This window comes from Pseudomonas sp. NPDC090592 (genome assembly GCF_044769185.1).
Taxonomy (GTDB): Bacteria; Pseudomonadota; Gammaproteobacteria; order Pseudomonadales; family Pseudomonadaceae; genus Aquipseudomonas.
The window spans coordinates 1-57,010 of record NZ_JBIVXJ010000038.1 but is presented as its reverse complement, the minus strand read 5'-3'; the positions used below and the strand labels follow the sequence as shown (position 1 = coordinate 57,010).

Here is a 57,010-nt window from a genome sequence, read left to right as displayed (position 1 = left end):
CAACCGCCTCGGCGTCTGTAACCACCGGGCGCTACCCACCCCCAGCATGGCCCATGCCGTCATGCTCGGCAGGGCAATCAGCAAGAACACCAGCGCCAGCTGCCACACCGGCAGCGTCGGTGCGGCAAACACCCCGATCACCGCCACGGCCATCAGCCACACCTTGGGGTTCACTACCTGCAACGAGGCAGCGCTGAACACACTGAACCCTTGCCCCTTAGTGGCCTGTAGCGGTGCGGCAGCACTGCGCAACATTTTCCACGCCAGCCAGCTCAGCCATAGCACCCCGGCCCAGCTCATCAATAATTGGGCCATGGGGTGGCGCAACAGCAATTCACCCAGCCCCAGGCCGACCACCAGCACGATCCCCGCCGCCGCGCCACATGCCGCCACGATCGGTGCCAGGCTCGCACGTAACCCCACGCGTGCACCATGGGCCAGGACCAACAGGTTGGTCGGCCCCGGGCTGATGCTGGATACCAGGGCAAACAGGATGAAAGGCAACAACGACTGCGACATGGTTCAGGGCTCCGGGATATCGAAGCACCATGCTCGCCGCCGGCAGGCGCTCAGTCTGGAAGGTTTGAGCAGCGCCTGCGGTAGTCGGCCGGCGTCAGCTGATAGGCGCGGCGAAACCAGCGCCCCAGGTGGCTCTGATCGGCAAAGCCCAAGGTCATGGCCACTTCGGCAGGTGTCTGGCCCCGGGCGAGCAGGCGCCGGGCCCGCGCCAGGCGCAGCTGGATCAGGTAGGCATGCGGCGCCAGGCCGAACCCGGCCTTGAAGGCGCGGGTCAGGCGGAAGCGGTCAACGCCACACGCCTGGGCCAGATCCTCCAGGCCGATGTCGCGCTCCAGGTTGGCGTGCAGGTAGTCACGCGCCCGCTGCGCGGTCAACGGCAGGCGCGGGTCGGGGTTGATACGGCGGCGCCAGTGCAGGTGGCGGGTCAGGCAGGCCAGCAGGTCGTCCATGGCTGTTTGCCGGACGATACGCAAGTCCTGGCTGTGCACGGCCTGGAAGGCGAGGGCGGTGGCGCGCGCCAGGCGTTCGTCGTGGCACAGGGTATCGGCAAAGCTGGGCAGGCTGTCGCCCGGTGCATGTTCGAACAGTGCCCGCAGTTGGCTGTCTACCCAGGCCGGTTCCAGGTAAAGGGTGGAATAGGTGAAACCGTCCTCGGTGGGGGCATGGCCGTTGTGTATTTCGCCAGGCTCCAGCAGGAACACCTGCCCCGGCGTGCTGCGGTGGCGTACGCGCCGGCAATCGAACTGCTGCACGCCCTGTTCGGTCACGCCAACCAGAAAGCTGTCGTGCCAGTGCGGGTCGTAGGCATGCCCGACGAAATGCGCACGGACCGACTCGATGCCGGTGTCGGCGTCTTGCTTGAGGTCGATCCAGTTGCTCATGAACGTGTACCGTAGGCGCAAATGGCTACCTTAGCGTAACGGCCCGGCTCAGTCTGGAACGATTGTGCAGCCGTTGGTCAGCGCCCGGCTGCGCAGGGCCTCGAAGCGCTCGCGCAGCCACAGATGCAGTTGCGATACCGCAGGCGAGAGTTGCTTGCGGTGCGGGCAAACCAACGTGACCGGCACGGATTCGCCGAGGTATTCGGGCAGGATGATCTGCAGTTCGCCAGCGGCAATGTTGGCGCTGACGTCCAGCCAGGATTTGTAGACGATGCCTTCACCTTGCAGGGCCAGGCGGCGGATCACATCGGCATCGTCGCTTACCAGGGGCCCGCTGACCTGCACGGTGCGGTTGCCCACCTGCCATTTGTCGTACACCCGGTTGTGCTGCATGTACAGCAGGCAGGCATGCTGTTGCAGGGCCTCGGGCGTGAGCGGGTGGCCGTGGCGGGCCAGGTAGTCGGGGGAGGCCACCAGCACCCGGCGGTTCCAGCTGGCCAGGGGCAGGGCGATGTAGTTGGCGTCCTGGTTGAGGCCATAGCGGATGGCCACATCTACGGGGTCGCGGTTCAGGTCGGCAATCTGGTCGGACAGAAAGAAGCGCAGGTGCAGTGCCGGGTGCTCGCGGCGGAAGGCGCTCAGCCAGGGCAGCAGCATATTTCGGCCCATGTCGGAGGGTGCCGATACCTGCAACGTACCCCGCAGTTTGCCTGGGTTGCCATGCAGGTCTTCATGGCCCTGACGCAAGCTCTCCAGCACATTCAGTGCGGTGGGCAAATAGCGCTCGCCTTCGGCGGTCAGGCGCAAGCTGCGGGTAGTGCGGGCAAACAGGCGCACGTCCAGGTCACGCTCCAGGCGCTTGATCGCGGCGGCTACCTGGCCAGGCAGCAGGCCTGCTTCATGGGCCGCAGCGGTAAAGCTGCCCAGCACGCTGCTGCGGGCGAACAGTTCAAGGTCGGTAATGCGCAGAATTTTCACTCCAGCTGTGAAAGTGTTGCTGCATTGTGCCGGTTTTTCTTTTCTGCGGGAAAGATAAGATGCCCGGCAATTCCCCTGTACATTCCGGAGTTGTCACATGGATACCGTCTCCCTGGCCAAGCGCCGCTACACCACCAAAGCCTACGATTCCTCGCGCCGTATTCCCCAGGCCACTGTCGACGCCCTGCTGGAACAACTGCGCCACAGCCCGTCCTCGGTCAACTCCCAGCCTTGGCACTTCATTGTTGCCGACAGTGCCGAAGGCAAGGCTCGCCTGGCCAAAAGCACTACGGATGGCTATGCCTATAACACGCCGAAGCTGCTCGATGCCTCGCACGTGATCGTGTTCTGCACCCGCACCGAAATGACCGAGGCGCACTTGAACGCAGTGCTCGACCAGGAAGCTGCCGATGGCCGGTTCCGTGATGAGCAGGCGCGGGCCGGGCAGAACCAGAGCCGTCGTCACTACGTCAACCTGCACCGCCATGACCACAAGGACGTGCAGCACTGGATGGAAAAGCAGACGTATCTTGCCTTGGGTACGGCGTTGCTGGGCGCCGCGGCCCATGGCCTGGATGCCACGCCGATCGAAGGCTTCGACAGCAAGGTCCTCGACGCAGAACTGGGGCTGCGTGAGCGTGGCTTTACCAGTGTGGTGATCCTCTGCCTCGGCTATCGCGCCGAAACGGACTTCAACGCCGGGCTGAACAAGTCGCGTCTGCCGGCCTCACAGGTGTTCACGTTCCTGTGAGGCCGCCTGCTTGCACAAGCCAGTGCAAGCGGCCCTTACTGATGCACCTCCCGCTTGAAGCGCAGCCGCCAGCCATGTAACAGCGGCTCGGTATAGCCACTTGGCTGCTCACGGCCCTTGAACACCAGCTCACGGGCCGCACGGAACGCATGCGATGCCTCGAAGCCGGCCGCCATCGGCCGGTACGCAGGATCGCCTGCGTTCTGCTGGTCCACCACCCGCGCCATTCGCTGCAACGTCGCCTCGACCTGCCCGGCATCCACCACACCATGGTGCAGCCAGTTGGCAATGTGCTGGGCCGAGATCCGCAGGGTGGCGCGGTCCTCCATCAGGCCGACATCGTGGATGTCCGGCACCTTGGAGCAGCCCACGCCTTGCTCGACCCAGCGCACCACGTAACCGAGGATGCCCTGGCAGTTGTTGTCCAGCTCGGCCTGTATGTCGTCGGCGCTCCAGGGCCGCTGCGCGCTGACCGGCACGCTGAGCAGGTCGTGCAACAACGCCTGGCGCTGGGCATTCAGGTCGACCTGTTCCAGCGCCTGCTGCACGGCTGCCACGTCCACCTGGTGATAATGCAACGCATGCAGCGTCGCGGCAGTGGGCGAGGGTACCCAGGCGGTGTTGGCACCGGCCCTGGGTTGGGCGACTTTCTGTTCGAGCATGGCTGCCATCAGGTCGGGCATGGCCCACATGCCCTTGCCGATCTGCGCCTTGCCACGCAAGCCGCAGGCCAGCCCCACCAGCACGTTGCTGCGTTCGTAGGCCTGGATCCACGCACTGCCTTTCATGTCGCCCTTGCGCAACATGGCGCCGGCCTGCATGGCGGTGTGCATTTCGTCACCGGTGCGGTCGAGGAAACCGGTATTGATGAACACCACCCGTGATGCTGCGCTGGCGATACAGGCCTTGAGGTTGACGCTGGTGCGCCGTTCCTCGTCCATGATGCCCATCTTCAGGGTATGCGCAGGCAGGCCGAGCAAGGCTTCGACGCGGCCGAAAAGCTGGTCGGCGAAGGCCACTTCGGCCGGCCCGTGCATCTTCGGCTTGACGATGTACAGGCTACCCTCGCGGGAGTTGCCGCGGCGCTTGAGGTCGTGCAGGCCGATCAGGCTGGTGACTACGGCATCGAGGATACCTTCGGGGATTTCCCGGCCATCGCGGTCGTGGATGGCGGCGTTGGTCATCAGGTGGCCGACGTTGCGGATGAACAGCAGCGAGCGGCCTGGCAGGGTCAGGGGCTGGCCGTCTGTGCCGAGGTAGTGGCGGTCTGCGGCCAGGGTGCGGCTGAAGGTTTTACCGCCTTTGCTGACCTGTTCGCTAAGGTCACCCTTCATCAGCCCCAGCCAGTTGCGGTAGACGTTGACCTTGTCGATGGCATCCACGGCGGCTACCGAGTCTTCGCAGTCGATGATGGTGGTCAGTGCGGCTTCCAGGAGAATGTCCTTGACCCCGGCCTGGTCCTGCTGGCCGATCGGGTTGGCCGGGTCGATCTGGATTTCGAAATGCAGGTGGTGATGCTCAAGCAGGATCGCGGTCGGTGTACCAGCGTCGCCCTGGTAGCCCCGTAATTGCCCGGGGGTCTGCAACCCGACCTGGCTGCCATCGGCAAGGGTTACCTGTAGTGTGCCGTTCTTGATTGCATAGGCTCTGGCGTCGCGGTGTGAAGCACCGTCGAGGGGCGTGCTGGCGTCGAGGAACTGACGGCCAAAGGCAATGACCTTGGCACCACGTACCGGGTTGTAGCCCTGACCGCGCTCGGCACCGGCGGTTTCGGCGATGGCATCGGTGCCGTACAACGCGTCGTACAGTGAACCCCAGCGGGCATTGGCGGCGTTGAGCGCGTAACGGGCGTTGCTTAACGGTACGACCAGTTGCGGGCCTGCCTGGACGGCGATTTCGCGGTCGACGTTACGGGTGCTGATTTGCACGTTTTCGGGGGTGTCGACCAGGTAGCCGATGCCTTGCAGGAAGTGTTGGTAGGCGGCCATGTCGTGGATCGGGCCGGGGTGCTGGCGGTGCCAGCTGTCCAGCTCGGTTTGCAGGCGCTCGCGTTCGGCGAGCAGGGCACGGTTTTGCGGGGCGAGGTCGTGGACCAGGGTGCTGAAACCTTGCCAGAAGGGGGTGGCTTCGATGCCGGTGCCGGGGAGGACCTCGTCTTCGATGAAGCGCTGGAGAATGGGGGCGATCTGAAGTTCGTTTGGCATTGTCTGTACGCTCGGTGTTCAGTCTGCTGGGTAGGTGTTGCCTGTGCTGGCCTCTTCGCGGGCAAGCCCGCTCCCACAGGTACGGCACTGGATTTGAGATTTGTGAGTTGCCTGTGGGAGCGGGTTCACCCGCGAAGAGGCCGGTGCAGGATTTACAAGGCAGCCGCCCCAGCCTTGGCCACCTGGGCATCCTGCTCGGACTTGACCCCGGACACACCAATGGCGCCAACCACCTGGCCTTCCACCCGCAGGGGCACGCCACCTTCCAGGCTGGTCAGCAGCGGAGCGGTAACGAATGCAGTACGGCCACCATTGACCATCTCTTCATAATCCCGTGTTTCCTTGCGGCCTAGCGCTGAGGTACGCGCTTTTTCCACGGCAATGTAAGCACTGGCCGGCGCACAGCCATCCATGCGTTCCAGGGCCAAGGGGTGGCCGCCGTCATCGACCACGGCAATGGTCACGTTCCATTGCCGGGCCAGGGCTTCCTGGCGGGCGGCGGCCACTACGCGGGCGACTTCGGCCTGGCCGATCACGAACTTGCTATGCATGGGTGTTCTCCGGGTTCAGGGCTGCTTCGACAATTTCTATCCAGTGCCGTACCGGCGTACGCCCGGCCCCGTCGAGGTGGGCCTGGCAGCCGATGTTGGCGGTGGCGATGACATGCGGTTTACCGCTTTCCAGCGCGTTCAGGCGGTTGTCACGCAGTTGCAGCGACAGTTCAGGCTGGGTCAGCGAATAAGTGCCCGCCGAGCCGCAGCACAGGTGGCCATCCGGCACCGAAGTCAGGGTAAAGCCCAGGCGCGTCAGCAGCGCTTCGACTGCGCCGCCCAGCTTCAGGGCATGTTGCAGGGTACACGGGCAATGGAAGGCCAGGCGTTGTTCGGCGCACAGGCCCAGTTGCTCGACGGGCTCATCACGCAGTACTTCTACCAGATCGCGTGACAGGGCGCTGACCCGTGCGGCCTTGGCTGCGTACAGTGGATCTTTTGCCAGCAGGTGGCCGTAGTCCTTCACGAATGCGCCACAGCCGCTGGCCGTTTGCACCAGGGCCTCGGCGCCTGCCTCGATGGCCGGCCACCAGGCGTCGATGTTGCGCCGGGCACGTTGCAGGCCTTGTTCCTGGGCATTGAGGTGGTAGTCCACAGCGCCACAGCAGCCGGCCTGATGGACCGGTTCGGCGCTGATGCCCAGGCGGTCAAGCAGGCGCGCGGCGGCGGCATTTGTATTGGGTGAAAGGGCCGGCTGTACGCAGCCTTCCAGCATCAGCACCCGGCGTGCATGGCGCGGCGCCGGACGCTGGCCGGGCGCGTTTACCCGCGCCGGCAGCTTGCGTTTGAGCGTGGCCGGCAGCAGCGGGCGCAGGGCCTGGCCGCTGCGGGTCAGGGCCTTGAACAGCGCCGGGCGCGGCACCACGGCGCGCAGCCCCTGGCGCAGCAGGCGCTGGCCGAGCGGGCGCGGCACCTGCTGTTCAACCACAGCGCGGCCGATGTCCAGCAGGTCGTGGTACTTCACCCCGGAGGGGCAGGTGGTTTCGCAGTTGCGGCAGGTCAGGCAACGGTCCAGATGCAATTGGGTGCTGGCGGTGACGGGTTCGCCTTCGAGCAGTTGCTTGATCAGGTAGATGCGCCCCCGCGGGCCGTCCAGTTCGTCACCCAGCAACTGGTAGGTGGGGCAGGTGGCGGTGCAGAAGCCACAGTGCACGCAGGACCGCAGGATGCTTTCGGCTTCGTCGGCGCGCGGCAGGCGCCTGGAGGTTTCGCTCAGGTTGGTTTGCATGGTCTGGCCTCACAGGTCCGGGTACAGGCGGCCAGGGTTGAATATGCCCTGGGGGTCGAGCTGCTGCTTGAGGGCGCGGTGGTAGCGCATCAATGCTTCGCCCAGCGGCGGGCTACTGGCCGAGCCAGGGGCGTAGCAGGTGGCGTGCCCCCCCACTTTGGCGACCTGGTCGCGAATGGCCTGTGCCGGTGCACTGGACTTGAGCCAGCGCTGCGCACCGCCCCAGTCGATCAGTTGCTGGCCGGGCAGGTCCAGCTCGCCGGTGGCGTTGGGCAGCGACAGGCGCCACAGCGGTGCAGGGCCGTCAAAAAACGCCAGGCGCTGCTCACGCAGGTCGCTCCAGAAGCGGCTGTCGAGGGTTTCGCCACCCAGCCGCTGGCGTGCGGACTGCACCGAGCCTTCGCCGCCTTCCAGGCGCAGGTACAGCGCGTCGTCGCCATGGCAGGCTGCGCTGATCGGCAGGGGCTGCTGGCCCCACTCGGCCAACTCGGCCAGCGCTTGGTGGCGGCCCATCGGCAGGCACAGGCTCAGGCATTGGCGTGGCCGCGGCAGCACTTTCAATGACACCTCGGTCAGCACCCCCAGGCAACCGAAACTGCCCGTCATCAGGCGTGATACGTCGTAACCGGCCACGTTCTTCATCACCTCGCCACCAAAACGCAGCAGCTTGCCGTGGCCAGTGATCATCCGCGTGCCCAGCACATAGTCACGCACAGATCCCGCCCATGGTCGCCGTGGGCCCGACAACCCGGCGGCGACCATGCCGCCCAGGGTGGCCTCGGGGCCTAGGTGCGGTGGCTCGCAGGGCAGCGTCTGGCCAGCTTCGTGCAGGGCGGCTTCGATCTCGCGCAGTGGCGTGCCTGCGCGGGCGGTAAGCACCAGTTCGGTCGGGTCGTAGCTGACGATGCCGCGGTGGCTGCGGGTGTCGAGTACTTCGCCGGCAACCGGGTTGCCGAGCATGGCCTTGCTGTTGCTGCCCTGGATACGCAGCGGCGTGCCTTGTGCCAGCGCCTGGCTGACCTGTTCCAGCAGGGCCTGGCTGTTGTCGCGGTCCATGCTCATCAGAAGCGCTCCAGCTCGGGGAAGGGCAGTTGCCCATGGTGCACATGCAGGGCGCCGAACTCGGCGCAGCGGTGCAGGGTGGGGATGTTCTTGCCGGGGTTGAGCAGGCCCTGCGGATCGAAGGCAGCCTTGACCGCGTGGAACAGGGTGATTTCGTCGCTGTTGAACTGTGCGCACATCTGGTTGATCTTCTCGCGGCCTACGCCGTGTTCGCCGGTGATGCTGCCGCCCACTGCCACGCACAGTTCGAGGATCTTGCCGCCGATGGCTTCGGCCCGTTCCAGTTCGCCAGGCAGGTTGGCGTCGAACAGGATCAGCGGGTGCATGTTGCCGTCACCGGCATGGAACACGTTGGCCACGCGCAGGCCATATTCCGCCGACAAGTCACTGATGCCCTTGAGCACCCGCGGCAGTTCGCGACGCGGGATGGTGCCGTCCATGCAGTAGTAGTCCGGGGAGATCCGCCCTACGGCCGGGAAGGCGTTCTTGCGCCCGGCCCAGAAACGCACGCGCTCGGCTTCGTCGCAGGCCAGCCGCACTTCTCGTGCGCCGGCGTGTGTCAGCACGGCGGCTACCCGTTCGCAGTCGTCATGCACATCGGCCTCCACGCCGTCCAGCTCGCACAACAGAATGGCCGCTGCGTCCACCGGGTAGCCGGCGTGGATGAAGTCTTCGGCGGCGCGGATGGCCAGGTTGTCCATCATCTCCAGGCCACCGGGAATGATGCCGGCGGCGATGATCTCGGCCACTGCACGGCCGGCGTCCTCGACGCTGGCGAAACTGGCCAGCAGCACCCGCGCCACCTGCGGCTTGGGCAACAGTTTCACGGTGACTTCGGTGACGATGCCGAGCATGCCTTCGGAGCCGGTGAACAGCGCCAGCAGGTCGAAGCCGGGGCTGTCCAGGGCATCGCTGCCCAAGCTCAGGTGCTCACCTTCGACGGTGAGGATGTCCACCTTGAGCAGGTTGTGCACGGTCAGGCCGTACTTGAGGCAGTGCACACCCCCTGCGTTTTCGGCAACGTTGCCACCGATGGAACAGGCAATTTGCGACGACGGGTCTGGCGCGTAGTACAGCCCGTGGGGGGCAGCGGCCTGGGAAATGGCCAGGTTGCGCACGCCGGGCTGGACACGGGCGTAGCGACCCTGCGGGTTCACCTCCAGGATGCGGTTGAAGCGCGCCATCACCAGCAGGATGCCCTTGGCCAGCGGCAGGGCACCGCCCGACAGGCCGGTGCCGGCACCCCGCGCCACCACCGGCACCCCTCGCTGGTGGCAGAGCTTGAGCAAGGCCTGCACCTGTTGCAGGCGCTCGGGCAGCACCACCAGCAGTGGAACCGTGCGGTAGGCCGACAGGCCGTCGCATTCGTAGGGTTTGAGGTCTTCTTCGCGGTGCAGGATTTCGAGGTCTGGCAGGGCACTGTGCAGCGCCTGCAGCAGGGCTGCCTTGTCTGTGACGGGCAGCACACCATCGACGCGTTCGTCGTACAGGATATTCATCGGCTCACTCGGCAACGGTTTTTGTTGTTGTTGGCAAAGCGGTCACCGTTGCAGCCTGCGCGCGCTGGCGGCTGTGGTCGAGTGGGTGTGGCACTGGTCCTACCAGTTTTTGTGCCGGGCACTGGTTATTGATGGCTTTACCCGGCTAGATTGGAGCCAGTGGTCGAAGTGGTCCTACCAGTGATGGAGGCATGATGGGTGCTGAAGGCAAGGCCAAGGTTGCCGACCAGGTGGCCGAGCGGGTCGAGCGGCTGATCGTCGACGGTGTGCTCAAGGTGGGGCAGGCGCTGCCGTCGGAGCGGCGGCTGGTAGAAAAACTGGGGTGTTCACGCTCGGCCCTGCGCGAAGGGCTACGCGTGTTGCGCGGGCGCGGGATCATCGACACTGAGCAGGGGCGGGGTTCGTTCGTTGCCGACCTGACAGGGCATACGGGCGGCACACCGTTGATGCACCTGTTCAGCTCGCAGCCACGCACGCTGTTCGACCTGCTGGAGGTACGGGCGTTGCTCGAGGCCGAGTCGGCGCGGCTGGCAGCGCTACGCGCCACCGAGGTTGACCGCCTGCTGATTCGCCGGCGCTACGAAGAGATGCTGGCCGCGCACGACGCCCCTGAAGCGCTTGATGCCCGCGAGCATGCACGCCGCGACCATGCCTTTCATCGGGCGATCAGCGAGGCGTCGCACAACCCGGTGCTGGTGCACACCTTGCAATCGCTCAGTGACCTGACCCTGAGCACGGTGTTTGCCTCGGTCAACAACCTGTATTGCCGGCCGGCACAGAAGCGCCAGATCGACCGGCAACATGCGCGGTTGTATCAGGCGGTGATGGAGCAGTTGCCGGAGCAGGCGCAGCGGGCGGCGCGAGAGCATATCAACGGCATACGCGACAGTTTGCGGGAGATCGAGCAGGAAGAGCAGCGGTTGGTCAGGGCGACCATGCGGATGGACGGGTGGGGATGAAGTTGCCTGTGCCGGCCCTTTCGCGGGCTTGCACGCTCCCACAGGGACTGCACCGCCCTTGAAAGCGCTGCAGTACCTGTGGGGGCGGGCAAGCCCGCGAAGAGGCCGGTACAGGATTGCCTCAATGATCGGCTATACGGTCATCCTGGGACAGAATGGCCTGCGCCATTGCTACGCGACAGATTGCGCGAGATCGAGCAGGAAAAGCAGCGCTTGGTCAGGGCGACCATGCGGATGGACGGGTGGGGGTGTACTTGCCTGTGCCGGCCCTTTCGCGGGCTTGCCCGCTCCCACAGGTACTGCACCGCCCTTGAAAGCGCTGCAATACTTGTGGGAGCGGGCAAGCCCGCGAAGAGGCCGGTACAGGATTGCCTCAATGATCGGCTATACGGTCATCCTGGGACAGAATGGCCTGCGCCAGTTCTTCATCACTGGCCTGCAACCCAGGGTGATCCTTGCGGGCCTGTTCCAGTGCAGACTCCACATAGGCGCCACGGATTGCACCGCCGCTGGCGACGAATGCAGAAAGCTCGTCACGGGCCGGGATGATCCGTTTATCGTCCTTGAAGGTGGAGTAAAGCGAAGCGGAAACACCGGCCGAGGTGGCGACGTCGCCCGCATCGACGCGGGCCAGGGCAGCACCGGCAGGCAGCAGGAGCAGCAGCGCAGGGGCGAGGAGTAGGTGGCGCATGTCGTGTTCTCCAATAGCGTGAAGCCCAAGGGAATAAACCACTCAGTGGTTAAGAAAGCACGCAGGTGCTGGTAGTTCCCTTGGGGGTTTCACGAAAAGGAAGGATCAAGCCAGCTGGTAAGTGGTTTTGACCCGGGTAAAGAACTGCCGCGCATGCGTGCCTTGCTCGCGCGAGCCCAGGCTCGATGCGCCATTCCCCCCAAATGGCACGTGGTAATCCACCCCGGCTGTCGGCAGGTTGACCATCACCATCCCCGCCGAACTGTTGCGTTTGAAGTGCTCGGCATGACGCAGCGAGGTCGTGACTATGCCGGCCGACAGGCCAAATGCGGTGTCCTCGGCGGCGGCAAGCGCTTCGTCATAGTCACGTACCTTGAGCACGCACAGCACCGGCCCGAATATTTCTTCCCGGTAGATGCGCATGTCCGGCGTTACCTCGGTAAACAGCGCCGGGGTAAAGAAATACGCCCCCGCCGGTTATCGATACGCTCGCCACCGCATACCAGCTTCGCACCCTGCTCAACACCTGCGGCCACATAGGACAGGTTCTGCTCCAGTTGCCGGCTGTCGACCACCGGGCCGATGTCGGTGCTGGCCTGCAGCGCATCGCCCACCTTCAACGCACGGGTACGTTCGGCCAGGCGTGCGACGAATGCGTCGTGAATACCCTCTGTCACGATAACCCGCGAGCTGGTTCCAGATTGCCTGAGGGCATGGATTGACCGCGTCGGGCCGGGCGTGATTTGCTCGGTTCTACGGCCTCTTCGCGGGCAAGCCCGCTCCCACAGGTTTAGCGTCGCCTGTAGGCGCGGGTTGGCCTGCGAATGGCCCGACACGATCATTCAATGGAAAATGAAGGTTCGCCCATGTCCGAGTACACGCTGCATTGCTTCGCCGAATCCGGCAACGCCTACAAGGCTGCGCTCATGCTTGAACTCACCGGCCAGGACTGGCAACCGGTATTCGTCGACTTTTTCCATGGCCAGACCCGCGAGCAAACCTGGCGTGACGAGGTGAACGAGCAGGGCGAGGTGCCGGTGCTGGAACACGCGGGCAAAACCTTCACCCAGTCTGCGCTGATCCTGGATTACCTTGCCGAACAGACCGGCCAGTTCGGCCCGCGTGATGAAGACGAAAAACGCGAGATCTGGCGCTGGATGCTGTTCGACAACCACAAGTTCACCAGTTATTACGCCGCGCTGCGTTTTCTGTTCTGCCTGAAAAACACCGGCGAAACGGACGTGACCCGGTTTTTGCGTGAGCGTGCCACGGCGGCCTACCGCATTGTCGATGCGCACCTGGCGAAGGCGCCGTTCATGGTCGGTGGCCGGCTGACCATCGCTGACCTGTCGCTGGCGGGCTACGTGTTCATGCCGGAGGACACCGGCATTGCCCTGGCCGACTTCACCCATATCGAGGCATGGAAGGCGCGGATCCAGGCGCTGCCGGGGTGGAAGCATCCGTATGACCTGATGCCTCGTGCAGGTGATCGGCACTGACAGAGGATTGACCTGTGGCGGCCTCTTCGCGGGCTCGCCCGCTCCCACAGGCACAGCGCCACATTTGAAGTCGGCGCGGTACCTGTGGGAGCGGGCGAGCCCGCGAAGAGGCCGCCACAGGTTTAACTGGAATCAGATCGACAATCGCACCACCCGGTTATCCAGCACCTGCTGTTCCTGCCCGCGCCGCTTGTTCACCACCAGTTCGCCAATGGCGATCAGCCGCGTGCGTGTGATGTTGCGCGACAACCCCAGCAACTGCGCGGTATGCACCTGGTTGTAGTGGCAGAACCGGTAGGCCGAGCGCAGCAGGGCATTTTCCACTTTCTGGTACAGGTCGCCCGGCTGCTCCTCGTACAGCCGGCTGAATGCCCGCTGCAACAAGTCGTCCACGGCATTGCCCGCCGGTTCTTCCTCTTGTCGCTCGATGCGCAGGTTGGACAAGCGCAGGTCCTGCGCCTGCACCGTACCGTCGCCGCAGGTGAGCAAGCTGTGGTGAATCACGTTCTCCAGTTCGCGGATATTGCCCGGCCAGCTGTACTCCACCAGTTTGGCCTGGGCCTTGGGGCTCAGCTCCACCGGCCCGTAGCCCAGCCGGTCGCTGTAGCTGCGGATGAAGTGCCGGGCCAGCGGCAGGATATCGCCCGGGCGGTCACGCAGCGGGTGCAGCTGCACGGTCACCACGTTCAGCCGGTAGTACAGGTCTTCGCGGAAATGCCCGGCGTTGATGGCCTTTTCCAGCTGTACGTTGGTCGCCGCCAGCACCCGCACGTTGATCGGGATGCTCTTGCGCGAGCCCAGCCGCACCACTTCGCGCTCTTGCAGCACGCGCAGCAGCTTGACCTGGATCGGCAGGGGCAGGTCGCCGATTTCGTCGAGGAACAGCGTGCCGCCGTTGGCCTCCTCGAACCATCCGGCCTTGGCCGCCAGGGCGCCGGTGAAGGCGCCTTTTTCATGGCCGAACAGCTCGGCTTCTACCAACGACTCGGAAAACGCCCCGCAGTTGACCGCCACGAACGGCCCGTTGCGCCGGCCGCTGAGGTTGTGGATGTGGCGTGCGACCAGCTCCTTGCCCGTGCCGGTTTCGCCAATGATCAGGACGCTGGCCTCGCTGGGGGCGACCTGTTGCAAGTGGGCGAGCAGCGCCTGCGACCTGGGGTCTTCGAAGACCTGTGCGGTCGCCCTGATCGAGGTAGCCAGTGCCGGTGACGGGGGGAGGGTCAGCAGTTGCATGGGCAATCCTCAGGAATAGAAGGATGGTGCAGGGCGCTTGTCGTTGAGGGCCCACTCGCCAAGTTCGTGGATGCGGTAGTCCACCGGGTCGTGCAGGGTTTGCGTGCGCAGGTTGCGCCAATGGCGGTCGAAACGCAGCGAGGCATGGGTGGCGCGAGCGCCGGTGACCTCGAACAGGCGGTTGCAGATGTCCAGGCCGTGGCGGCTGGCAGCGACCTTGGCGGTACCGATGGCCAGGGCCAGGTCGCCACGCTCCTCCGCGGTGAGGGCGTGTTCCTTGGCCCAGGCGGCATCCAGCTGGCGCGCGGCCCGTTCGATCAGCAGGCGTACGCTTTCCAGGCCGAGCCAGAACTCGCCGTAATGGCGCAGCACGTAAGGGTCTTCGGCACTGCTGGCGGCGCTGGAACGGAACCACGGCCGGCTTTCCTTCAGGGTGTACTGGCGGGCCTCGTCGAAGGCGCCCTCGGCAATGCCGAGGAACAGGTTGGCGAAGTGCAACTGGGCAATCAGCGGGCGCAGCGCGGCGAACGGTGTGCTCAAGGGGCCCGGGTCGAGCAGCAGTTCATTGTGCTCTACCCGTACCCGTTCGAAGGTGGCGCTGCCGCTGTCGGTCTGGCGTTGGCCGATGTTGTTCCAGTCGCTGTGCAGGCTGATGCCGGTGCGGCCACTGGGGATGGCGGCAATCAGCAGTTTGCCGCCAGCACGTTCGTCCACCGCCGAGGCAATCAGCATTTCCGAGTCGCTGGCGCCGGAGCAGAAGCTTTTCTTGCCCGAAAACTCGCACCAGCCGTCGAAGTGCTTGACCACGGTGCGGGTGTCCAGCGGGTTCAGGGCATTGCCCCAGAACCACTGTTTGCGGGCGGTCTGTTCGAACCACGGTTGCCACTGGTCCGGGCGCGAGAACAGGCGCACGGTGGCCAGCATCAGGTGGTGGAAGCCGAAGACATGGGCAATGGAACTGTCGACCCGGGCGAATTCGCGCACCACTGCGAAGGTGTCGTACCAGTTGGCGCCCTGGCCGCCGAAGGCCTGCGGGATCGTCAGCGACAGCAGGCCGCTGTCACGCAGGGCATCACGCTCGGCTTTCGGGGTGCCGCCGCGTTCATCGCGCTCGACGGCGGTGTGGGCAAACTGCCCGGCCAGTTCACGGGCGATGGCCAGGGCCGGGCGCAAGGGGGTATTCACAGGTGCATTCATGGCCGCTCCTCAGGCGCTTTTACGCAGCGCGTGATGGGCGCCGAACAGTGGCACGGCACGTTCGGCGGCCAGGCGGATACGGGCAGCGAGTGCATCGCTGGACACGCGGTAGTCGGCCAGCTCTGCCTGGCTGGCGAACACGCCGATGGGCAGGGTCAGGGCTTGCAGGAAGCTGAACAGCGGGCGCAGTTGGTGGTCGAGGACCAGTGCATGGCGTTCGCTGCCGCCGGTGGCGGCGAGCAATACCGGGGTGTCGACCAGGGCGTCCTGGCCGATCAGGTCGAACAGGTGCTTGAAGTGGCCGGTGAAGCTGCCACGGTACACGGGGGTGGTGACCACCAGCAGGTCGGCCTTTTCCACCAGGCGCAGTTGCTGTTCGACGGTGTCGGGCAGTTCGCTGCGCCACAGGGCGCTGCCCAGTGGGCGGGCGATGTCGCCCAGTTCGATCAGGTGCGGCTTGATGTGCAGGTGCTCGGCCAGTTCGGCGAGGATCGCTTCGGTCAGGGCCAGGGTGCGCGATGGGCGGGAGGTGCCGCCAGACAGGGCTACGACGTTCAGTGGGGTGCTCATGGGCAGAGTCTCCGGTTCGGGTGAGCGGGGGACTTTGCTTGAGCAATCGTCGTGCCGGGTTTTAATGTTCTTTTGAATCAACAGGTTGGTGAATTCAAAGACGTGCGCCGCTGTTGCCGTGTGGGCGTTACCTGTTGATTGGGTGTTGCGCTACGAACAGTTGGCCAAGTGTTGGCGGCTGTGCAGTGGGGGCAGTTATAGAGGATTATTTTCTACCAAAAAAAGAATAAGAAATTATATTCTTATTCTTTTTTATCGAAAGGCTGCCGTTTTACCGGTGCCGACAATGCCCTGCACGAATGTCACCAGTTGCTCCCTGGCGGTCATGACTGTTCCCCATTGGGCCTGGCCGCACAGCAAGCCCAGCACCGCGTGGGCAATCGAGTGTGCACGCGGTGCCGGCAGGCCGCACTCGGCGGCGACGATGTCGCTGAGTAACCCGCTGTATTCAGCTTTCAGCTGTTCAACCTGCAACAGTTGGTCTTCGTTCAGGTTCATGGCCTCTCGCGTCAGCAACACCAGTTTGTCCGGGTTGGCCTGGCTGTAGGTCACAAAGGCCTGCACAAAACAGGGCAAGCGTTCACTGGTGGCGCGGGCGCCTTTGAGGCATTGTCGGGTTTCATACAGCAGGTCGGTCAGGCTCGACTCGATCAGTTCGAACAGCAGCCCCTGTTTGCTCTCGATGTGGTGATACAGCGAGCCGGCGCGCAGGCCCAGGTGGCTGGCCAGGTCGCGCAACCCGATCGCCTGGTAGCCATGGCTGGCAAACAACGCACTGGCCGCATCCAGCAAGCGGTCCCGGGCATGCGGGGTGGGTACGGGCGAAAGGCTGGAGGCGGGCATGGAAGCACCTGTCGGCGAATTGATATTTGACCAAATGTAAGACAACAGGCATCTTACGTAAAGACTCAATCGCGGAGGTGTTTTGTGGATAATCAAACGGTGGTGATCGTAGGTGGTGCCTCGGGTCTGGGCCTGGAAACAGCCAGGCTGATGGTGAAGCGTGGCGCCGGCAAGATCGGCCTGATCGACCGAAACGAGCAATTGTTGGCACAAGCGGCAGAAGAACTTCGCGGGCACGGCGTCGAGGTGGCGATTGCGGTGGGTGACATTGCCCGCAGGGATACCGCTCACGCAGCCTTCGCCCAGATCGTCGAAGGCCTGGGCCGGGTGCATTGCCTGGTCAACAGTGCGGCCATCTACCCGCGCCAGGACATCTTCGAGATCAGCGACGAAGAGTGGGACCTGGAAAACGCCGTCAACATCAAGGGCACTTATCACATGATGGTTGCTGCGGTGCGCCACATGCAGCAGTACGCCGCCGCCCCTGCGGTAACCGGGCGTATCGTCAACGTCACGTCGGTGGATGCCTTCAAGGCCCACCCGCAAAACGCCCACTATGCAGCGACCAAGGCGGCGGTGGTCAGCCTGACCAAGTCCTTCGCCCAGGCCTGCGCCAAGGACCAGATCCTGGTCAACTCGGTGGCACCGGCCGGTTTCGCCACCGAGCGCGCCAAGCAACTGGGCTTCCTGGGCGAGCTGGCAGCGGCCAACCCTCTGGGTCGCGCCGCAGAGCCGGCGGAAATTGCCGAATGGATCGTGATGATGGGCAGCAGCCGCAACAGCTACGCCACGGGCGAAAACGTGATTGTCAGCGGGGGTTACATCTATGCCTGAAGTCGCATTCCCCGAGGGCTACCAGCGCGCGCTGGTGACCGGGGCTACCAGCGGTATCGGCGAGGCTATCGTGCTGGCGCTGCGCAATGCCGGCCTGCAGGTGATTGCCGTGGGGCGCAGCCCCGAAGCCCTGGCCGAGCTTGCCAGCGAGCCGGGCGTGACCACCTTGCAGGCGGATGTGCGTGACTACCGGTCGTTGAGCGCCGCGCTGGAAGGGCAGACGATTGATGTGCTGGTCAACAACGCGGGCATCCTTTCAACCCGTGCTGCGTTCCAGGATATCGACGAGGCCGAGATCGACAACATGCTCGACATCAACCTCAAGGCGCCGCTGCACCTGGCGCGGCAAGTATTGCCGGGCATGGTCGGGCGGGGCAGGGGGCACTTGTTTTTCATCGGCTCCAGCGCCGGCCGCGCGCCGCACCCGGGGGCTGCGGTGTATGGCGCCTCCAAGGCTGGTGTGAGCCTGTTCTGTGATGCGTTGCGCTGTGACCTGCTGGGCAGCGGCGTGCGGGTAACCGAAATTGCCCCTGGCCGGGTGCAGACCCAGCTCTACAAGAGTGCGATGGGCATGCAGGCGGCGGGTAGCGAACTGTATGACGGCTATGAGTCGATCCAGCCGGAGGATATTGCCGAGCTGTTGCTGGCGGCGTTGAAGATGCCGCGGCAGGTGGATGTGTCGCGACTGGAAGTGTTCCCCACGGCGCAGGCGGTGGGTGGCGGGCGGATGGTCAAGACCGCTGGTTGACCGGTTGCCTGTGCTGGCCCTTTCGCGGGCTCGCCCGCTCCCACAGGGTCAGCACAGCTCCTGAGCGTTGCGCTGTACCTGTGGGAGCGGGCGAGCCCGCGAAAGGGCCAGCACGGGAAACGCCAATATCAGCAAATAGGTGCTTGACCACCTGTAAGACAACATATAACTTACATGAAGACCGTTTCCGTAGGTCGAAACAACTACAAAGCATTGCAGGGGATATGACGATGACTGCGACATCATGCCGGGTCGGCGTGGACATAGGCGGCACTTTCACCGATATCGCGCTGGACGTGGACGGCGTGCTGCACTCCACCAAAATCCTGACCGACTACGAGCTGCCTGAGCGGGCCATCCTCACCGGCGTACGCCAGGTGGTAGAGCAGGCCGGCCTGGCGCTTTCCGACATCGATCAGCTGATCCATGGCACCACCCTGGCCACCAACGCCCTGATCGAGCGCCGTGGCGCACGCACCGCCTTCATTACTACCGAGGGTTTCCGTGACACCCTCGAAATGCGCACCGAGAACCGTTTCGAGCAGTACGACATCAATATCGTCCTGCCACCGCCGCTGATCGACCGCGAAAACCGCTTCACCTTGCGTGAGCGCCTGGACGTCAAGGGCCGTGTACTGATCGCCCCTGCGCAGGCCGAGATCGATGCCCTGGTCGAGCGCATCGCCGAAGGCAACTACGAGAGCGTCGCCATCGGCTTCATCCATAGCTACGTCAACGGTGCCCATGAGCGCCAGTTGCGTGATGCCCTGCAGGCACGCCTGCCAAACCTGTCGATCTCGATTTCCAGCGAAGTCTCGCCGCAGATGCGCGAGTTCGAGCGCTTCAATACCGTATGCGCCAACGCCTACGTCAAGCCGCTGATCAAGTCCTACCTGGACCGCCTGGTGGTGACCTTGAAGCAAGAAGGCGCCGATTGCCCGGTGTTCATGATTCACTCCGGCGGCGGCATCATCTCGGTGCAAAGCGCTGCCGAGTTCCCGGTGCGCCTGGTTGAGTCCGGCCCGGCGGGTGGCGCGATCTTTGCCGCTGACATCGCTCGCCGTTACCAGTTGGAAAACGTGCTGTCGTTCGACATGGGCGGCACCACGGCGAAAATCTGCCTGATCGAAGACCAGGTGCCGAAAACCGCTAAAACCTTCGAAGTGGCCCGTACCTATCGCTTCAAGAAGGGCAGCGGCATGCCGATTTCCATCCCGGTGGTGGAAATGGTCGAGATCGGTGCCGGTGGCGGTTCGATTGCCAGCATCGACAGCATGCGCCAGATTCGTGTCGGCCCGCACAGTGCCGCCTCCGAGCCAGGCCCTGCGTGCTACGGCCGTGGTGGCCTGGAACCGACCATTACCGACGCCAACCTGCTGCTCGGCCGCCTCGATGCCGACAACTTCGCCGGTGGTGCGCTGCGCCTGTCCACGGAAAATGGCGCCAGCGCCATGGCCCGGGTCATTGGCCAACCGCTAGGCATGCAAGCGGATACCGCCGCCTTCGGCGTGTGCGAAGTGGTCGACGAAAACATGGCCAACGCCGGCCGCGTGCACGCAGTGGAAAGCGGCAAGGACATCGCCGACTACACCATGATCACCTTCGGGGGTGGCGGCCCGCTGCATGCCGCACGGCTGTGCGAAAAGATGGGTGTTTCGCGGTTCATCGTACCGGCCGGTGCCGGTGTGGGTTCGGCCATCGGCTTCCTGCGCGCGCCGTTCGGCTACGAAGCCGTGCGCAGCGCCTTTGTACGCCTGTCGGAGTTCGATGCCGCGGCGGTAAACGCGCTGATTGAAGAGATGAAAGCGGAGTCGCTGGGCTTCCTGCGCCAGGGCATGCCTGAAGGTGAGCCAGAAATGGACTGCACCGCATTCATGCGCTATGTCGGCCAGGGTTGGGAAATCCCCGTGGCGTTGCCGTTCAAGGCCTTCACCGCTGCCGATACCGTGCAGTTCAAGGCATTGTTCGAAGAGGCCTACACCCGCTTCTTTGGCCGCCCGATCGAAGGCCCGGACATCGAGATCGTCAGCTGGTCGGTGCGCGCCAGTTCGCCGCTGCCGCCCGTGGAACGCATCGAAACCGTCGGTGCTGTCTACCGCTCGCAGGAAGTGGCTCGCCGCCAGGTGTTCGACGTGGCTGCCGGCGGTTTCGTCGACGCCGGTATCCACCCGCGCGAAGAACTGCAGGTCGGTGCCCGTGTCGACGGCCCGGCGATCATCGTCGAGCGCGAAACCTCGACCTTCGTCACCTCCAACTTCACCGCCACGGTCCAGCCAGACGGCTGCCTGCTGGTTGTGCGCCGCTAACGCCTGAATTCGGAAGAGCTGAACATGAGCGATACGTTGATCGACATTCAAATGCAGGTGATGTGGAACCGCTTGGTCTCGGTGGTCGAAGAACAGGCCCTGACCCTGATCCGCACTGCCTTCTCCACCAGCGTGCGCGAGGCCGGCGACCTGTCGGCCGGCGTCTTCGACCGCGCCGGCAACATGCTGGCCCAAGCGGTCACCGGCACCCCCGGCCACGTCAACACCATGGCCGAAGCCGTGGTGCACTTCATCAAGGACATCGGCGAAGACAATATCTTCGAAGGTGACGTGTACGTGACCAACGACCCGTGGAAGGGTACCGGCCACTTGCACGACATCACCATTGTTTCGCCGTCTTTCTACAAGGGCAAGCAGATCGGCTACTTCGCCAGTACCGCCCACGTGGTCGACATCGGTGGCCGTGGCTTTGGCCCGGATGCCCGCGAGGTCTACGAAGAAGGCCTGTTCATCCCGATCATGAAGCTGTTCGAGCGTGGCAACCTCAACCGCGACCTGATCAACATCCTGCGCAACAACGTGCGTGAGAATGACCGGGTGGTGGGTGACTTCTATGCCCTGTCGGCCTGTAACGAGACCGGCCACAAGCGCCTGCTGGACATGCTCGAAGAGTTCCAGCTGGACGACCTGGAGCACATCGGCGGGTTTATCCTCGAGCACAGCCGCCGCGCCACCCTGGAATGCTTCAAGTCGCTGCCGCACGGCACCTACAGCAACAGCATGACCCTCGACGGCTATGACGTGCCGGTCACCCTGGCGGTGACCATCACCGTTGGCCCGGACGGCATCCAGAGCGACTTCACCGGTACGTCGGGCATGAGCCAGTTCGGCATCAACGTGCCATTGGGCTACGCCAAGGCCTATGCCTGCTATGGCCTCAAGTGCATCGTTGCGCCAGAGATCCCGAACAACACTGCATCCTTGGCACCGTTCGAGGTGACTGCACCCGAAGGCTGCATCCTCAATGCCAAGCACCCGGCGCCGGTGTCGGTGCGCCATGTGCTCGGTCACTTCGTGCCTGACCTGGTACTCGGTGCGCTGCACAAGTGCCTGCCAGGCAAGGTGCCAGCCGAGGGTGCCAGCGCCCTGTGGAACCTGCACCTGAGCGTGCGCCCGCTGGAAAGCAACCCCAATGGCCGCAACGCCGAAATGCTGATGTTCAACAGCGGCGGCATGGGCGCGCGTTCGGCGATGGACGGCCTGAGCGCTACTGCGTTCCCGAGCGGTGTGCACACCATGCCGGTGGAAGCGACCGAGCACGCCGGCCCTGTAGTGGTCTGGCGCAAGGAGCTGCGTGAAGGTTCCGGTGGTGCCGGCCAGCTACGCGGCGGCCTGGGCCAGGAAATCGAAGTGTCGGCCAGCGAAGGCTACAGCTTCCGCTTCAGTGCCATGTTCGACCGTATCCAGTACCCGGCCCGTGGCCTGGAAGGCGGCCAGGAGGGTGCCGAAGGCTTCGTCGGCCTGGACGACGGCAGCGTGCTGCGCGGCAAGGGCCAGCAGTTCGTGCCGGCGGAGCGCCGCCTGGTGCTGCGCCTGCCGGGTGGCGGTGGTTATGGCGACCCGCGTCAGCGTGACCGCCAGCTGGTCGAGCGCGACCTGCGCTACGGCTACATCAGCGCCGAGCAGGCGCGTGCCGACTACGGCTTCGAAGCCGCCAAGGAGCGTTGAGCGATGGACGTGCAAAGCAGCCGCGTCAAAGCGGTAAAAAGTTCGCCGAGCATGGCCGTGTCGGTGCTGGCCAAGCAAATGCTGGCCAAGGGTGAGCCAGTCATCAACCTGGCGCTTGGCGAGCCGGACTACAACGTTCCGGCCCACGTGATCGAGGCTGCGTACCAGGCCATGCTGGCGGGCAACAACCACTACACCGCGCCCAACGGCATGGAGAGCCTGCGCCAGGCGATCGTCGACAAGTTCGCCCGGGAGAACGACCTGGCCTATGGCCTGGACGAGATCTGCGTAGGTAACGGCGCCAAGCAACTGTTGTTCAACGCCTTCCTGGCCACCCTGGAAGCAGGCGATGAAGTGATCACCCCGGCGCCGTACTGGGTGTCGTACACCGACATGGCAATGCTCAACGGCGGTGTGCCGGTGGTTATCCCGTGCGGTGCCGAGCAGGGTTTCAAGGTCACCCCGGAGCAACTGGAGGCCGCCATCACCCCGCGTACGCGCTGGGTGATGCTGAACTCGCCGAACAACCCGAGCGGGGCGATCTTCACCCGTGAAGAGTTTGCAGCCCTGGGCAAGGTGCTGGAGCGCCACCCCAATGTGCTGGTGATCTCGGACGAGATCTACGAGCACATCGTGCTCGGCGACCAGCCGTTCGTGTCGTTCGTCACGGCGTGCCCGCAGTTGCGCGAGCGCACGCTGCTGATCAACGGGGTGTCCAAGGCCTACGCCATGACCGGCTACCGCCTGGGTTACGCAGCAGGGCCGAAAGACCTGATCGTGGCCATGAACAAGACCCAGTCGCAAACCACCACGTGCCCGTCGAGCATCTCGCAGTTGGCGGCGGTGGCGGCACTGAACGGCCCGCAGGACTTCGTGCGCGATGCCAGCCGGGAGTACCAGGCGCGTGGCGCCCTGGTAGTAGACGGCCTGGCGAAGATCCCGGGCCTGAAGCTGCAGATGCCGCAGGGTGCGTTCTATGCCTTCCCTGAGGTCAGTGCCTTCATTGGCAAGCGCACGCCAGACGGGCAGGTGATCAGCAATGACACCGAGCTGTCGGCCTACCTGTTGCGCGAGGGCAAGGTAGCCACCGTGCCAGGTTCGGCGTTCGGTGTGGAGCCTTACGTGCGCCTGTCCTTCGCCACCTCGCGCCAGGAACTGGAACAGGCACTGGGCCAGCTGCGCGACGCGTTCGCAGCGCTGGCCTGATCAAACGAATTGAATAGAGGTAGACCATGAGCAAGCCATTCAAACGCCTGCTGATCACCGGCGCCGCCGGGCGCCTGGGCAGCGTGCTGCGCAAGCATCTGGCCCAGTTCGCCGACGAACTGCGCCTGACCGACATCGCCGACCTGGGTCACGCTGCGCCGCACGAAGAATTGATCCGTTGCGACCTGGGCAACTTCGCGGACGTGCTGCCGCTGACCGAAGGCGTGGATGCCATCGTGCATGCCGGTGGCGTGCCGGTTGAAGACACCTTCGAGAAGATCCTCAACGGCAACATCGTCGGCACCTACAACATCTACGAAGCGGCCCGTCGCAACGGCGTGAAGCGGGTGGTGTACACCAGCTCCAACCACGCCATCGGCTTTTACGACCGCACCGAAACCATCGATGCCAGCGCTGCGCATAGGCCAGACAGCCTGTACGGCGTCAGCAAGTGCTTTGCCGAGGACCTGGGCCGTTACTACTGGGACAAGTTCGCCATCGAGTCGGTGAACCTGCGCATCGGTTCGTCGTTCCCTGAGCCGCTGGACCGCCGCATGCTCGCCACCTGGCTGTCGTTCGACGACTTCGCCCAGCTCACCGAGCGCTCGCTGCTGGCGCCGCGGGTCGGGCACATGGTGGTGTACGGCATGTCCGATAACCGCGAAAGCCTGTGGGACAACCGCCTGGCGTCGTCGATTGGCTATGTGCCCAAAGATAGCGCTGACGATTATCGCGAAAAGGTCCTGGCCGAGCATCCGCCGCTTGACCCGAACGAGCCGGCCGCACGCTACCACGGCGGCAACTTCGCCGGCGCCGGTCATTTCGAAGACCCGAAATGACCTGTTCCGGCCCTATCGCCGGCAAGCCAGCTCCCACAGGTACGGCGCGAGGCCTGAGCTGTGTGCAATACCTGTGGGAGCTGGCTTGCCGGCGATGAGGCCGGTACAGGCAAATCTGCATTTTGTGATCAGCGCAACATCAGAAGAGAGCTAACTCCATGGCTTCCACCGCAAAACAACAGAATTACGATGTGGTGATCGTCGGCGGCGCAGTCAACGGCAGCGCCACCGCCTACTTCCTGGCCAACAACCCGGACTTCAAAGGCTCGCTGTTGGTCATCGAGCGCGACTGGACCTACAACAAGTCGGCCACCGCGCTTTCAAGCAGCTCGATCCGCCAGCAGTTCTCCAACCCGATCAACATCGAAATCTCGAAGTTCGGCGCCGAATTCGTGCGCAACTTCCCCGACCTGATGGAAGTGGAGGGCGATCGCCCGGACCTGGCCTTCCACGAGAACGGCTACCTGTTCCTGGGCGACAACAAGGGTTACGAAGTGCTGCGCCGCCTGCACGACACCCAGGTGTCGCATGGCGCCGATGTGCACTTGCTGGACCCTGAGCAGCTCAAGCGCAAGTTCCCTTGGGTGAACATCGACACGTTGGCTGGCGCCAGCTACGGGCAGACCGGCGAAGGCTGGTTCGACAGCCTTGGCATGCTCAACGGCTTCCGCCGCAAGGCACGTTCGATGGGCATCGAGTACATCGAAAACGAAGTGGTCGCCATCCAGCGTGAAGGCGACCGCATTACCGGCGTGCAACTGGCCAGTGGCGAACGCATCGGCTGCGGCATGCTGGTCAACTGTGCCGGCACCCGTGGCACCAAGGTCGCGCGCATGGCTGGCCTGGATATCCCGGTCGAGCCACGGCGCCGTTCGCTGTTCGTGTTCGACTGCCGTACACCGCTGGAAGGCACCGTGCCGCTGACCATCGACCCGACCGGCGTGTTCTTCCGCCCTGAGGGCAAGTTCTACCTGGGCGGCACCTACCCCAAGCATGACCCGGAAGTGGACTTCGAGGATTTCGACGTGATGCACGACGAGTTCGACGAAGAAGTCTGGCCGATCCTCGCCGAGCGGGTGCCGGCGTTCGAGGGCATCAAGGTGGTCAACTTCTGGGCCGGGCATTACGACTTCTGCGTGCTGGACCACAACGCCATCGTCGGCCCGCACAACGAAGTCGGCAACTTCCTGTTCTGCAACGGCTTCAGTGGCCATGGCCTGCAGCAGGCGCCGGCCATCGGCCGCGGCCTGTCCGAGCTGATCACCTACGGTGGCTACCGTTCGCTGGACCTGGGTGCGCTGTCCTATCAGCGAGTCATCGACAACAAGCCGTTCCTGGAAGACTCGGTCATCTGACCGCGCGCCTGAAGGAGAATAACAATGAGCAACAACACAGCGGTACGCAGCGGCGGGCAGGTCCTGGTCGATGCTTTGCGGGTCAACGGTGTAGAGCGTGCCTTCTGCGTGCCGGGCGAAAGCTACCTGGCGGTGCTCGATGCGCTGCACGACGTGCAGGATGAGATCGACCTGATCGTCTGCCGCCAGGAAGGTGGTGCAGCCTACATGGCCGAGGCCTACGGCAAGCTGACCGGCAAGCCGGGTATCTGCATGGTCACCCGCGGCCCGGGTGCGACCAACGCCTCGGTGGGCGTGCACACGGCGTTCCAGGACTCCACGCCGATGATCCTGTTCATCGGCCAGGTGGCCCGCGACCAGATCGAGCGCGAAGCCTTTCAGGAGGTGGACTACCGCCGCATGTTCGGCCAGATGGCCAAATGGGTGGTGCAGATCGACGATGCCGCGCGCATTCCAGAGCTGGTCAACCAGGCCTTCCAGCGTGCCATCAGCGGCCGCCCGGGCCCGGTGGTGGTGGCGCTGCCTGAAGACATGCTGACCGACCTGGTGCAGGTACCTGATGCCCGCCCGGCCAAGCGCGTCGAGGCGGCACCGGCGCCTGAAGCCCTGGGCGAGCTGCAGCAATTGCTGGCCAAGGCCGAGCGGCCGCTGGTGGTTGCTGGTGGCGGCGGCTGGACGGCCGAGGCCGTGGCCGACCTGAAGGCGTTCGTGCATACCCAGAACCTGCCGCTGGCTGCCTCGTTCCGCTGCCAGGACCTGTTCGACAACACCGACCCGCACTACGCCGGTGACCTGGGCCTGGCAGCCGGCCCGGTACTGGTGGAGGCAGTCAGGCAGTCCGACCTGCTGATCGTGGTTGGCGCACGCCTTGGCGAGATGACCACCGGTGGTTACGCCCTGGTCGATATCCCGACGCCGAAGCAGGCGCTGGTGCACGTGCATGCCAGTGCCGAAGAAATCGGCCGGGTCTACCAGCCGACCCTCGGCATCAACGCAGGCCCCGGTAGCTTCCTGCGCCAGGCCAACATCCTCGGCCCGGTGCGCCCGCAGGCTTTCGAGGACTGGACTGCCAGCCTGAACAGCGGCTACCGCGGCAATTTCGACACCCCGCGCTCGCCGGGTGACGTGCAGATGAGCGAAGTGATCGCCTGGCTGAACAGCAACCTGCCGGCCGACAGTATCCTCACCTGCGGTGCGGGCAACTACACCGGTTGGGTACACCGTGGCTACCAGCACCGCGTGTTCCGCACGCTGCTCGGGCCTACCAACGGCTCGATGGGGTATGGCGTGCCGGCGGCAGTGGCGGCCAAGCTCACCTACCCGCAGCGAACCGTACTGGCCTTTGCCGGTGATGGTTGCTTCCTGATGAATGGCCAGGAGTTGGCTACTGCGGCGCACTACGATGCGCGGGTCATCACCATTGTGGTCAACAACGGTATGTACGGCACCATCCGTATGCACCAGGAGAAAACCTACCCAGGCCGTGTTTCGGGTACCGAGCTGCACAACCCCGACTTCGCTGCCCTGGCGCGGGCCTACGGGCTGCATGGTGAAACGGTGACCCGTACCGAAGATTTCGTTGCCGCCTTCGAGCGCTGCCAGGCGTCCGGCAAGCCGGCGCTGATCGAAATCCAGGTCGATCCCGAGGCCCTTACCCCGCGCATGACCCTCAGCCAGATCCGCGACAAGGCCCTGCAGGCCAAGCGCTGATTTCACCTCAGGTGGGGCGCGGTCTGGCCCCACCCTTTTTACTGTCTTCGAACGAGCCAATCGACATGAATCTTGCCGATCACGATCTGCTGCGTGAAGTTTGCTACATCGATGGAAAATGGCAGCCGGCCGACAGTGGTCAGCGCATTGCCGTGACCAACCCGGCCACGGGCGTTGTGCTGGGCCACGTGCCACGCATGGGCGCTGAAGAAACCCGCCGCGCCATCGCTGCTGCCGAGCGGGCCTTGCCGGCCTGGCGTGCGCTGACGGCCAAGGAGCGCGCTGCAAGGTTGCAGGCCTGGTTCCGCGAAATCCTTGCCCACCAGGAAGACCTGGCGCGCATCATGACCGCCGAGCAGGGCAAGCCGCTGGCCGAGTCCCGCGGCGAAATAGCCTTTGCTGCCGCCTACGTGGAGTTCTATGCCGAGGAGGGCAAGCGTATCTACGGCGATGTGATTCCATCGCCCAATGCCGACCGCCGACTGATCGTCACCAAAGAGCCGATTGGCGTGTGTGCGGCGATCACGCCGTGGAACTTCCCGGCAGCGATGATTACCCGCAAGGCTGCGCCGGCACTGGCCGCTGGCTGCACGCTGGTACTCAAGCCGGCATCGCAAACGCCGTTCAGCGCCTTGGCTTTGTGTGTGCTGGCTGAGCGCGCGGGCATTCCGCCGGGCGTGCTGAGCGTGGTTACCGGCGATTCTGCGGCCATTGGTGGCGAACTGACTGCCAGCCCGGTGGTGCGCAAGCTGTCGTTCACGGGCTCGACGCCTATCGGCATCCAGCTGCTGCAGCAATCGGCGGCGACGGTGAAGAAGGTCACCATGGAACTGGGTGGCAATGCCCCGTTTATCGTGTTCGACGATGCCGACCTGGAAAAGGCCGTGGAAGGGGCGCTGATCGCCAAGTTCCGCAACAGCGGGCAGACCTGTGTATGTGCCAACCGTTTCTATATCCAGAGTGGCATCTACGAGCGCTTTGTGGCGCGTTTTGCCGAGCGTGTCGGTGAGCTGGTGGTAGGGCAGGGCGATGCCGTGGGGACGCAGGTAGGGCCGATGATCGACGGGCGTGCGGCCAGTGGTGTGGAGCAGCTGGTGGGTGAGGCGGTCGAGGCGGGTGCGCGGGTAGTGACGGGTGGGCGTCGGCATGCGCTGGGCGAGGCGTTCTTCGAGCCCACTTTGCTGGCCGATGTTACCCCGGGCATGCGCGTGGCGCGGGAGGAAATTTTCGGGCCGGTGGCGCCGATCTTCCGCTTTAGCACCGAACAGGAAGTGATCACCCAGGCCAACGATACCGAGTTCGGCCTGGCCTGCTATGCGTATACACAGGACGTCGGGCGCGTGTGGCGGGTGTCCGAGGCGCTGGAGTACGGGATGGTGGGTATCAACGTGGGTGTGGTTGCTACGGAAGTGGCGCCGTTTGGTGGCGTTAAGGCCTCGGGGTTGGGTAGGGAAGGGTCGCGTTACGGGATCGAGGATTATCTGGAGATCAAGTACGTGTGCGTGGGGCTCTGAAGCAGTCCTGATCCTTTGAGGTTGGCAGGCCCGGCCCTATCGCCGGCAAGCCGGCTCCCACAGGTGGCACACAGTCCTTGAGACCTGTGCTGTACATGTGGGAGCCGGCTTGCCGGCGATAGGGCCGGTGCAGGTCAACCCTTGCTGTCGAGCAACCGCTGGTAGCGCGAGAGGCTTTCTTCCAGGTGCTTGCGCAGCGCCGTGCGTGCACTGTTCACATCACCCATGCTGATCGCCGACAAGATCGCCCCGTGCTCACGGCCGATCTTCTTGATGTGTGCCTGGCGGTTCTTGCCGGTCACCTGGCCATGCTTGAGGTTGAGGTCGAGGATGATGTCCGGCCCTAGTGCTTCCAGCAGTTGGGTGAAGTGCGGGTTGTTGGTGGCGCGGGCAATGGCCAGGTGGAACTCGAAGTCGGCCTTGGCTTCTTCCTCTTGCGAAGCGCCGTCCAGCGAGTTGAACCGGTCGAACGCCTCGGTGATCGCCGCCATGCTCGCCGGGCTGCGCCGCTCGGCGGCGCGCGCCACCGACTCGGCCTCGATACCCAGGCGCAGCTCCAGGATCTGCGCCGCGGCGCGCACGTCATCCACCACGCTGTCGATGGCAAAGCCGATGCGTTTTACGTCTTGCTCGACCACGAATACACCCACGCCCTGGCGGGCAATCAGGCGCCCGCCAAGGCGCAGCGAGGCGACGGCCTCACGGATGACCGGGCGGCTGACGTTGAATTCCTTGCACAGCTCTTGTTCGGACGGCAGCTTGTCGCCCGGGCCGTAGGTGCCGTTGTCGATGCGGATGGAAAGCTCCTGGATCACGGTTTCCGCCAGGTTGGCGCGACGCGTGCCTAACGACGCATTCATAGAAAAGTTGCTCCTGAAACTGATTGGCTCATCACGGTTGATTCTCCGGCAGGTTGCGCGCAGCCCTCGTGCCCCTTGCGGCGGGATCCGTAGCCAACCAGCGGTGATGTTGTCGGCATATGTTATCAAACATCTGACCTGTGGGAGCGGGCTTGCCCACGAACGGGCCTCCACGCGTGCTTACAAAAAATTTAACAACGCCTTCAGCATACACCCATTGACAGTTGCCTGCTGACTGTTATCTTACAAGTGCGATGGCGTTCTGGCCAATTCGCATGCGGTAAGCGATGTCGAGGTTCGTCCAATTACTACTGGGAGCTGAGCATGAATAACAATAACGGAGGGCGTGCAGCCCTCGCGACCGCGGTAGGTTTGCTGATAGCCATGGGGACGGCGCACGCAGCGGACAGTGAAATTGTCAGGATCGGCTTTGCCGGGCCCCTGACCGGCCCATCGGCACACCAGGGACAGGACGTCGAGCATGGCATTCAGATTGCCGTCGAAGAGGCTAACCAGCAGCAACTGAAAATCGGTGACAAAGTGGCCCAGTTCAAGCTGGTGTCCGAAGACGATGTTGCCGACCCGCGCACCGGCACTGCGGTGGCGCAGCGGCTGGTGGACTCGAGAGTGGCGGTGGTGATCGGCCATTACAACTCCGGTACCAGCATCCCCGCGTCGAAGATCTACGCCGCCGCCGGCATCCCGCAGATCTCGCCGTCGGCCACTAACCCGACGCTGACTCGCCAGGGCATCACTTCGGTGTTCCGTACCGTCAACGACGATGCCACCCTTGGCCGCTATGCCGGCAACTACCTGGTCAGCCAGCTCAAGGCCCAGCGCATCGCCATCTTCGACGACCGTACCGCTTACGGCCAGGGCCTGGCCGATGAAGTGACCAAGGCGGTCAAGGCGGCAGGCGGCAACGTCGTGGTGCGCGAATACACCAACGACAAGTCCACCGACTTCAACGCCATCCTCACCACTGCCAAGGCGCAAAAGGCCGACGCGGTGTTCTTCGCCGCGCTCGACTACCAGGCTGCGCCCATGGCCAAGCAGATGAAGAGCCTGGGCCTGAAGGCGCGCTTCATGAACATCGGCAACCTGCCCAACGACTCGTTCAAGCAAATGGCCGGCAGCGCCGCCGAAGGCACCTACGCCTGGAACTACGGCACGCCGCTGCAGGACATGCCCAAGGGCGCGGCGTTCGAGCAGAAGCTCAAGGACAAGTTCGGCGTAGGCGTGGTGCAGTCTTCACCGGCTGCCTATGACGCCACCTGGGCGGCGATCAACGCCATGGTCAAGGCCGGCTCCGACGACCCCAAAGTCTACCTGCCGGTGCTCAAGGGCCAGAGCTACGACGGTGTCACCGGCACCATCGCCTTTGATGACCAGGGCAACCTGAAAAAACCGGCGGCGACCGTGTTCCAGTTTGCCGACGGTGGCTGGAAAACCCTGTCGGTCGAGCGCGACTGAGTTCTACCCATAACAAGCGGGCACAAGCCCGCAACATAACAAGAAGACTTTTCCCACCTGCCAGGCCTGTCGGTCGCGTGGTGCTTCAACGCCGCGCGCCGACGACAACGCAGTTTCGAGGATTCAGCGCGTGGACGGTAATTTCGATATCTTGTTGCAACAGGTCCTCAACGGCCTGGTGCTGGGCAGTATCTATGCCCTGGTCGCCCTGGGCTACACCATGGTCTACGGCATCATCGGCCTGATCAACTTCGCCCATGGCGAGGTGGTGATGGTCGGCGCCATGGTGACCATTTCGGTACTGACGATGCTCGCCGGCGCAGGCTTTGCGCCCGGTATCATCACCTTGCTGCTGGCGATCATGGCTGCCGTGGTGGTGTGCATGCTGCTGGCTCAAGGCATGGAAAAGTACGCCTACCGGCCCTTGCGCAAAGCCCCGCGGCTGACCCCGCTGATTCTTGCCATCGGCATTTCCATTGCCCTGCAGAACCTGGCGATGATGATCTGGGGGCGCGGCTACAAAACCTTCCCCGAGGTGGTCGAAACCCAGCCGGTGGACGTATTCGGTGCCACCATCACCAACGTGCAGCTGTCGATCATGCTGATTGCCGTGGTGATCATGCTTGGCCTGTGGCTGCTGGTGGACAAGACCCGCCTGGGCAAGGCCATGCGCGCCACCGCGCAAAACCAGGAAGTGGCCGGGTTGATGGGCATCAACATCAACCGGGTGATCAGCGCCACCTTCCTCATCGGCGCCAGCCTGGGCGCCATTGCCGGCGTCATGCGCGCCGTCAACTACGGCCAGGCGGATGCCTACATGGGCCTGTTGCTGGGCCTGAAGGCGTTCTCGGCCGCGGTGCTGGGTGGCATCGGCAACCTGTTCGGCGCCATGGCCGGCGGCCTGTTGCTGGGGCTGATCGAATCGCTTGCAGCGGGGTATACCGGGCAGCTCACCGGTGGCTTCCTGGGTGCCAACTACCAGGACATCTTTGCCTTTGCGGTGTTGATCCTGGTCTTGCTGTTCCGGCCAAACGGCCTGCTTGGCGAACGCCAGGCCGACCGTGCCTGAGGAGCCCGCGATGAAAAACCTCAAGACCCAATACCTGCTGTTGACCCTCGGCTTCATTGCCTTGCCGTTCATCATCGAAGCCATCCCGATGCTGGGCCCCACCTGGGTGCGCATTCTTGGCTTTGCCATGCTTTACGTGCTGTTGGCGCTGGGCCTGAACATCGTCATCGGTTATGCCGGCCTGCTCGACATGGGCTACATCGGCTTCTATGCCATTGGTGCCTACCTGTATGCGTTGCTGGCCTCGCCGCACCTGCAACTGGCGGGGCTGACGCAAATGGTGATGGACTGGCCGCTGTGGGTGATCATTCCGCTGGCGGCGATTGCGGCTGCCATCTGCGGGGTGTTGATCGGGGCGCCAGTGCTCAAGCTGCGCGGTGACTACCTGGCCATCGTCACCCTGGGCTTTGGCGAAATCATCCGCATTTTCATGAACAACCTGGACCAGCCGGTGAACATCACCAATGGCCCCCAGGGCATCAGCAGCATCGCACCGCTGCATGTGGACGGCGGGGCATGGATGCATCTGCCGGGCGAGGGCGCCGCGCCGCTGCTGTCCTTGCAGCAAAGCTGGAGCCTGTTCGGCCTGCAGGTTTCGCCGGTCATCAGCTATTACCTGTTCTTCCTGTTCATCGTCATCCTTTGCATCGTTTTGTCCAAACGCCTGGAAGTGTCGCGCATCGGCCGCGCCTGGATGGCCCTACGCGAGGATGAAGTGGCGGCAGAGGCCATGGGCCTGAACAAGCGCAACCTCAAGCTGCTGGCGTTTGCCATGGGCGCAACCTTTGGTGGCGTATCCGGTGTGCTGTTCTCCAGCTACCAGGGCTTTGTCAGCCCTGAGTCGTTCACCCTGATGGAATCGATCATGGTCCTGGCCATGGTGGTGCTCGGCGGCATGGGCTCGATCCGCGGCGTGGTGCTGGGGGCGCTGATCCTGTCGGTGATGCCAGAGCTGTTCCGTGACCTGGTCAACTGGATTCAGCCCTGGGTGATGGACAACGTCACCTTCATCAGCCGCGACATCCTGCGCAACGTGCTGGATGCCTCGACCCTGCGCATGCTGGTGTTCGGCCTGGCACTGATCCTGGTCATGCGTTTTCGCCCTGAAGGCCTGTGGCCGTCCGATCGCCGCCGTGCCGAACTGCACGACAGCGACCCGGAGCTTGCGCCAGTGCCGGCAGCACTCAGCACTGCAGTGCAGGCGCCGGCCACCGAAGCCTCTTTCGAATACCCGGCCAAACAGGCGGACAAAGCATGAGCGACGTACTTCTCGAACTGCATCAGGTGAGCAAGTTCTTTGGTGGCCTGCAGGCGCTGCACGGTATCGACCTGAGCATTCGTCGCGGTGAGATCCGCGGCCTGCTCGGCCCCAACGGCGCGGGCAAGACCACCTTGTTCAACGTGCTCACCGGCTTGTACAAGGCCGAGCAGGGGCGGGTGATGTTCGACGGCAAGCCGCTGCGCATCAGCAAGCCGCACAAGGTGGTGGAGGCCGGCATTTCCCGCACGTTCCAGAACATCCGCCTGTTCCACAACATGACCGCCCTGGAAAACGTGATGATCGGCCGCCACGTGCGCACCCGCAGTGGTGTGTTCGGCGCCATCCTGCGCACCCCGGCTTGCGTGCGTGAAGAGCGGGAGATCCGCCAGGCCGCCCGTTACTGGCTGAACTACGTTGGCATCGGCCACCTGGCCGGTGAACTGGCCAAGAGCCTGTCCTACGGTGACCAGCGCCGCCTGGAAATTGCCCGGGCCTTGGCAACCGAGCCCAAGCTGATTGCCCTGGACGAGCCGGCAGCGGGCATGAATGCCTCGGAAACCGAAGGCCTGCGCCAACTGATGTGCAAGATGCAGGCAGATGGCAAGACGGTGCTGTTGATCGAGCACGACGTGAAGCTGGTGATGGGCCTGTGCGACCACATCACCGTGCTGGAATTCGGCCGCAAGATCGCCGACGGTTTGCCGGCGGATGTGCGCAAGGACCCCAAAGTGATCGAGGCGTACCTGGGCGCGGAGGCTGTAGCATGAGCAACATTCTGGAAGTGAATGATCTGAAGGTGTCCTATGGCGCGATCCAGGCGATCAAGGGCATCGACCTCAAAGTGGGTCAGGGCGAAATGGTGGCGCTGATCGGTGCCAATGGTGCCGGCAAGACCACTACCTTGAAGACCCTGGCCGGGTTGCTGAAGCCCAGCGACGGCAACATCACCTTCGATGGCAAGGCCCACGCGGCGATCAAAAGCCATGACCTGATTCGTGAAGGCCTGGCGCTGGTGCCAGAAGGGCGGGGCATTTTCCCCAAGCTGACCGTGCACGAAAACCTTGAGATGGGCGCCTTCACCCGGCGCGACGGCAAGGACGCCATTGGCGCCGACATCGAGCGCATGTACGGCATCTTCCCGCGGCTGAAGGAGCGTGCATATCAGCTGGCCGGGACCATGTCGGGCGGGGAGCAGCAGATGCTGGCCATTTCCCGCGCGCTGATGGGCCGGCCCAAGCTGTTGCTGCTCGATGAGCCGTCCATGGGCCTGGCGCCGATCATCGTGCAGAAAATCTTCGAGACCATCGTCGAGGTGGTCAAGGGTGGCGTGACCCTGTTGCTGGTGGAGCAGAACGCCCGGCTTGCGCTGCAGACCTGCCAGCGTGCCTACGTCATTGATGGTGGGCGCATCACCCTGGAAGGCTGTGCCAAGGCGCTGCTGCATGACGATCAAGTGAAAAAGGCCTACCTCGGCGAGTGACGCCCAGGGGCAGTGGCTGCTGCGCAGCCAATCGCCGGCAAGCCAGCTCCCACAGGTTTGCGCGGGTTTCAAGGCAAGCGCTGTACCTGTGGGAGCTGGCTTGCCGGCGATGGGGCGCACAGCGGCCCCAGCAAGCACATTTCAAGTATTTATCTGGAGATATGCAGTGAGCGATATCGAGCGTTATGGGTTCGACACCCGTATTCACCATGCCGTCAAACACAATGGTGTTGTGTACCTGACCGGCCAGGTAGCCACACCCGGCGAGTCCGCTGCGGCGCAAACCCGTGAAGTGCTGGCCAAGATTGACCGCCTGCTGGCCGAGGCAGGCAGCGACAAGACCCGCATCCTCAATGCCATTTTGCTGTTGGACGATTTCCGTGACTTCGATGAGGTGAACAAGGTGTGGGACGCCTGGCTGGTCAAAGAGCACGCACCTGCACGCTCTAGTGCCCAGGCGCGCCTGGCCAAGCCCGGCATGCTGGTTGAAATCATCATCACCGCCGCAGCTTGAAGCGCGCCTGACAATGCGCCCCGCACGTTTACAGTCACTGCGATCCACCGGGTTTCGCCGAACACAATGATAAGAAGGCTCGCCGCAGCCCGTGCCGCGGCGAAGCTGATCGAAGGTTTCAGATGACGTCGTCCCAAGCGAAAAAACAACGTTCCCTCCAGCATGGCCTGACTTCTCGCCAGGTCTCGATGATTTCCATCGCCGGCATCATTGGTGCCGGCCTGTTCATTGGCTCTTCGAACGCCATTGCCTCCGCTGGCCCCGCCATCCTCATCTCCTACGCCATGACCGGGCTGCTGGTGCTGCTGGTGATGCGCATGCTGGGCGAAATGGCCGTGGCCAACCCCAACAGTGGTTCCTTTTCCACCTATGCCGGCGAGGCCATCGGGCCGTGGGCCGGGTTTACCATCGGCTGGCTGTACTGGTGGTTCTGGGTGCTGATCATCCCTGTCGAGGCCATTGCCGGCGCAGATATCCTGCACGCCTGGTTCCCGTCGATACCTTCCTGGCTGTTCGCGTTCCTGATCATGGCGGTGCTGGCGTGCAGCAACCTGGTCAGCGTGAAAAACTTCGGTGAGTTCGAGTTCTGGTTCGCCCTGGTCAAGGTGCTGGCGATCATCGGTTTCATCGTGGTGGGTGGCATGGCTGTGTTCGGTGTCTGGCCGCTGGCCAAGGTGTCCGGCGTCAGCCAGCTGTGGGCCAATGGCGGCTTTGTACCCAACGGCTGGGGGGCGGTGCTGGGTGGCGTGCTGATCACCATCTTCTGCTTCTTCGGCGCAGAGGTGGTCACCATTGCCGCGGGCGAAACTTCCAACCCGAAGGAGAAGATCCGTCGCGCCACCAACCTGGTGGTGTACCGCATTGCCATCTTCTACCTGGCGTCGATCTTTCTGGTGGTGTCGCTGGTTGCCTGGAATGACCCGGCGTTGAAAACGGTGGGGTCGTTCCAGCGGGTGCTGGAAGTGCTCAACGTGCCCGGCGCCAAACTGATGGTCGACCTGGTGGTGCTGGTGGCGGTAACCAGTTGCATGAACTCCGGGCTGTATACCGCCTCACGCATGCTGTATTCGCTGGGCGCGCGCGGTGAAGCGTTGCCGATCACCCGGCGGGTATCGGGCAGCGGTGTGCCGGTGGCGGCGGTGCTGTTGTCGACGCTGGCGGGGTTCGCGGGTTGCCTGGTCAACTATGTATTCCCGGGGAAGGTGTTCAGCTTCTTGCTGTCGACCACAGGCTCCATTGCCTTGCTGGTTTACCTGGTGATTGCCGTGTCCCAGCTGCGCATGCGCGCACGTGCCGAGCGTGAAGGTACCGAGCTGGCGTTCAAGATGTGGTTGTTCCCATGGCTGACCTGGCTGGTCATTGGTGCCATCTTGTTGGTGCTGGGGTACATGCTGGTCAGTGATGCCTACCGTTATGAAGCATTGATGACGGCGGGGGTGACCGGGTTCATCCTGCTGGTGTGCGTGACCCGGCGGCAAGTGGGCATGGCGGGCAAGGTGGTGTACGGGGATTGACAGCCTGGGGCCGCTCTGCGGCCCATCGCCGGCAAGCCAGGCTCCCACATCGAAAGCGGATCTTCCAGGCTATATGTGATCCCTGTGGGAGGCTGTCACTTCGAAAGCGGATCCCCCAAGCTGAATGCGATCCCTGTGGGAGCTGGCTTGCCGGCGATGGGGCGCGAAGCGGCCCCAAAAAACCTAAGTGTGCGGCACGCTCCGGGCACTTGCACCGCCCGCATACTCAGGCTTCAAATGCCCTTGCTCATCCAGCAGATAAGCATCCATCACCTCCCGCACCACCGGCCCCGCCACGCGCCCCCCAGCCTCACCATTCTCGATCATCACCGCCACCACCACACTCGGGTGGTCAGCCGGGGCAAAGCCGACAAACAGCGCATTGTCGCGGTGCCGTTCCAGGGTCTTGTTGCGGTTGTAACGCTCGCCCTGCTTGATCGCCACCACCTGCGCGGTACCGCTCTTGCCGGCAATCCGGTACTGCGCACCCGCTGCCGCCGCACGGGCGATACCGCGCGGGTCGTGCATGACCATCTGCATGCCCTGGCTGACCTGGTCCCAGGCGTGTTTGTCGTGCAGCACGATGTTGGGCATCGGGTTGGGGTCGATTGGCGCAGCGCCGCCCACGGTCATGGCCAGGTGCGGGCGGTGCCACACCCCTTTGCTTGCCAGCAGGCTGGTGGCCTGGGCCAGTTGCAGCGGGGTGACCTGCATGTAGCCCTGGCCGATGCCCAGGATCAGTGTCTCCCCCGGGAACCAGGCCTGGCGCCGGGTGGCGCGCTTCCACTGGGCTGACGGCATCAGCCCGGACGCTTCTTCGAACATGTCCAGCGACACCTTCTGGCCCAGGCCGAATTCGGCCATGTAGTCGTGCAGGCGGTCGATGCCCAGCTTGTGCGCCAGGTCGTAGAAGTAGGTGTCGTTGGAGCGCATGATGGCGGTGTACATGTCCACCCAGCCATCGCCGCTGCGGTTCCAGTTGCGGTACTTGTGGTCATAGTTGGGCAGCTCGTAATAGCCCGGGTCGAACACCCGGCTGCCCGGGGTAATCACGCCGCTGTCGAGGCCGGCAATGGCCACTTCCGGCTTTACCGTCGAGCCTGGGGCATACAGGCCGCGCAGCACGCGGTTGAACAGCGGGCGGTCGATGGAGTCGCGCAGCTCGGCGTATTGCTTGAAGCTGATGCCCTTGACGAACAGGTTGGGGTCGAAGCTGGGGTTGCTGACCATCGCCAGTACATCGCCATTGGCCGGGTCCAGCACCACCACCGAGCCACGGCGGTCGCCCAGGGCTTTTTCGGCGGCTACCTGCAAGTGGGCATCCAGGGTCAGGACGATGTCCTGGCCCGGGGTCGGGGCCTTGTGGTTGAGCACGCGCATCACCCGGCCCTGGGCGTTGGTCTCCACCTCTTCATAGCCTACGTGGCCGTGCAGCTGGTCTTCGTAGAAGTGTTCGATGCCGGTCTTGCCGATCGACTGGGTGCCGCGGTACTCGGTGCTGTCGAGAACCTTGGCTTCTTTCTCGTTAATGCGCCCCACGTAGCCCACCGAGTGGGCGAAATGCCCGGCCAGCGGGTACTCGCGGATGAACTGCGGCTCCACCTCCAGGCCCGGCAGGCGGAACTGGTTCACCGCCACCAGGGCAATCTGCTCTTCGCTCAGGCCCACCATCAGGGTTACCGGTTCGAAGGGCTTGCGGCCACGGCGCAGGTCCTTGTCGAACTGCTTGCGGTCGTCCTCGCTCAGGCCCAGTACCTGGGCCAGGGTGTCGAGCACCTTGGCCGAGTCACCGCCGGCCCGCTCGCGGGTCATGGTCAGGTCGAAGCTGGGTTTGTTGTCGGCCAGCACTACACCGTTGCGGTCGTAGATCAGCCCGCGTTCGGGGGCGATGGGCAGCACGTGCACGCGGTTGTTTTCCGATACCGCGGTTTGCTGGTCGTGCTGCAGCACCTGCAATACATACAGCCGCCCCACCAGCACGGCACACAGGCTGAACACCAGGGCGGCGCAGGCCAGGAGCCGGCGGTTGACCAGGTGCTTTTCCTTTTCGTGGTCCTTGAGGGGGATGGGTTGTGGCATTGGTAGCTCTTTTCTGCAGCTATCACGGCGGCTGTACGGGCGCGCGATCGGGCCGGGGATGCTACGCAACACCTACCGCAGCCTCAAGGCGGGTGACGGCTGCCGGTGGGGCGGCAGGGGCTGTCTGCCCCGTATTCAGGGCGCTGGCGGCGAACATGAAGATTTGTTCATGGCGGCGCTGCCATGGAGTGCAAGGCAAGATGGATGGCGGTTTTGTGGATCCATGAAATGTAAGTGTTCGATAAGCGAACAGAAGTTGAGCGAAGTGCTGATTTTGTAACTAACTGAATATAATGGATTATTATGTATTATCTTTGATTTTTCATACCATTAAAGCGTGTTCCCTCCAGCTTTGCTAAGCGCCCCGTGTTGTTTGTGGATCCATTATCTGGTTGATTAGCGCCTGACAACGGCCGGAGCCCTCCTGCCGTATGCGACAACAATTACAAAAAGGGTCCAAGTCATGAATGGCTATCCAGGGGCACGGAACCGTCAACGTTCCTTCCGCTTTGCCTGCGCGTGCGCAGTTGTCCTTCCACCTTTGGCCAGCCTGGGCCAGCAGGTGACCCCATGAATACCGATCTCAAGCAACGCCTGGACAACGACCCGATGGGTCGCTTCCAGTGCCTGGCCATTGGTATTTGCATTGTCCTCAACATGATCGACGGCTTCGACGTGCTGGTGATGGCCTTTACCGCCGCCTCTGTGTCTGCCGAGTGGGGCCTGAACGGCGCGCAGGTGGGGCTGCTGCTTAGCGCCGGCCTGTTCGGCATGGCGGCCGGGTCGTTGTTCATTGCGCCGTGGGCCGACCGCTTTGGTCGCCGCCCGCTGATCCTGTTGTGCCTGGCGCTTTCCGGCATCGGCATGTTGCTCTCGGCCATGAGCCACACCCCGTTGCAACTGGCGCTGCTGCGTGGCCTGACCGGGCTGGGCATTGGCGGCATCCTGGCCAGCAGCAACGTGATTGCCAGTGAATATGCCAGCAAGCGCTGGCGTGGCCTGGCGGTGAGCCTGCAATCGACCGGTTATGCCCTGGGCGCGACGCTGGGCGGTTTGCTGGCGGTGTGGTTGCTGGGGCATTGGGGCTGGCGCTCGGTGTTCCTGTTTGGCGGCGTTGTCACGGTGCTGGTGATTCCGCTGGTGCTGCTGTGGTTGCCGGAGTCGCTGGACTTCCTGCTGGCACGCCGCCCGGCCAATGCGCTGGCGCGGGTCAACCGCCTGGCGGTGCGTCTCGGTCAGCCGGCCCTCGCGCAGCTGCCGACAGCCACTGCCAGGGAGCAGGGTGCTGCCAGCGGCTTCCGGCAACTGCTGGCACCGGCCATGCGCCGTACCACGCTGGTGATCTGGCTGCTGTTCTTCCTGGTCATGTTCGGCTTCTACTTCGTCATGAGCTGGACGCCCAAGCTGCTGGTGGCCGCCGGCCTGTCGGCCCAACAGGGCATCACGGGCGGGGTGCTGTTGAGCGTCGGCGGCATTCTTGGCGCGGCGTTGATCGGTGGCCTGTCTTCGCGCTGGCCACTCACGCGTGTGCTGGCCTTGTTCATGCTGGTCACGGCGGGGTTGCTGGTGCTGTTCGTGGCCAATGGCGCTTCGGTCAGTGCCGCCCTGGCACTGGGGCTGCTGATCGGGCTGTTTTCCAACGGTTGCGTGGCTGGCCTGTATGCACTGTCGCCTGTGGTCTATGACGCCTCGGTACGCGCCACCGGCGTGGGCTGGGGCATCGGCATCGGCCGCATGGGCGCCATCCTTTCGCCGACCGTGGCCGGTGTGTTGCTGGATGGCGGCTGGCAACCCCTGCACCTGTACGGGGTGTTCGCCAGCGTCTTCGTGCTGGCCGCAGGCTGCTTGCTGCTGCTTCGGCCAATGGCCAGGCCAACACCCGTTGCACCTGTCGAAGCTCTGAGCCAGTAAGTGCCGCCCGGCCTGGCCGGGTACCTGAATGCAGCTTGCCGGCGCAGGCCCATGTTGGCCTGCGGCGGTCGGCTGCGCCTATGAAAAGCGGAGAACAATAATAATGCTGCACACAACCTGCACACCGGCCCGTTCGGCCCTGGCGGTATCGCTGGCGCTTGGCCTGGGCCTACCTGCCTGGGCCGGGGAGGGCGGCTTCCTGGAGGATGCCAAGGCCGGGCTGACCCTGCGCAACTACTACTTCAACCGCGATTTCCGCGACCCGGGGGCGGCCAAGGGCAAGGTCGAGGAGTGGGCCCAGGGTTTTATCTTCAAGTTCAGTTCTGGCTACACCCCGGGGCTGATCGGTGTTGGCCTGGACGGCATCGCCATGTTCGGTGTGAAGCTGGACAGCGGCAGCGGCACCAGCGGTTCCGAACTGCTACCGGTGCATGGCGACGGACGCGCGGCTGACGATTATGGGCGCGCCGGCCTGGCGGCAAAGGTGCGCATTTCGGCCACTGAGCTGAAGGTGGGTGAACTGTTGCCGGACATTCCATTGCTGCGTTACGACGATGGCCGCCTGTTGCCGCAGACATTCCGCGGCGCGATGCTGGACTCGCGGGAGATCGAAGGCCTGAGCCTGCAGGCCGGTCAGTATCGCGAGGTGAGCCTGCGCAACTCGTCCGACATGCAGGACCTTTCTGCCTGGGCCGCGCCGGGCGTTACTTCCGACGGGTTCAACTATGCCGGCGCCGAGTATCGCTTCAACCAGCAGCGCACGCTGATCGGCGCCTGGCATTCGCAGCTTGAAGATATCTACCAGCAAAGCTACTTCAACGTGCTGCATAGCCAGCGGGTAGCTGAGTGGACGCTAGGCGCCAACCTGGGCTATTTCATTGACCGGGACGACGGTCAGGCGCGCATCGGCCATATCCAGAGCCGCACCGGCTACGCATTGCTCTCGGCCTCCCACAGCGGCCACACGCTGTACCTGGGGTTGCAGAAGGTCAGTGGCGACAGCCAGTGGATGTCGGTGTACGGCAGCAGCGGCCGGACCTTGGGCAACGACATGTTCAACGGCAATTTCAGCAACGCTGACGAGCGCTCGTGGCAAGCCCGATACGACTACAACTTTGCTGCGCTGGGTGTGCCGGGGCTGCTGGCCATGGTGCGTTATGGGCATGGGGAGAATGCCACCACCGCGGCAGGCCACAATGGCAAGGAATGGGAGCGCGATACCGAGGTGAACTACACCTTCCAGAGTGGGGTGTTGAAGGACCTTAACATCCGCCTGAACAACGCGACCAACCGGCGCAGCTTCAACAGCGATTTCGACCAGACCCGGTTGATTGTCAGCTACCCGTTGTCTCTATAAAGGCTTGCACCGCGTCGCCTTCTTCGCGGGCCCGCCCGCTCCCACAGGGTTCGCGCTTATCCTGGGTTTTCCGCGATCCTGTGGGAGCGGGCATGTCGAGGCGTCGAACCGCCGCGAACACCGGCGTAGCCGGTGCCATGCACCCCGCCATACGCTAAGATGCCCGCTCATGTCCCTGGAAGTAGCCCGGATGAGCAAGCCTGGTCAAATGGTGCTGGTCGCGTTGCGCAAGATGATCGCCTCGGGCGAGCTGGCGGCCGGCGAGCGCTTGATGGAAGTCCCCACTGCTGAACTGTTCGGTGTGTCACGCATGCCCGTGCGCATGGCGTTTCGCACCCTTGAGCAGGAAGGCCTGCTGGTACGCTTTGGTGGCCGGGGTTTTCAGGTGCGCTCGGTCAGTGCCGATGACATCGCCGGTGCAGTCGAGGTGCGCGGCGTACTGGAAGGCCTGGCTGCCCGCCAGGCCGCAGAGCGTGGCCTGTCAGCCCAGGCCCGCGAGGCGCTGCAACGCTGCCTGGTCGAAGGCGACCAGCTGTTCGACAAAGGCTTTGTCACCGAAGAAGACCTGCAGGCCTACCACGACCTCAACATGCGCTTTCACCAGGTGATCATCGAGGCCAGCCGCAACCCGGCCATCGCCGACGCCTTGGCGCGTAACGACCACCTGCCATTCGCCTCGGTCACCGCCCTGGCAGTGGACCGCCACAACCTGGCCCGCGAATACCGGCGTTTCAACTTCGCGCACATGCAGCATCACGCGGCATTCGATGCCCTGGTCAACCGTCAGGGTGCCCGCGCCGAAGCCATCATGCGCGAGCACGCCAACGCCACCTTGCGCTATGCCGAAACCTTTGGTGGGGCAACGGTGGAAGAGGGCATGAAGGTCATCCTGCCCTCGGCGTAGGCCGGTTCAGATATCCAGCACCAACAGCGGCGTTCTGGAGCGCGAGCAGCAAGGCGTGAACTGATCGTTCAGCGCTTGTTCCTCTTCGGTCAGGAACATGTCGCGATGGTCCGGCGTGCCTTGCAGCACGCGCGTCAGGCACGTGCCGCAAATGCCCTGTTCGCATGACATGGCGATCTCGATACCGTTTTGTTCCAGCACCTGCACCACCGTCTGGTCGGCCGGCACCTCGAACACCTGGCCTGTGCTGCCGACCTGCACCGAAAAGCTGCCATCGTTGCTGGCATCCACGGGCGCTGCGGCAAAGTACTCGCGGTGCAGGCAAGCCTCCTGCCAGCCCAGGCCTCTGGCACTGTCCAGCACATGCTGCATGAAACCACCCGGCCCGCACACGTACAGGTGTACGTCCGGCTGCGGGTCAGCCAGTACCCGTGCAATGTCCAGGGCCGTTTCCGGTTGCTCGTCAAAATGCACGAACAGGCGGTCGGCGAAAGGTGCCTTGCGAATGCGCTCGACAAAGGCAGCACGCTCACTTGAGCGGGCGCAGTAATGCAGTTCGAAATCCCCACCGCTTTGTGCCAGGTGTTCGGCCATGCACAGGATCGGGGTAATCCCGATGCCTCCGGCAAACAGCACGCTGCGCCGTGCCCCTTCCGCCAGCGGGAACAGGTTGCGTGGTGCGCTGATACGCAGGCGTGCGCCGGCCTGCACCTGCTCGTGCAGGCTGCGTGAGCCACCCCGCGAGGCCGGGTCGTTGAGTACGCCGATCAGGTAGCGGTGGCGCTCTTCAGGGTGGTTGCACAAGGAATACTGGCGCACCAGCCCGTCAGGCAGGTGCACATCGATATGCGCCCCGGCGCTGAACGCCGGCAGCAGGCTGCCATCCGCTGCCGCCAGTTCAAAGCTGCAAATGCCCTGCGCCTCATCGTTACGGGAAACCACTACGGCATCGATCATGTCGGTTTCTCCTCAGGCAGGGGTGGCGCTGGTGGCGATCAGTTGCGGTTGCGGCGCACGCTCTTTGGCGATGATCCGCTCCAGGATCTTGCGCGACTGCACGCCACCGGCATCGATGTTCAGCTTCAGCAGGTTGCGTTCGGGGTAGGCCAGCAGGTTCTTTTGCTGAAGCTCCAGCATCTCCAGGTCTTCGCTGAAAATCTTGCCCTGGCCTTCACGGATGTTGTCGGTCAACGCCTGGTCTTGCGCCGCGAAGTTGCGCGCCATGCCCCAGAAGTACCAGATCGAGGTGTCGCTTTCCGGCGTGATGAAGTCCACCACGATGCTCGACGCCTTGTGCTGCGCATCCGCGTGGTAGCCACCCTTGCCGGCATGCGCCACGCCTACCTCGATCAGCACGTGACTGGGCGGGGTGAAGCGGCAGATCTGCCAGCGGTCCACCGGCACATCGTCGGCCAGCCCGTTGCCACGCAACGCCATGCGCCAGAAGGGCGGGGCCATGATGTTTTCCATGTGCCGGGCAGTCACCACCTCGTCGCCGGTAACGGTGGTGACTGGCGGCGCTTCGTCGATTTCCTTCTGGCCGATGCTGGAGGCGTGCACGTAGGTTTCGTGGGTCAGGTCCATCAGGTTGTCGATCATCAGCCGGTAGTCGCAGCCGATATGGAACAGCCCACCGCCATAGGCCCACTCATCGTTGACTGCCCATTCCAGATGCGGGATCAGCGCCGGGTCGGCCTGCGCCTGGTCGCCGGGCCAGACCCAGATGAAGCCATGGCGCTCCACCGCAGCGAAGGTTTTGTTGCAGGGGAAGCCCCGTACCCGCTGGCCCGGCATCGACACGGTCTTGCCATCGCAGCCCATCACCAGGCCGTGGTAGCCGCATACCAGGTTGCCGTCTTCGACGTAGCCCAATGACAACGGTGCGCCGCGGTGTGGGCAGAAGTCCTCTACGGCAGCTACGCGGTTCTCGTGGGCGCGGTAGAACACGATCTTCTCGCCGCAGATCTGCCGGCCCAGGGGCTTGGTGGCGATTTCATCGGGGGTGCAGGCTACGTACCAGGTGTTTTTGGGGTACATGGGGGAGGCTCTCCGGGGTTTTGTTTTTATTTAATGGATCCATTAGAGCTTTCGCCATCCTGATAGGTCAATCGTAAAATCCGAAATACTTGAGGTTATGGGCGATTATCGGATTTCTTATGGATCCACTATTGGGGTCGCCACTGTAGTCTTACTTACCGCCTTTGACCCGTGCCCTCCCGAACCTGCTATTCCTAAACAGACCCACCACCCACCAAGGCCCATCGATGCTCGCCATCGAACAGCTCCACAAATCATTCCCCACTCCCCAAGGCCCGCTCCCGGTGTTGCAGGGCGTAAACCTGCAACTGGCCCGCGGCAGCAGCCTGGCGCTGATGGGCGAGTCGGGCAGCGGCAAGAGCACCTTGCTGCACCTGGTTGCCGGCCTGGACCGTGCCGACAGTGGCCGCATCCTGATCGATGGCACGCCGCTCGACAGCCGCTCGGAAGCCGCGTTGGCGCAGTGGCGACGGGAGGGCATTGGCCTGGTGTTCCAGCAATACAACCTGATCAGCAGCCTGGATGTGGCGGCAAACCTCGCATTCCAGGCAAGGCTGGCCGGCCGACATGACCGGCAATGGGCGGCCTACCTGGCAGAACGCCTGGGCCTGGCGGGTTTGCTGGCGCGCTACCCGGAACAGTTGTCCGGCGGCCAGCAGCAGCGGGTCGCCATCGGCCGGGCGCTGGCCGGGCGCCCGGCGTGGCTGCTGGCCGATGAGCCGACCGGCAGCCTGGACGAAGCCAGCAGTGACGAGGTGCTGAGCCTGCTGCTGCAACTGGTCGCCGAGGCCGGCAGTGGTGTGTTGATGGTGACCCATAGCCCCCGGTTGGCGGCACACTTGCAGCAGCGTTGCTACCTGCAAGCCGGCCGCGTTCAGCCAGGGCAGGGCTGATGAGGCTTTTATCGCTGGCCGTGTTGGCGTTGCTCAGCCATTGGCGGCGCCATCGGGTGCAGTTTGTCAGCATATTTACCGGGCTGTGGCTGGCCACGGCGCTGTGGACGGGCGTACAGGCGCTGAACAGCCAGGCACGCAGTGACTATGCCCGGGCCAGTGCCGTACTGGCCGGGCCGTTGCAGGCGCAACTGCTGCCGCGCAATGGCGAGCGCTTCGACCAAGGGTTGTATGTGCAACTGCGCAGGCAGGGATGGGCTGTAACACCGGTACTGGAAGGGCGCCTGCGCTTGCCGGGGGAGCCGGCGCGTAGCATGCGGCTGATTGGCATCGAACCCTTGAGCCTGCCGCCAGCCAGCAGCATTGCGGGTGTACAGCCGCAAGCATTCGATTTGCAGGCATTCATCGGTACACCCGGGCAAACCTGGGTAGGGCCGGATACCTGGCGCCAACTGGGTGCAGGTCCAATACACGACAGCGAAGGGCAGCCGCTTCCACCCTTGGTGCTTCAGCCGGCGCTGGCGCCCGGTGTAATGATTGTCGACATCGGCCATGCCCAGCGCCTGCTGCACGCGCCTGGGCAGTTGTCGCGGTTGCTGGTGGCCGGCACGCCGGGGCCGCTGCCCGCTGCGATCGCGCCCTTGCTCGAATTGCAGCCACCGCAGGACGAGGGTGGCTTGCAGCGGCTGACCGACAGTTTTCACCTCAACCTGACCGCTCTTGGCCTGCTGGCGTTCGTTGTTGGCCTGTTCATCGCTCATGCCGCCATCGGCCTGGCACTGGAACAGCGCCGTGGCTTGATCCGCAACCTGCGTGCCTGTGGGGTGGGTCTGAACACCCTGCTGTGTGCCTTGATGCTGGAGCTGGGCCTGTTCGCCGTGCTGGGTGGGTTGGCCGGTGTGGTCAGTGGGTATGGGCTGGCCGCATGGTTGTTGCCTGATGTGGCCGCCAGCTTGCGTGGCCTGTATGGCGCCCAGGTTGCCGGCACGCTGAGCTTGCCCGCAGGGTGGTGGCTGACAGGTGTACTGGTGAGTGTGCTGGGTGCATTGCTGGCAGGGTTTGACAGCGTGTTGCGTGCAGCCCGGTTGCCATTGTTGGCGTTGGCACAACCTCAGGCCTGGCGGCTGGCGCAGGGGCCATGGTCAAGGCGCCAGGCCAGCGTGGCGGGCTTTCTATTGCTGCTGGCGTTGGCCTGTGGCCTGCTGGGTAACAGCCTGACCAGTGCGTTTGCCATGCTGGCTGGGCTATTGCTGGCGGCGGCGCTGTTATTGCCGGCGTTGCTCGACCGGGTGCTGGGCGTTTTGACACGGTATTGCCAGCGCCCCTTGGCACAATGGTTTGTCGCCGATTGCCGCCAGCAATTGCCGGCCCTGAGCCTTGCGCTCATGGCCCTGTTGCTGGCACTGGCGACCAGTGTTGGCGTGGGCAGCATGACCGAGGGCTTTCGCAAGACATTCATTGGCTGGCTGGACATGCGTTTGTCTGCCGACCTGTATGTCACCCCTCGGGATACCGCCCAAGGTTTGCAGATTGCCGAATGGCTCGGCCAGCAACCTGTCGTGAGCACGGTGTTGCCTGGCTGGCGTGTTGAAACCCGGTTGCAGGGCTGGCCGGTGCAGGTCCAGGGCATCGTCGATCACCCCATCTACCTAAAACGTTGGCCGTTGCTTGAGCAGCAGCCCCAGGCCTGGGAGCAACTGGCCAGCGGGCAGGCCGTGATGCTCAGTGAACAATTGGCCAGGCGCTTGAAGCTGCACTTGGGCGACCGCCTGGCGCTGCCTTCGCAGGCCATGACGGTGGTCGGGATCTATGCCGACTACGGCAACCCCAAGGGCCATGTGCTGGTGAATGCCGGTTGGTTGCGTGCGCACTGGCCACAGGCGACGCTGACCGGGTTGAGCGTTGATCTGCCCGCCGACCAGGTGGCCGTCACCAAGGCTGCATTGCAGCAGCACTTCGGCTTGGACGACAGCCGCGTGGTAGAGCAGGCACGCCTGAAAAGCTGGTCTACCGAGGTGTTCAACCGTACCTTTGCTGCCACTGCCGCGCTCAATAGCCTCACCCTTGGCGTGGCCGGCGTGGCGCTGTTCATCAACCTGCTGACGTTGGGCCAGACCCGGCTCAACCAGCTGTCACCGCTGTGGGCGCTGGGCGTGCCGCGCCGGCAGCTGGTGTGGCTGAGCCTGGGGCAAACGCTGATGCTAAGCAGCTTCACGGTATTGCTGGCCATCCCGTTGGGGGTGTTGCTGGCCTGGTGCCTGGTGGCGGTGGTCAATGTGCAGGCGTTCGGCTGGCGCCTGCCGCTCTACGTGTTCCCTGCGCAACTGCTGCAACTGGCTGTGCTGGGCCTGTTTACCAGCCTGCTGGCCAGCGCCTGGCCGCTGTGGCAACTGGCGCGCCGCCAGCCCCGCGAACTGTTGAGGCCGTTTGCCGATGAAGCGTAGTGCGTGGTGGGTACTGTGCGGCCTGCTCAGTGCCTGTGACCAACCGGCACCGCAAGGCTATGCCGGGCTTGGGCAGCAGGCAGGCGGGTTCAGCCAGGTCACCCGCGGGCATCGCCTGGCGTTCCCGCGTGACCACGGCCCGCACGAGGGTTTTCGCATCGAGTGGTGGTACGTCACCGCCAACCTCAAGGATGCCCAAGGGCGTGACTGGGGCGCGCAGTGGACGCTGTTCCGCTCGGCCCTGCGCCCAGGCCCGGAAACCACCGACTGGAACAGCCCGAACGTGTGGATGGGGCACGCGGCTTTGACCGGCCCGGGTGGGCACCAGTCTGGCGAAACCCTGGCGCGCGGTGGTATCGGCCAGGCCGGTGTACAGGCCCAGCCGTTCCGGGCGTGGATCAATGACTGGGCGTTGCAGGGCAGGGCTGGCATCGAGCGTTTGCGCATGGTCGCCGGGGGCGCAGGGTTTCGCTACGACTTGCGTCTGGGCAGTGATCGGCCCTTGGTGCTGCATGGCGATCAGGGCTACAGCGAGAAGTCGGGCAAGGGGCAGGCCTCTTACTATTACAGCCAGCCGTTTTACCGTGTGCACGGGGAAGTGGAGCGTGATGGCATGTGCATCGCGGTCATGGGCCAGGCCTGGCTCGACCGAGAATGGAGCAGCCAGCCGCTGGCGGCCGGGCAAACGGGTTGGGACTGGTTTTCGCTGCACCTGGACAGTGGGGGCAAGCTGATGCTGTTCCAGGTGCGAGAGGCGCAGGGTGAGGCGTATCGGGCGGGTACCTGGGTGGGGCCGCAGGGTGAGGTTGTAGCGCTTGAAGGGGAGCAGATCCAGATGCACGCGCTGGCCTGGGCAAATCAAAAAAATGGCAAGCGGGTGCCGACACGTTGGCGGGTACAGGTACCGGAGCATGGTGTGGATTTGCAGGTTGACGCAGTGCAACCGCAGGCATGGATGGATACGCGATTTCCGTACTGGGAAGGGCCGGTGCGGTTGACGGGGAGTACGGGGGGGCGCGGGTATCTGGAAATGACGGGGTATTGACCTTCGGCCCTGTCTCCTGCTGGAAACACATGTCTCCAGCGAGTCGTACATTCTGTGGGCGGGTTTACCCGCGAAGCAAGCAACGCGGTGCATGGCACGGGCTGCACCGGTGTTGCGGGTGAACCCACACAGAGATCGCATCAGGGCTGACAGGTGTTGGCCTCGGCATCTTCAGCGTCTGTGAGATCGAGCGCCGCGCGGGCGGCGCTCGATCTCACAGACGCTGAAGATGCCATGGCGAGCACCCGGCAACCCATATTCAGTCCTTGACCAACCCTCGCAGCACCGTCCGAGCCTCTTCTGTGCGCAAGCACTCGATAAACAACCGGCTTTCCCGCGCCACCGTCGCCTCCAGCTCGGCCCGCTGGCTGTCCTTGAGCAACCGCTTGCTGATGCGCAGCGCCGTCTGCGGGTAACTTTGCAGCTGCCGCGCCACCCGCTGTGCAGCAGCCAGGCATTGTTCGCCATCCTCATGCAGTTCATTGGCCAAGCCCCAGGCCACCATCTGCTCGCCATTGAGCAGCTCGTTGCCCAGTAGCAGGCGGGCCGCACGGGCCTGGCCGAGCATGCGCGGCAGCAGCAGGCTGGAGCCGAACTCCGGGCACACACCCAGCGGTGCGAAAGGCATGCGCAACTTGGTCGAGCGGCTGACCAGCACTTGGTCGCAATGCAACAACAAGGTGGCACCAATGCCGATGGCCGCGCCACTGACTGCCGCGATCAGCGGCTTGTCCAGCCCCATGACCACCCGCATCAGGCGGAACACCGGGCTGTCCAGGTCGCCGGGCGGGTTGTCGAGAAAGTCGCGCAGGTCGTTGCCGGCAGTGAAGCACTGCGGCCCACCGGTGATGATGATGGCCTCTACGCTCGGGTCTTCACTGGCCGCCAACAGCAGGTCGCCCAGCTGCTGGTACATGGCCGTGTTCAGGGCATTGAGCTTGTCGGGGCGGTTGAAAGCCAGGGTCAGCAGGCCCTGGTCCAGTTCGCGTGTGATCAGGTCGTTCATGGCAGCCGCTTTTATTGTTGTGGGCAGGGCAAGGGTTTATCACGCACTCCGGCTTGTTGTACAGTCGTTCAGTCCAGCCCTGAACCGAGAGCCGTCGATGAACCAGGAAGCCCGCTACCACCGCATGCTGCCGCAATTGCGCAAAGCCAACCTGGTCGAAGCGACCCTGGTGTGCCTCAAGCGCCATGGCTTTCAGGGCGCCTCGATTCGCAAGATCTCGGCCGAGGCGGGGGTTTCGGTCGGGCTGATCAGCCACCACTACGCCGGCAAGGACGAACTGGTGGCCGAGGCCTACCTGGCCGTTACCGGCCGGGTGATGGGCCTGCTGCGCGAAGCCATGGCCCAGGCGGCGCCCAATGCCCGCGAGCGGTTGTCGGCGTTTTTTCGCGCGTCCTTCTGCGCAGAGTTGCTCGACCCGCAACTGCTCGACGCCTGGCTGGCGTTCTGGGGGGCAGTGAAAACGGCCGATGCGATCAACCAGGTGCATGACCATTCCTATGGCGAGTACCGCAAGGAACTCAGCCAGTTGCTGGCCGAACTGGCCACGGATGAGGGCTGGCAGGGCTTCGACGCCGACCTCGCCGCCATCAGCCTCAGCGCCTTGCTCGATGGCCTGTGGCTGGAGTCGGGGCTCAACCCCGGCACCTTCACCCCCGAGCAGGGCGTGATTATCTGCGAGGCCTGGGTCGATGGCCTGCAAGCCGGTGGTCGGCGCCGCTTCAGCCTGCCCGGGGGCTGTTGATCGCCTGTTCAGTAACGAGTACGCTGCTGGCGCGAGTGTGTAAACAACACCAATAATAAAGAGACAACACGCAATGACGCCTCGGGTATTGATCGTCGATGACGATCCGCTTGTTCGTGACTTGCTGCAGGCCTATCTGGCCCAGGAAGGCTATGACGTGCACTGCGCCGACACGGCAGAAAAGGCCGAAGCCCTGCTTGGCAGCCAGCCTGTCGACCTGGTGCTGCTGGATATCCGCCTGCCGGGGAAGGACGGCCTCACCCTGACCCGCGAGCTGCGGGTGCGCTCGGAGGTGGGCATCATCCTCATCACCGGCCGCAACGACGACATCGACCGCATCGTCGGCCTGGAATGCGGCGCCGACGATTACGTGATCAAGCCGCTCAACCCCCGTGAACTGGTGTCCCGCGCCAAGAACCTGATCCGCCGCGTGCGCCATGCCCGCGAGCAGCACCCGGCACCGGCCTGTGCTCAGTCGTTGAAGCAGTTTGCCGACTGGGCGCTGGACACCGACCGCCGCCGCCTGATCGACGCGCGCGGCGGGCAAACCCTGCTGACCCACGGCGAGTTCCAGTTACTCAGCGTATTCCTGCGCAACAGCGGCCATACCCTGAGCCGCGACCAGCTGATGGACCAGATTCGCAACCGCGAGTGGGTGCCCAACGACCGCTCCATCGACGTGCTGGTCGGCCGCCTGCGGCGCAAACTGCACGACGACCCGGCCGAACCGCAGCTGATCATCACCATTCACGGCACCGGCTACCTGTTCACTGCCAGCGTGGCGGCATGACCCATCGCGCCTGGGGGATGGCGCTGGCGTTGCTCAGCGTGCAGGCCGGTGCGGCGCAGACGGTGCGCTACTGCGATTACCCGGTGTATCCACCGATTTCCTGGAGCGACGGCCACCAGGTACGTGGCCTGGCGCCGACTGTGGTGCGCGAGCTGTTCGCACGCATGGGCTATGAGGTACAGACCGTGGTGCTGGGCAACTGGAAGCGCTGCCTGATGGATGCCGCCGCCGGCCGGGTGGACGTGGTGCTGGCCTACAACAGCGACCAGCGTGACCAGCGCATGCGCTTTTCCACGGAGCCGGTGGTGCGCGAAGAGGTGGCCGTTTTCTACAACCGCCTCAGGCCGGTTCGGTTCGCACGCCTGGAAGACCTGGCTGGCTACCGCGGTGGGTTGCTGTACGGTGAAAGCTACGGCGCAGAGTTCGACCAGTTCGTCGCCCGCCACCAGAACATCGAGCGGGTGTCTTCCAGCCAGCAGAATTTTGGCAAGCTGATCCGCGGGCGCATCGACTACGTGATTCAGGAGCGGCGTACCGGCCAGCTGTTCATCGAGCACCTGCCCGGGGCGCAGGACATCCGCGTATTGCCCACGGCACTTAGCGTGGACTACCTGCGCGTTGCGGTTTCGCGGCAATCACCCTTGAGCCAGCACATGGACGAGATCGACGAGCAGCTGCGGCGTATGAACCAGGCCGGTGAGATCGAGCGCTGGCTGGAGCAGAGCGAAGTCACCTACCGCGACATGATCAAGCTGCCGGCGGACGCCCGATGATCCGCCTGCACACCGATGGCCTGCTGCGCCGCCTGCTGGTGTTCATCCTGCTGTTCAGCTTGTGTTTCACCGTGTTGGCCAGCGCTGTGCAGCTGTACTTCGAATACCGCCGCGAGATGCGCGACATCGAGGCGCGCATGGCGTTGATCCGCGCTGGCTACCTGGCCAGCCTGGAGCGCAGCCTGTGGGACCTGGACGAGGCGCAGCTGGATACCCAACTGCGTGGCCTGGTGGACTTTTCCGACGTGGCCCGGGTACGCCTGGTCAGCGAAGACTTCCAGCTATTACGCGGTGATGCCGAGCCCAAAGGCCCGCTGCGCAGCGAGCGCTTCCCCCTTGATTATCAGCCGCCCTCGGGGCCACCCAGGCACCTGGGGGAGCTGGAAGTCAGTATCGACCTTGGCGCGGTGCACCGTCGGCTGTACGCCACGGGCCTGGCCAGCTTGCTGTGGATGGGCGTGTTCCTGTGCGGCCTGGCGGTGGCATTGTCGGGGCTGTTCTATCGCCTGGTCACCCGCCATCTGCAGGTGATGGCCGAGTTTGCCCGGCGGATCGGTGCCGGGCAGTGGCAGGAGCCGTTGCGCCTGGGCCGCCGTCGCTCGGCGCGCCCGGATGAAATCGACACCGTCGCCCACGCCCTGGACGACATGCGCCGCGCCATCCTCAGCGACATCGAGCGCCGCGAGCGCGATCGCCTGGCGTTGCAGGACAAGCGCGACGAACTGCAAGCCATGGTCGAACGCCGTACAGCCAGCCTGGCCCGGGCCAAGGATGACGCCGAGGCCGCTAACCTGGCCAAGTCGCGCTTCCTGGCAACCATGAGCCATGAGCTGCGTACCCCGCTCAACGGCATCCTGGGCATGGCCGAACTGCTGCGCGGTGGCCGCCTGGAAGCGCCCGACCGCGAGCGCGTCGAGGCGTTGTACAAAGCTGGCGAGGGCCTGTTGGCGATCCTCAACGAAGTGCTGTACTTCGCCCGGCTGGAGGAGGGGGAAAGCCGGGCCGAGCTGGTCGGTTTCTCGCTGCGCCAGTTGTGCCGTGAAGTGCTGACGCTGCTCGAACCCATGGCCGTGGCTAACGGCGACACGCTGCTACTGGACATCGATGAACAACTGGCCGGGTATCAGCATGGCGCCGAGCAGTACCTGCGCCAGGTGCTCAGCAACCTCCTGGCCAATGCCATCAAGTTCACCGAACACGGCCAGGTGCGGCTCAAGGTGCAGGTGCTGGGCAGTGACGGGGCTGCGCAGCGTGTGCGGCTGTCGGTGAGTGACAACGGGATTGGCATTGAGCCGGCCGTACAGGCAAAAATCTTCGACCGCTTCGTCCAGGCCAGCGAGGCCGTGGCCCGGCGCTATGGCGGCACGGGTCTGGGCCTGGCGATCTGCAAGCATCTGGTGGAAAAACTGGGCGGCTGCATTGGCCTGGACAGCGTGCAAGGGCAGGGCAGCAACTTCTGGTTCGAACTCGACATTGCACGTGGGCAGCAGGCTGCAAGCAGTGCTGCAGCCCCCACGGCCACGGCCAGCCTGGATATCCTGGTGGTCGAGGATGTGGCGCTGAACCGTGAAGTGGCGGGTGGCTTGCTGGCGTCTGATGGCCACCGGGTAATCTTTGCCGACGATGCCGCGCAGGCCTTGCAGGTGTGCGCACAGCGGCGTTTCGACCTGATCCTGCTCGATGTCCATCTGCCCGGCATGAGCGGGGTGGAACTGTGCCGGCAGCTTCGCGCCAACCCAGGGCCAAACCGCCATAGCCGGATAGTGGCGCTGACCGCTGGCGTGCAACCGGGGCAGGTGTCGGGTTACCTGGAGGCCGGTATGCAGGGTGTGCTGGCCAAGCCGCTACGGCTGGTCAACCTGCGCCAGGCACTGGCTGAAGTGGCGCCCGCTGAACAGGCCGCTGCAGACCCCGACATGGACTGGTCGCTGCTGGCCACGCACCGTTCACTGCTGGGCGAAGAAAAGCTGCAAGGCCTTTTGAATGTGTTGCGCCAATCGCTGGAACAACACACCGCCACGTTGGCCGAGGCGCTGTCGGCGCAGGACCATACCGATGTGCAGCACTTGGCCCACCGCCTGGCCGGCAGCTGCGATTCCCTTGGCTTCTCTGGCCTTGCCGGGCTGTTGCGACGCCTGGAAGACGCGGCGCGCGAGCATGACCAACAGGCCCTTGACGCCCTCGCCGAGCCACTGGCAAGCCAGTTCGGCCAGGCCCGTGCCACCCTGGAACAGTTGATCCAGAGCTGACGTACAAAAAACTTACGACTTTTTACATCTTCGATCCGTTCGTACAACAGCACCTTACATCTGCTTCCAATAATCCATGGCAACCGTGTTGCACGCGGTCCATGAGGCTTATTGGAGACAAGAATAATGACATGCTCTGGCACTCAGCCCCTTCCTTGCACCACCCCGCGCACTTGCCACAATGGCGAGGTGTGCCATGACTGATACCCACGAGAAAATCCAGCTCACCCGCGCACTGAAAAGCCGGCACATCTTCATGCTGTCGCTGGGCGGGGTGATTGGCACCGGCCTGTTCATGGGCTCGGGCGTCACCATCAACCAGGGCGGCCCGGTGGGCGCGATCCTGGCCTACCTGGTGGCGGGTTTGCTGATGTACCTGGTGATGGTCTGCCTGGGTGAACTGTCGGTGCAGATGCCGGTGTCCGGCTCGTTCCAGGCCCATGCCACCAAGTTCATCGGCCCGGCTACCGGCTTCATGATCGGCTGGGTGTACTGGATGAGCTGGGCGACCACGGTGGGCCTGGAGTTCACCGCCGCCGGCATGTTGATGACCCGCTGGTTCCCCGAGGTGCCGATCTGGTACTGGTCGGCGCTGTTCGTGGTCGTGCTGTTCGGCCTCAATGCATTGGCCACCCGTGCATTTGGCGAGGCGGAGTACTGGTTCTCGGGCATCAAGGTGGCAACCATCCTCGGCTTCATCGTCATTGGCCTGATGGTGATTTTCGGCGCTATCCCGCTGAGCAGCGGGGCGCCGGCACCGATGCTGGACAACCTGGTGGGCGAGTCGCTGTTCCCGCACGGCCTGTCGGCGGTGTTCGCGGTGATGATGACGGTGGTCTATGCCTTCCAGGGCTGCGAAATCATGGGGGTGGCGGCTGGCGAGACCGAGCACCCGGAAAAGAGCATCCCGCGGGCGGTGCGCAACGTGGTGTTCCGCGTGCTGATCTTCTACGTGCTGGCCATTGCCGTGTTGTCGGCCATCGTGCCGTACGAGCAGGCCGGGTTGATGGAAAGCCCGTTCGTGCAGGTGTTCGACATGGTCGGCATCCCTTACGCCGCCGACCTGATGAACTTCGTCATCCTTACCGCCATCCTGTCGGTGGGCAACTCCGGGTTGTATGCGTCCACGCGTATCCTGTGGGCCATGTCCAAGAGCGGCATGGCACCCAAGAGCCTGTCGCCGTTGAGCAAACGTGGCGTGCCGCTGCGGGCGCTGAGCATCACCCTGTGCTTTGCCTTGATCTCGTTGATGACCAGCTTCATTGCCGCCGACACCCTGTTCATGGTGCTGATGGCGGTGAGCGGCATGTCCGGCACCGTGACCTGGATCGTCATTGCCCTGGCGCAGTATCGCTTTCGCAAGGTGTACCTGCGTGAGGGCGGGCAATTGCAGGACTTGAAGTACAAGGCGCCGCTGTACCCGTTGGTGCCGCTGCTGTGCATCACCTTGTGCAGCTCGCTGTTCGTGTTCCTGGCGCTGGATGAAACCCAGCGGCCGTCGCTGTATTGGGGCTTTGGGTTTATTGCCCTGTGCTATGCGGCGTATTACTTCGTCAATCGCCGTCGGCAGGGGGCCTTCGAGCCTAGTGCGCCGGGGGTTTGATGCCGTAGTTCGTTGGTTGAAGGTGTTTGTCGCAGCATTTTTGTTGCCTGTGAGATCGAGCGCCGCCCGCGCGGCGCTTCGCGGGGCAAGCCCGCTCCCACATTTGTTGCAACGTGCCGAACCTGTCAGGCCATGGTTGT

48 protein-coding genes and 1 pseudogene (1 of these 49 cut by a window edge) are annotated in these 57,010 nt (G+C 64.0%); 30 read left to right on the top strand and 19 right to left on the bottom strand.

Annotated features, from left to right (window positions below; all coding sequences use genetic code 11):
• The 3 genes in view from ACIQUI_RS25320 to ACIQUI_RS25310 are tightly spaced (at most 50 nt apart) and all read right to left on the bottom strand, a layout consistent with a single transcriptional unit that may run on beyond the window.
• A protein-coding gene (locus tag ACIQUI_RS25320) for a LysE family translocator (RefSeq protein WP_403203381.1) crosses the window boundary here: on the bottom strand, positions 1–519 show its 5' portion. It extends 66 nt beyond the left edge of the window; only the first 519 of its 585 coding nucleotides appear in the window; it begins with the start codon at positions 517–519; its stop codon lies off the left edge, out of view.
• Between the two features lie 50 nt (positions 520–569).
• Complete coding sequence (locus ACIQUI_RS25315) at positions 570–1,400, bottom strand: AraC family transcriptional regulator (protein ID WP_403203380.1); 831 nt, start codon at positions 1,398–1,400, stop codon at positions 570–572.
• Positions 1,401–1,448: 48 nt separating this feature from the next.
• On the bottom strand, positions 1,449–2,372 hold the full coding sequence (locus tag ACIQUI_RS25310) for a LysR family transcriptional regulator (RefSeq protein WP_403203384.1): 924 nt from the start codon (positions 2,370–2,372) through the stop codon (positions 1,449–1,451).
• A gap of 103 nt (positions 2,373–2,475) precedes the next feature.
• On the opposite strand from ACIQUI_RS25310, the gene nfsB reads away from it, so the two are divergent.
• Entirely contained in the window at positions 2,476–3,129 is a 654-nt protein-coding gene (gene nfsB / locus ACIQUI_RS25305; protein WP_403203379.1) for an oxygen-insensitive NAD(P)H nitroreductase, read from the top strand.
• Positions 3,130–3,164: 35 nt separating this feature from the next.
• Here nfsB and ACIQUI_RS25300 read toward each other — a convergent pair whose 3' ends face one another.
• The 5 genes from ACIQUI_RS25300 to glcD all read right to left on the bottom strand — a co-directional run bounded on the left by ACIQUI_RS25300 (position 3,165) and on the right by glcD (position 9,673).
• A complete protein-coding gene (locus ACIQUI_RS25300; RefSeq protein ID WP_403203378.1) occupies positions 3,165–5,333 on the bottom strand; it encodes a malate synthase G in 2,169 nt (722 codons plus the stop codon).
• Positions 5,334–5,485: 152 nt separating this feature from the next.
• Entirely contained in the window at positions 5,486–5,884 is a 399-nt protein-coding gene (locus ACIQUI_RS25295) for a heme-binding protein (protein ID WP_403203377.1), read from the bottom strand.
• The gene (gene glcF, locus ACIQUI_RS25290; protein ID WP_403203376.1) at positions 5,877–7,112 is read right to left on the bottom strand and encodes a glycolate oxidase subunit GlcF; all 1,236 of its coding nucleotides are present in this window, start codon (positions 7,110–7,112) and stop codon (positions 5,877–5,879) included. Before glcF ends, ACIQUI_RS25295 begins: the two co-directional genes overlap by 8 nt.
• Before the next feature lie 9 nt (positions 7,113–7,121).
• The gene (glcE, locus tag ACIQUI_RS25285) at positions 7,122–8,174 is read right to left on the bottom strand and encodes a glycolate oxidase subunit GlcE (RefSeq protein WP_403203375.1); all 1,053 of its coding nucleotides are present in this window, start codon (positions 8,172–8,174) and stop codon (positions 7,122–7,124) included.
• Complete coding sequence (gene glcD / locus ACIQUI_RS25280) at positions 8,174–9,673, bottom strand: glycolate oxidase subunit GlcD (RefSeq protein ID WP_403203374.1); 1,500 nt, start codon at positions 9,671–9,673, stop codon at positions 8,174–8,176. Before glcD ends, glcE begins: the two co-directional genes overlap by 1 nt.
• A 194-nt stretch (positions 9,674–9,867) precedes the next feature.
• Between glcD and glcC the strand changes: the two genes are divergently transcribed.
• A complete protein-coding gene (glcC, locus tag ACIQUI_RS25275; protein WP_403203383.1) occupies positions 9,868–10,632 on the top strand; it encodes a transcriptional regulator GlcC in 765 nt (254 codons plus the stop codon).
• 373 nt (positions 10,633–11,005) lie between these two features.
• Here the strand turns inward: glcC and ACIQUI_RS25270 are convergent, their stop codons facing one another.
• Positions 11,006–11,323, bottom strand: coding sequence for a DUF2388 domain-containing protein (locus ACIQUI_RS25270; protein WP_403203373.1), 318 nt, complete (start codon positions 11,321–11,323; stop codon positions 11,006–11,008).
• Positions 11,324–11,428: 105 nt separating this feature from the next.
• A pseudogene (locus ACIQUI_RS25265) lies at positions 11,429–12,015 on the bottom strand (aldehyde dehydrogenase family protein); the annotation flags it as partial.
• A 174-nt stretch (positions 12,016–12,189) separates the two neighbouring features.
• Here ACIQUI_RS25265 and ACIQUI_RS25260 point away from each other — a divergent pair.
• Positions 12,190–12,822: a glutathione S-transferase family protein gene (locus ACIQUI_RS25260; RefSeq protein WP_403203372.1), complete on the top strand. Its 633-nt coding sequence runs from the start codon at positions 12,190–12,192 to the stop codon at positions 12,820–12,822.
• A 132-nt stretch (positions 12,823–12,954) separates the two neighbouring features.
• On the opposite strand, the gene sfnR is transcribed toward ACIQUI_RS25260, so the two are convergent.
• From sfnR to ACIQUI_RS25240, 4 genes are all read right to left on the bottom strand, one after another.
• Positions 12,955–14,055, bottom strand: a complete 1,101-nt coding sequence (gene sfnR / locus ACIQUI_RS25255) for a sigma54-dependent transcriptional activator SfnR (RefSeq protein WP_403203371.1) — start codon at positions 14,053–14,055, stop codon at positions 12,955–12,957.
• A 9-nt stretch (positions 14,056–14,064) separates the two neighbouring features.
• A complete protein-coding gene (locus ACIQUI_RS25250) occupies positions 14,065–15,252 on the bottom strand; it encodes an acyl-CoA dehydrogenase family protein (protein ID WP_403203370.1) in 1,188 nt (395 codons plus the stop codon).
• A gap of 9 nt (positions 15,253–15,261) precedes the next feature.
• On the bottom strand, positions 15,262–15,822 hold the full coding sequence (msuE, locus tag ACIQUI_RS25245; protein WP_016711107.1) for an FMN reductase: 561 nt from the start codon (positions 15,820–15,822) through the stop codon (positions 15,262–15,264).
• A 252-nt stretch (positions 15,823–16,074) separates the two neighbouring features.
• Positions 16,075–16,665, bottom strand: coding sequence for a TetR/AcrR family transcriptional regulator (locus ACIQUI_RS25240; protein WP_403203369.1), 591 nt, complete (start codon positions 16,663–16,665; stop codon positions 16,075–16,077).
• An 84-nt stretch (positions 16,666–16,749) separates the two neighbouring features.
• On the opposite strand from ACIQUI_RS25240, the gene ACIQUI_RS25235 reads away from it, so the two are divergent.
• From ACIQUI_RS25235 to ACIQUI_RS25195, 9 genes are all read left to right on the top strand, one after another.
• Complete coding sequence (locus ACIQUI_RS25235) at positions 16,750–17,499, top strand: SDR family NAD(P)-dependent oxidoreductase (protein ID WP_403203368.1); 750 nt, start codon at positions 16,750–16,752, stop codon at positions 17,497–17,499.
• Entirely contained in the window at positions 17,492–18,247 is a 756-nt protein-coding gene (locus tag ACIQUI_RS25230; RefSeq protein ID WP_403203367.1) for an SDR family oxidoreductase, read from the top strand. Before ACIQUI_RS25235 ends, ACIQUI_RS25230 begins: the two co-directional genes overlap by 8 nt.
• A gap of 230 nt (positions 18,248–18,477) precedes the next feature.
• A complete protein-coding gene (locus ACIQUI_RS25225) occupies positions 18,478–20,553 on the top strand; it encodes a hydantoinase/oxoprolinase family protein (RefSeq protein ID WP_403203366.1) in 2,076 nt (691 codons plus the stop codon).
• Between the two features lie 24 nt (positions 20,554–20,577).
• The gene (locus ACIQUI_RS25220) at positions 20,578–22,242 is read left to right on the top strand and encodes a hydantoinase B/oxoprolinase family protein (protein ID WP_403203365.1); all 1,665 of its coding nucleotides are present in this window, start codon (positions 20,578–20,580) and stop codon (positions 22,240–22,242) included.
• A 3-nt stretch (positions 22,243–22,245) separates the two neighbouring features.
• Positions 22,246–23,448 carry a pyridoxal phosphate-dependent aminotransferase gene (locus ACIQUI_RS25215; RefSeq protein WP_403203364.1) on the top strand — a complete coding sequence of 401 codons (1,203 nt, stop codon included), beginning with the start codon at positions 22,246–22,248 and terminating at the stop codon, positions 23,446–23,448.
• 26 nt (positions 23,449–23,474) lie between these two features.
• Positions 23,475–24,287 carry an NAD-dependent epimerase/dehydratase family protein gene (locus tag ACIQUI_RS25210; RefSeq protein ID WP_403203363.1) on the top strand — a complete coding sequence of 271 codons (813 nt, stop codon included), beginning with the start codon at positions 23,475–23,477 and terminating at the stop codon, positions 24,285–24,287.
• A 158-nt stretch (positions 24,288–24,445) separates the two neighbouring features.
• Positions 24,446–25,642: an FAD-dependent oxidoreductase gene (locus ACIQUI_RS25205; protein WP_391129855.1), complete on the top strand. Its 1,197-nt coding sequence runs from the start codon at positions 24,446–24,448 to the stop codon at positions 25,640–25,642.
• A gap of 24 nt (positions 25,643–25,666) precedes the next feature.
• Positions 25,667–27,352, top strand: coding sequence for a thiamine pyrophosphate-binding protein (locus ACIQUI_RS25200; protein WP_403203362.1), 1,686 nt, complete (start codon positions 25,667–25,669; stop codon positions 27,350–27,352).
• Positions 27,353–27,417: 65 nt separating this feature from the next.
• Positions 27,418–28,866, top strand: a complete 1,449-nt coding sequence (locus ACIQUI_RS25195) for an NAD-dependent succinate-semialdehyde dehydrogenase (protein ID WP_403203361.1) — start codon at positions 27,418–27,420, stop codon at positions 28,864–28,866.
• A gap of 134 nt (positions 28,867–29,000) precedes the next feature.
• Here ACIQUI_RS25195 and ACIQUI_RS25190 read toward each other — a convergent pair whose 3' ends face one another.
• Positions 29,001–29,726: a FadR/GntR family transcriptional regulator gene (locus ACIQUI_RS25190; RefSeq protein WP_403203360.1), complete on the bottom strand. Its 726-nt coding sequence runs from the start codon at positions 29,724–29,726 to the stop codon at positions 29,001–29,003.
• A gap of 324 nt (positions 29,727–30,050) precedes the next feature.
• Between ACIQUI_RS25190 and ACIQUI_RS25185 the strand changes: the two genes are divergently transcribed.
• The 7 genes from ACIQUI_RS25185 (at position 30,051) to ACIQUI_RS25155 (ending at position 37,037) form a co-directional block, all read left to right on the top strand.
• Positions 30,051–31,199, top strand: a complete 1,149-nt coding sequence (locus ACIQUI_RS25185) for a branched-chain amino acid ABC transporter substrate-binding protein (RefSeq protein WP_403203359.1) — start codon at positions 30,051–30,053, stop codon at positions 31,197–31,199.
• Positions 31,200–31,329: 130 nt separating this feature from the next.
• A complete protein-coding gene (locus tag ACIQUI_RS25180) occupies positions 31,330–32,268 on the top strand; it encodes a branched-chain amino acid ABC transporter permease (protein ID WP_201205212.1) in 939 nt (312 codons plus the stop codon).
• 10 nt (positions 32,269–32,278) lie between these two features.
• Positions 32,279–33,526 (top strand): ABC transporter ATP-binding protein, encoded by a 1,248-nt coding sequence (locus ACIQUI_RS25175; protein WP_403203358.1) that lies wholly within the window; start codon positions 32,279–32,281, stop codon positions 33,524–33,526.
• The gene (locus ACIQUI_RS25170; protein WP_391129837.1) at positions 33,523–34,296 is read left to right on the top strand and encodes an ATP-binding cassette domain-containing protein; all 774 of its coding nucleotides are present in this window, start codon (positions 33,523–33,525) and stop codon (positions 34,294–34,296) included. The genes ACIQUI_RS25175 and ACIQUI_RS25170 overlap by 4 nt, the downstream gene beginning before the upstream one ends.
• Positions 34,293–35,009 (top strand): ABC transporter ATP-binding protein, encoded by a 717-nt coding sequence (locus ACIQUI_RS25165; RefSeq protein WP_403203357.1) that lies wholly within the window; start codon positions 34,293–34,295, stop codon positions 35,007–35,009. Before ACIQUI_RS25170 ends, ACIQUI_RS25165 begins: the two co-directional genes overlap by 4 nt.
• A gap of 166 nt (positions 35,010–35,175) precedes the next feature.
• A complete protein-coding gene (locus ACIQUI_RS25160) occupies positions 35,176–35,523 on the top strand; it encodes a RidA family protein (protein ID WP_300022126.1) in 348 nt (115 codons plus the stop codon).
• 122 nt (positions 35,524–35,645) lie between these two features.
• The gene (locus ACIQUI_RS25155; RefSeq protein WP_403203356.1) at positions 35,646–37,037 is read left to right on the top strand and encodes an amino acid permease; all 1,392 of its coding nucleotides are present in this window, start codon (positions 35,646–35,648) and stop codon (positions 37,035–37,037) included.
• Positions 37,038–37,220: 183 nt separating this feature from the next.
• On the opposite strand, the gene mrdA is transcribed toward ACIQUI_RS25155, so the two are convergent.
• Positions 37,221–39,116 carry a penicillin-binding protein 2 gene (gene mrdA, locus ACIQUI_RS25150; protein ID WP_403203355.1) on the bottom strand — a complete coding sequence of 632 codons (1,896 nt, stop codon included), beginning with the start codon at positions 39,114–39,116 and terminating at the stop codon, positions 37,221–37,223.
• 570 nt (positions 39,117–39,686) lie between these two features.
• Between mrdA and ACIQUI_RS25145 the strand changes: the two genes are divergently transcribed.
• From ACIQUI_RS25145 to ACIQUI_RS25135, 3 genes are all read left to right on the top strand, one after another.
• Positions 39,687–41,027 (top strand): MFS transporter, encoded by a 1,341-nt coding sequence (locus ACIQUI_RS25145; RefSeq protein WP_403203354.1) that lies wholly within the window; start codon positions 39,687–39,689, stop codon positions 41,025–41,027.
• Between the two features lie 103 nt (positions 41,028–41,130).
• Positions 41,131–42,384: an OprD family porin gene (locus ACIQUI_RS25140; protein WP_403203353.1), complete on the top strand. Its 1,254-nt coding sequence runs from the start codon at positions 41,131–41,133 to the stop codon at positions 42,382–42,384.
• A 190-nt stretch (positions 42,385–42,574) separates the two neighbouring features.
• The gene (locus tag ACIQUI_RS25135; protein ID WP_403203382.1) at positions 42,575–43,288 is read left to right on the top strand and encodes a GntR family transcriptional regulator; all 714 of its coding nucleotides are present in this window, start codon (positions 42,575–42,577) and stop codon (positions 43,286–43,288) included.
• Between the two features lie 6 nt (positions 43,289–43,294).
• Here the strand turns inward: ACIQUI_RS25135 and ACIQUI_RS25130 are convergent, their stop codons facing one another.
• Positions 43,295–44,245 (bottom strand): PDR/VanB family oxidoreductase, encoded by a 951-nt coding sequence (locus tag ACIQUI_RS25130; protein ID WP_403203352.1) that lies wholly within the window; start codon positions 44,243–44,245, stop codon positions 43,295–43,297.
• Between the two features lie 12 nt (positions 44,246–44,257).
• Entirely contained in the window at positions 44,258–45,325 is a 1,068-nt protein-coding gene (locus tag ACIQUI_RS25125) for a Rieske 2Fe-2S domain-containing protein (protein WP_403203351.1), read from the bottom strand.
• Positions 45,326–45,552: 227 nt separating this feature from the next.
• Here ACIQUI_RS25125 and ACIQUI_RS25120 point away from each other — a divergent pair, with 227 nt between their 5' ends.
• From ACIQUI_RS25120 to ACIQUI_RS25110, 3 genes are read left to right on the top strand one after another with little or no spacing between them, the layout of a single operon-like run.
• On the top strand, positions 45,553–46,218 hold the full coding sequence (locus ACIQUI_RS25120; RefSeq protein WP_403203350.1) for an ABC transporter ATP-binding protein: 666 nt from the start codon (positions 45,553–45,555) through the stop codon (positions 46,216–46,218).
• A complete protein-coding gene (locus tag ACIQUI_RS25115; protein WP_403203349.1) occupies positions 46,218–48,662 on the top strand; it encodes an FtsX-like permease family protein in 2,445 nt (814 codons plus the stop codon). Before ACIQUI_RS25120 ends, ACIQUI_RS25115 begins: the two co-directional genes overlap by 1 nt.
• A complete protein-coding gene (locus ACIQUI_RS25110; protein WP_403203348.1) occupies positions 48,652–49,707 on the top strand; it encodes a lipocalin-like domain-containing protein in 1,056 nt (351 codons plus the stop codon). Before ACIQUI_RS25115 ends, ACIQUI_RS25110 begins: the two co-directional genes overlap by 11 nt.
• Positions 49,708–49,966: 259 nt before the next feature.
• On the opposite strand, the gene ACIQUI_RS25105 is transcribed toward ACIQUI_RS25110, so the two are convergent.
• The gene (locus tag ACIQUI_RS25105) at positions 49,967–50,713 is read right to left on the bottom strand and encodes an enoyl-CoA hydratase-related protein (RefSeq protein ID WP_403203347.1); all 747 of its coding nucleotides are present in this window, start codon (positions 50,711–50,713) and stop codon (positions 49,967–49,969) included.
• A 97-nt stretch (positions 50,714–50,810) separates the two neighbouring features.
• On the opposite strand from ACIQUI_RS25105, the gene ACIQUI_RS25100 reads away from it, so the two are divergent.
• The 5 genes from ACIQUI_RS25100 (at position 50,811) to ACIQUI_RS25080 (ending at position 56,870) form a co-directional block, all read left to right on the top strand.
• Positions 50,811–51,455: a TetR family transcriptional regulator C-terminal domain-containing protein gene (locus ACIQUI_RS25100; protein ID WP_403203346.1), complete on the top strand. Its 645-nt coding sequence runs from the start codon at positions 50,811–50,813 to the stop codon at positions 51,453–51,455.
• A gap of 73 nt (positions 51,456–51,528) precedes the next feature.
• The gene (locus ACIQUI_RS25095) at positions 51,529–52,245 is read left to right on the top strand and encodes a response regulator (RefSeq protein ID WP_403203345.1); all 717 of its coding nucleotides are present in this window, start codon (positions 51,529–51,531) and stop codon (positions 52,243–52,245) included.
• Entirely contained in the window at positions 52,242–53,018 is a 777-nt protein-coding gene (locus ACIQUI_RS25090) for a substrate-binding periplasmic protein (protein WP_403203344.1), read from the top strand. Before ACIQUI_RS25095 ends, ACIQUI_RS25090 begins: the two co-directional genes overlap by 4 nt.
• Complete coding sequence (locus ACIQUI_RS25085) at positions 53,015–55,267, top strand: ATP-binding protein (RefSeq protein WP_403203343.1); 2,253 nt, start codon at positions 53,015–53,017, stop codon at positions 55,265–55,267. The genes ACIQUI_RS25090 and ACIQUI_RS25085 overlap by 4 nt, the downstream gene beginning before the upstream one ends.
• Positions 55,268–55,463: 196 nt before the next feature.
• Positions 55,464–56,870: an amino acid permease gene (locus ACIQUI_RS25080; RefSeq protein ID WP_403203342.1), complete on the top strand. Its 1,407-nt coding sequence runs from the start codon at positions 55,464–55,466 to the stop codon at positions 56,868–56,870.
• Positions 56,871–57,010 lie beyond the last annotated feature (140 nt).

Coding starts and splice junctions, on each gene's coding strand:
- ACIQUI_RS25315 (WP_403203380.1), bottom strand. CDS start 1,400: ATGAGCAACTGGATCGACCTCAAGCAAGACGCCGACACCGGCATCGAG.
- nfsB (WP_403203379.1), top strand. CDS start 2,476: ATGGATACCGTCTCCCTGGCCAAGCGCCGCTACACCACCAAAGCCTAC.
- ACIQUI_RS25300 (WP_403203378.1), bottom strand. CDS start 5,333: ATGCCAAACGAACTTCAGATCGCCCCCATTCTCCAGCGCTTCATCGAA.
- ACIQUI_RS25295 (WP_403203377.1), bottom strand. CDS start 5,884: ATGCATAGCAAGTTCGTGATCGGCCAGGCCGAAGTCGCCCGCGTAGTG.
- glcF (WP_403203376.1), bottom strand. CDS start 7,112: ATGCAAACCAACCTGAGCGAAACCTCCAGGCGCCTGCCGCGCGCCGAC.
- glcE (WP_403203375.1), bottom strand. CDS start 8,174: ATGAGCATGGACCGCGACAACAGCCAGGCCCTGCTGGAACAGGTCAGC.
- glcD (WP_403203374.1), bottom strand. CDS start 9,673: ATGAATATCCTGTACGACGAACGCGTCGATGGTGTGCTGCCCGTCACA.
- glcC (WP_403203383.1), top strand. CDS start 9,868: ATGGGTGCTGAAGGCAAGGCCAAGGTTGCCGACCAGGTGGCCGAGCGG.
- ACIQUI_RS25270 (WP_403203373.1), bottom strand. CDS start 11,323: ATGCGCCACCTACTCCTCGCCCCTGCGCTGCTGCTCCTGCTGCCTGCC.
- ACIQUI_RS25260 (WP_403203372.1), top strand. CDS start 12,190: ATGTCCGAGTACACGCTGCATTGCTTCGCCGAATCCGGCAACGCCTAC.
- sfnR (WP_403203371.1), bottom strand. CDS start 14,055: ATGCAACTGCTGACCCTCCCCCCGTCACCGGCACTGGCTACCTCGATC.
- ACIQUI_RS25250 (WP_403203370.1), bottom strand. CDS start 15,252: ATGAATGCACCTGTGAATACCCCCTTGCGCCCGGCCCTGGCCATCGCC.
- msuE (WP_016711107.1), bottom strand. CDS start 15,822: ATGAGCACCCCACTGAACGTCGTAGCCCTGTCTGGCGGCACCTCCCGC.
- ACIQUI_RS25240 (WP_403203369.1), bottom strand. CDS start 16,665: ATGCCCGCCTCCAGCCTTTCGCCCGTACCCACCCCGCATGCCCGGGAC.
- ACIQUI_RS25230 (WP_403203367.1), top strand. CDS start 17,492: ATGCCTGAAGTCGCATTCCCCGAGGGCTACCAGCGCGCGCTGGTGACC.
- ACIQUI_RS25225 (WP_403203366.1), top strand. CDS start 18,478: ATGACTGCGACATCATGCCGGGTCGGCGTGGACATAGGCGGCACTTTC.
- ACIQUI_RS25220 (WP_403203365.1), top strand. CDS start 20,578: ATGAGCGATACGTTGATCGACATTCAAATGCAGGTGATGTGGAACCGC.
- ACIQUI_RS25215 (WP_403203364.1), top strand. CDS start 22,246: ATGGACGTGCAAAGCAGCCGCGTCAAAGCGGTAAAAAGTTCGCCGAGC.
- ACIQUI_RS25210 (WP_403203363.1), top strand. CDS start 23,475: ATGAGCAAGCCATTCAAACGCCTGCTGATCACCGGCGCCGCCGGGCGC.
- ACIQUI_RS25205 (WP_391129855.1), top strand. CDS start 24,446: ATGGCTTCCACCGCAAAACAACAGAATTACGATGTGGTGATCGTCGGC.
- ACIQUI_RS25200 (WP_403203362.1), top strand. CDS start 25,667: ATGAGCAACAACACAGCGGTACGCAGCGGCGGGCAGGTCCTGGTCGAT.
- ACIQUI_RS25195 (WP_403203361.1), top strand. CDS start 27,418: ATGAATCTTGCCGATCACGATCTGCTGCGTGAAGTTTGCTACATCGAT.
- ACIQUI_RS25190 (WP_403203360.1), bottom strand. CDS start 29,726: ATGAATGCGTCGTTAGGCACGCGTCGCGCCAACCTGGCGGAAACCGTG.
- ACIQUI_RS25185 (WP_403203359.1), top strand. CDS start 30,051: ATGAATAACAATAACGGAGGGCGTGCAGCCCTCGCGACCGCGGTAGGT.
- ACIQUI_RS25175 (WP_403203358.1), top strand. CDS start 32,279: ATGAAAAACCTCAAGACCCAATACCTGCTGTTGACCCTCGGCTTCATT.
- ACIQUI_RS25170 (WP_391129837.1), top strand. CDS start 33,523: ATGAGCGACGTACTTCTCGAACTGCATCAGGTGAGCAAGTTCTTTGGT.
- ACIQUI_RS25165 (WP_403203357.1), top strand. CDS start 34,293: ATGAGCAACATTCTGGAAGTGAATGATCTGAAGGTGTCCTATGGCGCG.
- ACIQUI_RS25155 (WP_403203356.1), top strand. CDS start 35,646: ATGACGTCGTCCCAAGCGAAAAAACAACGTTCCCTCCAGCATGGCCTG.
- mrdA (WP_403203355.1), bottom strand. CDS start 39,116: ATGCCACAACCCATCCCCCTCAAGGACCACGAAAAGGAAAAGCACCTG.
- ACIQUI_RS25145 (WP_403203354.1), top strand. CDS start 39,687: ATGAATACCGATCTCAAGCAACGCCTGGACAACGACCCGATGGGTCGC.
- ACIQUI_RS25140 (WP_403203353.1), top strand. CDS start 41,131: ATGCTGCACACAACCTGCACACCGGCCCGTTCGGCCCTGGCGGTATCG.
- ACIQUI_RS25135 (WP_403203382.1), top strand. CDS start 42,575: ATGAGCAAGCCTGGTCAAATGGTGCTGGTCGCGTTGCGCAAGATGATC.
- ACIQUI_RS25130 (WP_403203352.1), bottom strand. CDS start 44,245: ATGATCGATGCCGTAGTGGTTTCCCGTAACGATGAGGCGCAGGGCATT.
- ACIQUI_RS25125 (WP_403203351.1), bottom strand. CDS start 45,325: ATGTACCCCAAAAACACCTGGTACGTAGCCTGCACCCCCGATGAAATC.
- ACIQUI_RS25120 (WP_403203350.1), top strand. CDS start 45,553: ATGCTCGCCATCGAACAGCTCCACAAATCATTCCCCACTCCCCAAGGC.
- ACIQUI_RS25115 (WP_403203349.1), top strand. CDS start 46,218: ATGAGGCTTTTATCGCTGGCCGTGTTGGCGTTGCTCAGCCATTGGCGG.
- ACIQUI_RS25110 (WP_403203348.1), top strand. CDS start 48,652: ATGAAGCGTAGTGCGTGGTGGGTACTGTGCGGCCTGCTCAGTGCCTGT.
- ACIQUI_RS25105 (WP_403203347.1), bottom strand. CDS start 50,713: ATGAACGACCTGATCACACGCGAACTGGACCAGGGCCTGCTGACCCTG.
- ACIQUI_RS25100 (WP_403203346.1), top strand. CDS start 50,811: ATGAACCAGGAAGCCCGCTACCACCGCATGCTGCCGCAATTGCGCAAA.
- ACIQUI_RS25095 (WP_403203345.1), top strand. CDS start 51,529: ATGACGCCTCGGGTATTGATCGTCGATGACGATCCGCTTGTTCGTGAC.
- ACIQUI_RS25090 (WP_403203344.1), top strand. CDS start 52,242: ATGACCCATCGCGCCTGGGGGATGGCGCTGGCGTTGCTCAGCGTGCAG.
- ACIQUI_RS25085 (WP_403203343.1), top strand. CDS start 53,015: ATGATCCGCCTGCACACCGATGGCCTGCTGCGCCGCCTGCTGGTGTTC.
- ACIQUI_RS25080 (WP_403203342.1), top strand. CDS start 55,464: ATGACTGATACCCACGAGAAAATCCAGCTCACCCGCGCACTGAAAAGC.